This window comes from Streptomyces sp. NPDC031379, from assembly GCF_055569615.1.
In genome coordinates, this window is sequence record NZ_JBVIIT010000006.1 from 1 (window position 1) to 55,309 (window position 55,309).

General features: G+C 71.9%; 56 protein-coding genes, 1 rRNA gene, 2 pseudogenes and 1 riboswitch (1 of these 60 cut by a window edge). Of the genes and pseudogenes, 35 read left to right on the forward strand and 24 right to left on the reverse strand.

The annotated features are described in order from the left end of the window. The 11 genes from rrf to ACZ5CW_RS10280 form a co-directional block, all read left to right on the forward strand. Positions 1-95: ribosomal RNA gene (gene rrf / locus ACZ5CW_RS10230) — 5S ribosomal RNA — on the forward strand; the annotation flags it as partial. 108 nt (positions 96-203) lie between these two features. Then, positions 204-812 carry a CDP-alcohol phosphatidyltransferase family protein gene (locus ACZ5CW_RS10235; protein WP_468599855.1) on the forward strand — a complete coding sequence of 203 codons (609 nt, stop codon included), beginning with the start codon at positions 204-206 and terminating at the stop codon, positions 810-812. Between the two features lie 114 nt (positions 813-926). After that, the gene (locus ACZ5CW_RS10240) at positions 927-3,422 is read left to right on the forward strand and encodes a sugar phosphate nucleotidyltransferase (protein ID WP_468599856.1); all 2,496 of its coding nucleotides are present in this window, start codon (positions 927-929) and stop codon (positions 3,420-3,422) included. A 203-nt stretch (positions 3,423-3,625) separates the two neighbouring features. Continuing rightward, positions 3,626-4,543: a DUF881 domain-containing protein gene (locus ACZ5CW_RS10245; protein ID WP_468599857.1), complete on the forward strand. Its 918-nt coding sequence runs from the start codon at positions 3,626-3,628 to the stop codon at positions 4,541-4,543. Further along, complete coding sequence (locus ACZ5CW_RS10250; RefSeq protein ID WP_003988855.1) at positions 4,540-4,872, forward strand: small basic family protein; 333 nt, start codon at positions 4,540-4,542, stop codon at positions 4,870-4,872. The genes ACZ5CW_RS10245 and ACZ5CW_RS10250 overlap by 4 nt, the downstream gene beginning before the upstream one ends. Before the next feature lie 4 nt (positions 4,873-4,876). Beyond that, positions 4,877-5,758, forward strand: a complete 882-nt coding sequence (locus ACZ5CW_RS10255; protein ID WP_468599858.1) for a DUF881 domain-containing protein — start codon at positions 4,877-4,879, stop codon at positions 5,756-5,758. 190 nt (positions 5,759-5,948) lie between these two features. Continuing rightward, on the forward strand, positions 5,949-6,779 hold the full coding sequence (locus ACZ5CW_RS10260; protein WP_468599859.1) for an FHA domain-containing protein: 831 nt from the start codon (positions 5,949-5,951) through the stop codon (positions 6,777-6,779). Between the two features lie 43 nt (positions 6,780-6,822). After that, positions 6,823-7,560 carry a transcriptional regulator FtsR gene (ftsR, locus tag ACZ5CW_RS10265; protein ID WP_468599860.1) on the forward strand — a complete coding sequence of 246 codons (738 nt, stop codon included), beginning with the start codon at positions 6,823-6,825 and terminating at the stop codon, positions 7,558-7,560. Positions 7,561-7,645: 85 nt separating this feature from the next. After that, entirely contained in the window at positions 7,646-8,119 is a 474-nt protein-coding gene (locus ACZ5CW_RS10270; RefSeq protein WP_026253112.1) for a bifunctional nuclease family protein, read from the forward strand. A 271-nt stretch (positions 8,120-8,390) separates the two neighbouring features. Beyond that, on the forward strand, positions 8,391-9,074 hold the full coding sequence (locus tag ACZ5CW_RS10275; protein WP_468599861.1) for a MerR family transcriptional regulator: 684 nt from the start codon (positions 8,391-8,393) through the stop codon (positions 9,072-9,074). A gap of 67 nt (positions 9,075-9,141) precedes the next feature. After that, positions 9,142-10,527: a DNA polymerase IV gene (locus tag ACZ5CW_RS10280; RefSeq protein ID WP_468599862.1), complete on the forward strand. Its 1,386-nt coding sequence runs from the start codon at positions 9,142-9,144 to the stop codon at positions 10,525-10,527. 156 nt (positions 10,528-10,683) lie between these two features. Here the strand turns inward: ACZ5CW_RS10280 and ACZ5CW_RS10285 are convergent, their stop codons facing one another. Further along, entirely contained in the window at positions 10,684-11,055 is a 372-nt protein-coding gene (locus tag ACZ5CW_RS10285) for a PRC-barrel domain-containing protein (protein WP_468599863.1), read from the reverse strand. Positions 11,056-11,174: 119 nt separating this feature from the next. Further along, positions 11,175-11,269, forward strand: a riboswitch (glycine riboswitch). A gap of 174 nt (positions 11,270-11,443) precedes the next feature. Between ACZ5CW_RS10285 and gcvP the strand changes: the two genes are divergently transcribed. Continuing rightward, positions 11,444-14,329, forward strand: a complete 2,886-nt coding sequence (gene gcvP / locus ACZ5CW_RS10290; protein ID WP_468599864.1) for an aminomethyl-transferring glycine dehydrogenase — start codon at positions 11,444-11,446, stop codon at positions 14,327-14,329. 54 nt (positions 14,330-14,383) lie between these two features. On the opposite strand, the gene ACZ5CW_RS10295 is transcribed toward gcvP, so the two are convergent. The 4 genes from ACZ5CW_RS10295 to modA are packed head-to-tail and all read right to left on the reverse strand — an operon-like array spanning position 14,384 to position 17,769. Then, positions 14,384-14,803, reverse strand: a complete 420-nt coding sequence (locus ACZ5CW_RS10295) for a TOBE domain-containing protein (protein ID WP_468599865.1) — start codon at positions 14,801-14,803, stop codon at positions 14,384-14,386. Positions 14,804-14,831: 28 nt separating this feature from the next. Further along, the gene (locus ACZ5CW_RS10300; RefSeq protein WP_468599866.1) at positions 14,832-16,097 is read right to left on the reverse strand and encodes an ABC transporter ATP-binding protein; all 1,266 of its coding nucleotides are present in this window, start codon (positions 16,095-16,097) and stop codon (positions 14,832-14,834) included. Beyond that, positions 16,094-16,954 carry a molybdate ABC transporter permease subunit gene (gene modB, locus ACZ5CW_RS10305; protein WP_468599867.1) on the reverse strand — a complete coding sequence of 287 codons (861 nt, stop codon included), beginning with the start codon at positions 16,952-16,954 and terminating at the stop codon, positions 16,094-16,096. Before modB ends, ACZ5CW_RS10300 begins: the two co-directional genes overlap by 4 nt. Next, positions 16,951-17,769 carry a molybdate ABC transporter substrate-binding protein gene (gene modA, locus ACZ5CW_RS10310; RefSeq protein WP_468599868.1) on the reverse strand — a complete coding sequence of 273 codons (819 nt, stop codon included), beginning with the start codon at positions 17,767-17,769 and terminating at the stop codon, positions 16,951-16,953. The genes modB and modA overlap by 4 nt, the downstream gene beginning before the upstream one ends. Before the next feature lie 195 nt (positions 17,770-17,964). Between modA and ACZ5CW_RS10315 the strand changes: the two genes are divergently transcribed. Continuing rightward, positions 17,965-18,480 (forward strand): molybdopterin-dependent oxidoreductase, encoded by a 516-nt coding sequence (locus tag ACZ5CW_RS10315; protein WP_468599869.1) that lies wholly within the window; start codon positions 17,965-17,967, stop codon positions 18,478-18,480. Positions 18,481-18,604: 124 nt separating this feature from the next. Here ACZ5CW_RS10315 and ACZ5CW_RS10320 read toward each other — a convergent pair. Next, positions 18,605-18,862 (reverse strand): annotated as a pseudogene (locus tag ACZ5CW_RS10320) ((2Fe-2S)-binding protein); the annotation flags it as partial. Here ACZ5CW_RS10320 and ACZ5CW_RS10325 point away from each other — a divergent pair. After that, positions 18,849-20,174, forward strand: coding sequence for a helix-turn-helix domain-containing protein (locus ACZ5CW_RS10325; RefSeq protein ID WP_468599870.1), 1,326 nt, complete (start codon positions 18,849-18,851; stop codon positions 20,172-20,174). The pseudogene ACZ5CW_RS10320 and the gene ACZ5CW_RS10325 overlap by 14 nt on opposite strands. A gap of 43 nt (positions 20,175-20,217) precedes the next feature. Here ACZ5CW_RS10325 and ACZ5CW_RS10330 read toward each other — a convergent pair whose 3' ends face one another. The 4 genes from ACZ5CW_RS10330 to ACZ5CW_RS10345 form a co-directional block, all read right to left on the reverse strand. Further along, the gene (locus tag ACZ5CW_RS10330) at positions 20,218-20,613 is read right to left on the reverse strand and encodes a TOBE domain-containing protein (RefSeq protein WP_468599871.1); all 396 of its coding nucleotides are present in this window, start codon (positions 20,611-20,613) and stop codon (positions 20,218-20,220) included. 97 nt (positions 20,614-20,710) lie between these two features. Further along, on the reverse strand, positions 20,711-22,663 hold the full coding sequence (locus ACZ5CW_RS10335) for an APC family permease (RefSeq protein ID WP_468599872.1): 1,953 nt from the start codon (positions 22,661-22,663) through the stop codon (positions 20,711-20,713). 794 nt (positions 22,664-23,457) lie between these two features. After that, positions 23,458-24,015, reverse strand: coding sequence for a hypothetical protein (locus tag ACZ5CW_RS10340; protein WP_468599873.1), 558 nt, complete (start codon positions 24,013-24,015; stop codon positions 23,458-23,460). A gap of 112 nt (positions 24,016-24,127) precedes the next feature. Beyond that, positions 24,128-24,658, reverse strand: a complete 531-nt coding sequence (locus ACZ5CW_RS10345) for a universal stress protein (protein WP_468599874.1) — start codon at positions 24,656-24,658, stop codon at positions 24,128-24,130. Between the two features lie 235 nt (positions 24,659-24,893). Here ACZ5CW_RS10345 and ACZ5CW_RS10350 point away from each other — a divergent pair, with 235 nt between their 5' ends. Further along, the gene (locus ACZ5CW_RS10350) at positions 24,894-26,369 is read left to right on the forward strand and encodes a glycoside hydrolase family 43 protein (protein WP_468599875.1); all 1,476 of its coding nucleotides are present in this window, start codon (positions 24,894-24,896) and stop codon (positions 26,367-26,369) included. A gap of 117 nt (positions 26,370-26,486) precedes the next feature. Here ACZ5CW_RS10350 and ACZ5CW_RS10355 read toward each other — a convergent pair whose 3' ends face one another. Beyond that, the gene (locus tag ACZ5CW_RS10355) at positions 26,487-26,693 is read right to left on the reverse strand and encodes a DUF5999 family protein (protein ID WP_067045924.1); all 207 of its coding nucleotides are present in this window, start codon (positions 26,691-26,693) and stop codon (positions 26,487-26,489) included. A gap of 275 nt (positions 26,694-26,968) precedes the next feature. Continuing rightward, a complete protein-coding gene (locus ACZ5CW_RS10360; protein WP_468599876.1) occupies positions 26,969-27,553 on the reverse strand; it encodes a hypothetical protein in 585 nt (194 codons plus the stop codon). Between the two features lie 566 nt (positions 27,554-28,119). Between ACZ5CW_RS10360 and ACZ5CW_RS10365 the strand changes: the two genes are divergently transcribed. Both ACZ5CW_RS10365 and ACZ5CW_RS10370 read left to right on the forward strand, forming a co-directional pair. After that, positions 28,120-29,637: a glutamate-cysteine ligase family protein gene (locus ACZ5CW_RS10365; protein ID WP_468599877.1), complete on the forward strand. Its 1,518-nt coding sequence runs from the start codon at positions 28,120-28,122 to the stop codon at positions 29,635-29,637. 374 nt (positions 29,638-30,011) lie between these two features. Further along, on the forward strand, positions 30,012-30,812 hold the full coding sequence (locus tag ACZ5CW_RS10370) for a CPBP family intramembrane glutamic endopeptidase (protein WP_468599878.1): 801 nt from the start codon (positions 30,012-30,014) through the stop codon (positions 30,810-30,812). A gap of 24 nt (positions 30,813-30,836) precedes the next feature. On the opposite strand, the gene ACZ5CW_RS10375 is transcribed toward ACZ5CW_RS10370, so the two are convergent. Together ACZ5CW_RS10375 and ACZ5CW_RS10380 are read right to left on the reverse strand one after the other, a co-directional pair. After that, complete coding sequence (locus tag ACZ5CW_RS10375) at positions 30,837-31,649, reverse strand: PhzF family phenazine biosynthesis protein (RefSeq protein WP_468599879.1); 813 nt, start codon at positions 31,647-31,649, stop codon at positions 30,837-30,839. Between the two features lie 45 nt (positions 31,650-31,694). Beyond that, complete coding sequence (locus ACZ5CW_RS10380) at positions 31,695-32,129, reverse strand: hypothetical protein (protein WP_468599880.1); 435 nt, start codon at positions 32,127-32,129, stop codon at positions 31,695-31,697. A gap of 91 nt (positions 32,130-32,220) precedes the next feature. Between ACZ5CW_RS10380 and ACZ5CW_RS10385 the strand changes: the two genes are divergently transcribed. Both ACZ5CW_RS10385 and ACZ5CW_RS10390 read left to right on the forward strand, forming a co-directional pair. Next, positions 32,221-32,571, forward strand: coding sequence for a MerR family transcriptional regulator (locus ACZ5CW_RS10385; RefSeq protein WP_468599881.1), 351 nt, complete (start codon positions 32,221-32,223; stop codon positions 32,569-32,571). Positions 32,572-32,694: 123 nt separating this feature from the next. Beyond that, the gene (locus ACZ5CW_RS10390; protein WP_468599882.1) at positions 32,695-33,321 is read left to right on the forward strand and encodes a PadR family transcriptional regulator; all 627 of its coding nucleotides are present in this window, start codon (positions 32,695-32,697) and stop codon (positions 33,319-33,321) included. A gap of 100 nt (positions 33,322-33,421) precedes the next feature. Here ACZ5CW_RS10390 and ACZ5CW_RS10395 read toward each other — a convergent pair whose 3' ends face one another. Next, the gene (locus ACZ5CW_RS10395) at positions 33,422-33,850 is read right to left on the reverse strand and encodes a type II toxin-antitoxin system Rv0910 family toxin (protein WP_468599883.1); all 429 of its coding nucleotides are present in this window, start codon (positions 33,848-33,850) and stop codon (positions 33,422-33,424) included. A 289-nt stretch (positions 33,851-34,139) separates the two neighbouring features. Here ACZ5CW_RS10395 and ACZ5CW_RS10400 point away from each other — a divergent pair, with 289 nt between their 5' ends. The 3 genes from ACZ5CW_RS10400 to ACZ5CW_RS10410 all read left to right on the forward strand — a co-directional run bounded on the left by ACZ5CW_RS10400 (position 34,140) and on the right by ACZ5CW_RS10410 (position 36,980). Further along, positions 34,140-34,769, forward strand: coding sequence for a Clp protease N-terminal domain-containing protein (locus ACZ5CW_RS10400; protein ID WP_468599884.1), 630 nt, complete (start codon positions 34,140-34,142; stop codon positions 34,767-34,769). Between the two features lie 69 nt (positions 34,770-34,838). Further along, complete coding sequence (locus ACZ5CW_RS10405) at positions 34,839-35,843, forward strand: EamA family transporter (RefSeq protein WP_468599885.1); 1,005 nt, start codon at positions 34,839-34,841, stop codon at positions 35,841-35,843. 192 nt (positions 35,844-36,035) lie between these two features. Further along, positions 36,036-36,980, forward strand: a complete 945-nt coding sequence (locus tag ACZ5CW_RS10410; RefSeq protein ID WP_468599886.1) for a DMT family transporter — start codon at positions 36,036-36,038, stop codon at positions 36,978-36,980. Between the two features lie 22 nt (positions 36,981-37,002). On the opposite strand, the gene ACZ5CW_RS10415 is transcribed toward ACZ5CW_RS10410, so the two are convergent. After that, on the reverse strand, positions 37,003-37,683 hold the full coding sequence (locus ACZ5CW_RS10415; protein ID WP_468599887.1) for a pyridoxamine 5'-phosphate oxidase family protein: 681 nt from the start codon (positions 37,681-37,683) through the stop codon (positions 37,003-37,005). 50 nt (positions 37,684-37,733) lie between these two features. Between ACZ5CW_RS10415 and ACZ5CW_RS10420 the strand changes: the two genes are divergently transcribed. After that, on the forward strand, positions 37,734-39,065 hold the full coding sequence (locus tag ACZ5CW_RS10420; protein WP_468599888.1) for an aminotransferase class I/II-fold pyridoxal phosphate-dependent enzyme: 1,332 nt from the start codon (positions 37,734-37,736) through the stop codon (positions 39,063-39,065). Between the two features lie 101 nt (positions 39,066-39,166). On the opposite strand, the gene ACZ5CW_RS10425 is transcribed toward ACZ5CW_RS10420, so the two are convergent. Beyond that, positions 39,167-40,105 (reverse strand): DMT family transporter, encoded by a 939-nt coding sequence (locus tag ACZ5CW_RS10425; protein WP_468599889.1) that lies wholly within the window; start codon positions 40,103-40,105, stop codon positions 39,167-39,169. A 74-nt stretch (positions 40,106-40,179) separates the two neighbouring features. On the opposite strand from ACZ5CW_RS10425, the gene ACZ5CW_RS10430 reads away from it, so the two are divergent. Further along, positions 40,180-41,082, forward strand: a complete 903-nt coding sequence (locus tag ACZ5CW_RS10430) for a LysR family transcriptional regulator (protein WP_468599890.1) — start codon at positions 40,180-40,182, stop codon at positions 41,080-41,082. 23 nt (positions 41,083-41,105) lie between these two features. On the opposite strand, the gene ACZ5CW_RS10435 is transcribed toward ACZ5CW_RS10430, so the two are convergent. Continuing rightward, positions 41,106-41,576 (reverse strand): pyridoxamine 5'-phosphate oxidase family protein, encoded by a 471-nt coding sequence (locus ACZ5CW_RS10435; RefSeq protein WP_468599891.1) that lies wholly within the window; start codon positions 41,574-41,576, stop codon positions 41,106-41,108. Between the two features lie 149 nt (positions 41,577-41,725). Between ACZ5CW_RS10435 and ACZ5CW_RS10440 the strand changes: the two genes are divergently transcribed. Further along, complete coding sequence (locus tag ACZ5CW_RS10440; RefSeq protein ID WP_468599892.1) at positions 41,726-42,370, forward strand: cysteine hydrolase family protein; 645 nt, start codon at positions 41,726-41,728, stop codon at positions 42,368-42,370. A gap of 7 nt (positions 42,371-42,377) precedes the next feature. Here ACZ5CW_RS10440 and ACZ5CW_RS10445 read toward each other — a convergent pair whose 3' ends face one another. Beyond that, positions 42,378-42,905, reverse strand: a complete 528-nt coding sequence (locus tag ACZ5CW_RS10445) for a Rieske (2Fe-2S) protein (protein ID WP_468599893.1) — start codon at positions 42,903-42,905, stop codon at positions 42,378-42,380. A gap of 172 nt (positions 42,906-43,077) precedes the next feature. Here ACZ5CW_RS10445 and ACZ5CW_RS10450 point away from each other — a divergent pair, with 172 nt between their 5' ends. The 7 genes from ACZ5CW_RS10450 (at position 43,078) to ACZ5CW_RS10480 (ending at position 49,201) form a co-directional block, all read left to right on the forward strand. Further along, positions 43,078-43,860 (forward strand): HipA family kinase, encoded by a 783-nt coding sequence (locus tag ACZ5CW_RS10450; protein WP_468599894.1) that lies wholly within the window; start codon positions 43,078-43,080, stop codon positions 43,858-43,860. Next, positions 43,857-44,306: a DUF3037 domain-containing protein gene (locus tag ACZ5CW_RS10455; protein ID WP_468599895.1), complete on the forward strand. Its 450-nt coding sequence runs from the start codon at positions 43,857-43,859 to the stop codon at positions 44,304-44,306. The genes ACZ5CW_RS10450 and ACZ5CW_RS10455 overlap by 4 nt, the downstream gene beginning before the upstream one ends. A gap of 147 nt (positions 44,307-44,453) precedes the next feature. After that, positions 44,454-45,215, forward strand: a complete 762-nt coding sequence (gene fabG / locus ACZ5CW_RS10460) for a 3-oxoacyl-ACP reductase FabG (protein ID WP_468599896.1) — start codon at positions 44,454-44,456, stop codon at positions 45,213-45,215. 20 nt (positions 45,216-45,235) lie between these two features. After that, positions 45,236-45,997 (forward strand): SDR family oxidoreductase, encoded by a 762-nt coding sequence (locus ACZ5CW_RS10465; protein ID WP_468599897.1) that lies wholly within the window; start codon positions 45,236-45,238, stop codon positions 45,995-45,997. A 202-nt stretch (positions 45,998-46,199) separates the two neighbouring features. Next, positions 46,200-47,777, forward strand: coding sequence for an ABC transporter substrate-binding protein (locus ACZ5CW_RS10470; protein WP_468599898.1), 1,578 nt, complete (start codon positions 46,200-46,202; stop codon positions 47,775-47,777). A 98-nt stretch (positions 47,778-47,875) separates the two neighbouring features. Further along, entirely contained in the window at positions 47,876-48,559 is a 684-nt protein-coding gene (gene ung / locus ACZ5CW_RS10475; protein WP_468599899.1) for a uracil-DNA glycosylase, read from the forward strand. Between the two features lie 126 nt (positions 48,560-48,685). Further along, positions 48,686-49,201: a hypothetical protein gene (locus ACZ5CW_RS10480; RefSeq protein WP_468599900.1), complete on the forward strand. Its 516-nt coding sequence runs from the start codon at positions 48,686-48,688 to the stop codon at positions 49,199-49,201. Between the two features lie 131 nt (positions 49,202-49,332). Here ACZ5CW_RS10480 and ACZ5CW_RS10485 read toward each other — a convergent pair whose 3' ends face one another. The 3 genes and pseudogenes from ACZ5CW_RS10485 to ACZ5CW_RS10495 form a co-directional block, all read right to left on the reverse strand. After that, positions 49,333-49,782: a hypothetical protein gene (locus ACZ5CW_RS10485; protein ID WP_468599901.1), complete on the reverse strand. Its 450-nt coding sequence runs from the start codon at positions 49,780-49,782 to the stop codon at positions 49,333-49,335. A 116-nt stretch (positions 49,783-49,898) separates the two neighbouring features. Further along, positions 49,899-49,976: pseudogene (locus ACZ5CW_RS10490) on the reverse strand (Mini-circle protein); the annotation flags it as partial. Positions 49,977-50,157: 181 nt separating this feature from the next. Then, positions 50,158-50,751 carry a TetR/AcrR family transcriptional regulator gene (locus ACZ5CW_RS10495; protein WP_468599902.1) on the reverse strand — a complete coding sequence of 198 codons (594 nt, stop codon included), beginning with the start codon at positions 50,749-50,751 and terminating at the stop codon, positions 50,158-50,160. Positions 50,752-50,833: 82 nt separating this feature from the next. On the opposite strand from ACZ5CW_RS10495, the gene ACZ5CW_RS10500 reads away from it, so the two are divergent. After that, complete coding sequence (locus tag ACZ5CW_RS10500) at positions 50,834-52,060, forward strand: FAD-dependent monooxygenase (protein WP_468599903.1); 1,227 nt, start codon at positions 50,834-50,836, stop codon at positions 52,058-52,060. Then, positions 52,057-52,968: a Gfo/Idh/MocA family protein gene (locus tag ACZ5CW_RS10505; protein WP_468599904.1), complete on the forward strand. Its 912-nt coding sequence runs from the start codon at positions 52,057-52,059 to the stop codon at positions 52,966-52,968. The genes ACZ5CW_RS10500 and ACZ5CW_RS10505 overlap by 4 nt, the downstream gene beginning before the upstream one ends. On the opposite strand, the gene lnt is transcribed toward ACZ5CW_RS10505, so the two are convergent. Next, entirely contained in the window at positions 52,886-54,460 is a 1,575-nt protein-coding gene (gene lnt, locus ACZ5CW_RS10510; protein WP_468599905.1) for an apolipoprotein N-acyltransferase, read from the reverse strand. The genes ACZ5CW_RS10505 and lnt overlap by 83 nt on opposite strands. Positions 54,461-54,582: 122 nt before the next feature. Further along, complete coding sequence (locus tag ACZ5CW_RS10515; RefSeq protein ID WP_468599906.1) at positions 54,583-55,059, reverse strand: nuclear transport factor 2 family protein; 477 nt, start codon at positions 55,057-55,059, stop codon at positions 54,583-54,585. 91 nt (positions 55,060-55,150) lie between these two features. Here ACZ5CW_RS10515 and ACZ5CW_RS10520 point away from each other — a divergent pair, with 91 nt between their 5' ends. Beyond that, positions 55,151-55,309: the 5' end (the start) of a DUF4291 domain-containing protein gene (locus tag ACZ5CW_RS10520; protein ID WP_468599907.1), read on the forward strand. Its footprint extends 453 nt past the window's final position; 159 of the gene's 612 nt are visible here — the first part of the coding sequence; the start codon lies at positions 55,151-55,153; the stop codon falls past the right edge of the window.

The window sequence follows — 55,309 nt, forward strand, 5'->3', positions numbered from 1 at the left end:
AAACGCCCGGTTACATTCCGAACCCGGAAGCTAAGCCTCACAGCGCCGATGGTACTGCAGGGGGGACCCTGTGGGAGAGTAGGACGCCGCCGAACTCCTTTTACAGCTCCGGCTCTTGGGCATAAGCCCGAGGGCCGGAGCTTTTTTGCGTTGAGGTAAGGTCAGTGGGCATCGTTGGCTCGTTTTGCACAGGAGGCCCCCGGGTGGAGGTCCAGGAGACCCGTGTCCAGACAGACCGGGTCCTCACCATCCCCAACATCCTCAGTATGGCGCGGCTCGTTGGCGTACCCCTCTTCCTCTGGTTGATCCTCTGGCCGGAGTTCGGAGGTCCCAACAGTGATGGCTGGGCCCTCCTGGTGCTGGCTTTCAGCGGGGTCAGCGACTATCTCGACGGCAAGCTCGCCCGGCGCTGGAATCAGATCAGCAGCCTCGGCCGGCTCCTCGATCCCGCCGCCGACCGGCTCTACGTCCTTTCCACACTGGTCGGTCTCACCTGGCGGGAGATCCTGCCGCTCTGGCTCACCGGCCTGCTGCTGGCGAGAGAGCTGGTACTCCTGGTGATGGTGGGCATCCTCCGCCGGCACGGGTATCCGCCGCCGCAGGTGAACTTCCTCGGCAAGGCCGCTACCTTCAACCTGATGTACGCGTTCCCGCTCTTGCTCCTCAGTGACGGCACTGGTTGGATCGCGTCACTCGCCGCTGTTTTCGGATGGGCGTTCGCCGGATGGGGTACAACTCTCTATTGGTGGGCAGGAGTGCTGTACGTGGTACAGGTCCGCCGTTTGGTTCGTGCGGACGCCATGGCCGATTGAACTCAGCGATTGTCCTGACGTGACGCCTCGATGGCCCCCGGCGGAAATGTGCGGGACAATCTGGACGGGTGAAGTCGGCTAGACCGTCGTCTCTTGGAGGAGGACGCTTCCGACATGAAGGCCGTCGTGATGGCCGGGGGCGAAGGCACCCGCCTGCGCCCCATGACCTCTAGCATGCCCAAGCCGCTCCTGCCCGTGGTCAACCGCCCGATCATGGAGCACGTGCTACGGCTGCTCAAAAGGCACGGGCTCAACGAGACCGTTGTCACCGTTCAGTTCCTGGCATCGCTCGTCAAGAACTACTTCGGCGACGGCGAAGAGCTCGGTATGGAGCTCACCTATGCCAATGAGGAGAAGCCACTCGGTACCGCCGGAAGCGTCAAGAACGCCGAGGAGGCGTTGAAGGACGATGCCTTCCTCGTCATCTCCGGTGATGCCCTGACCGACTTCGACCTCACCGAGCTGATCAATTTCCACAAGGAGAAAGGTGCGCTGGTCACGGTCTGTCTGACCCGTGTGCCCAATCCGCTGGAGTTCGGCATCACCATCGTCGACGAGGAAGGCAAGGTTGAACGTTTCCTCGAGAAGCCGACCTGGGGGCAGGTCTTCTCCGACACGGTCAACACGGGCATCTACGTCATGGAGCCGGAGGTCTTCGACTACGTCGACCCCGATGTCCCCGTCGACTGGTCCGGAGACGTCTTCCCGCAGCTGATGAAGGAAGGCAAGCCGATCTACGGCTATGTCGCCGAGGGCTACTGGGAGGACGTCGGCACGCACGAGAGCTACGTCAAGGCCCAGGCCGACGTCCTCGAGCGCAAGGTCAACGTCGACATCGACGGTTTCGAGATCTCCCCGGGCGTATGGGTGGCCGAAGGTGCCGAGGTACACCCCGACGCCGTACTGCGCGGGCCGCTGTACATCGGCGACTACGCCAAGGTCGAGGCCGGCGCGGAGATCCGAGAGCACACCGTCGTCGGTTCGAACGTCGTCGTCAAGACGGGTGCCTTCCTGCACAGGGCCGTCGTGCACGACAACGTGTACGTCGGGCAGCACAGCAACCTGCGAGGCTGTGTCGTCGGCAAGAACACCGACATCATGCGTGCCGCCCGGATCGAGGACGGCGCGGTCATCGGTGACGAATGCCTGATCGGTGAAGAATCGATCGTTCAGGGCAACGTCCGGGTCTATCCGTTCAAGACCATCGAGGCCGGTGCCTTCGTCAACACGTCGGTCATCTGGGAGTCCCGCGGACAGGCTCATCTGTTCGGCGCCCGTGGGGTGACCGGCATCCTGAACGTCGAGATCACGCCGGAGCTGGCGGTGCGGCTCGCCGGTGCGTACGCGACGACCCTCAAGAAGGGCGCCACCGTCACCACGGCCCGCGACCACTCCCGAGGTGCCCGCGCGCTCAAGCGGGCGGTCATCTCCGCGCTGCAGGCCAGCGCCATCGACGTACGCGACCTGGAGAACGTGCCGCTGCCCGTGGCCCGGCAGCAGACCGCGCGCGGCAGCGCCGGCGGCATCATGATCCGGACCTCGCCCGGCGTGCCGGACTCGGTCGACATCATGTTCTTCGACGGCAACGGCGCGGATCTCTCGCAGGGCAGCCAGCGCAAGCTCGACCGGGTGTTCGCGCGGCAGGAGTACCGGCGGGCGTTCCCCGGTGAGATCGGTGACCTGTACTTCCCGGCGAGCGTCTTCGACTCCTACACCGGGTCGCTGCTGCGGAACGTCGACACCACCGGGATCGCGGAGTCGGGTCTGAAGGTCGTCGTGGACGCCTCCAACGGCAGCGCCGGACTCGTGCTGCCCAGCCTGCTCGGCAAGCTCGGTGTGGACTCGCTGACCATCAACCCCGGTCTCGACGAGTCCAGGCCGACGGAGACGGAGGAGATGCGACGCAAGGGGCTCGTGCGCCTCGGTGAGATCGTGGCGTCCTCGGGTGCCGCGTTCGGGGTGCGGTTCGACCCCGTCGGCGAGCGGCTGTCGCTGGTGGACGAGAAGGGCCGGATCATCGAGGACGACCGGGCGCTCCTGGTGATGCTGGACCTGGTGGCCGCCGAGCGGCGCAGCGGCCGGGTGGCGCTTCCCGTCACCACGACCCGGATCGCCGAACAGGTGGCCGCCTATCACGGCACTCAGGTCGAGTGGACGACCACCTCGCCCGACGACCTCACGCGCGTGGGCGGTGAGGAAGGCACCATCTTCGGTGGTGACGGCAAGGCCGGGTTCATCGTCCCCGAGTTCAGCAGTGTCTACGACGGCACGGCTGCCTTCGTGCGGCTGATCGGGCTCGTGGCGCGGACGCAGCTCACGCTGAGCCAGATCGACGCGCGGATCCCGCGGGCGCACGTCCTCAAGCGGGACCTGGCGACGCCGTGGGCCGTCAAGGGGCTGGTGATGCGGCGGGTGGTCGAGGAGGCCGGAGATCGCTTTGTCGACACTACGGACGGTGTACGGGTCGTGGAGACCGACGGGCGCTGGGTGATGGTGCTGCCCGACCCGGCCGAGGCGGTCACCCATCTGTGGGCCGAGGGTCCCGACGACGCCTCCGCGCAGGCCCTGCTGGACGAGTGGTCGGCCGTCGTGGACAGTGCCGGCCGGTGAGGCCGGTGGCAACGGGACGGCAGCCGGCCCGGCGGTGCCGTCCCGCGACGCCCGACGCCTGACCTCGACCGCTGACGGCTGAGGTCCGAGGGCTGAGGGCGGCAAAACCCGCTGCACGCGTGCGTGCCGGACAAGTGTCCCCAAGGGGGCCTGTCCGGCACGCCGGTGGGGCCATTCGGAGGTACTGCTCGCGACATGCGACGATGTGCGGCATGCCGCAGCAACCCCCCGTTCGGAGCAGCCCCACGCGGCCGCAGCGTCCGGACGCCTCCATGTCGTTGATCACCAACGTCATGGACCACAGCCTCGACGACGGATATGCCGAGGCCGCTGCCCGGAAGGAGTCCCAGGGCGAGGGCGGTCTGCCGAAGACGTTGCGGGCGAAGCTGGGCCTCGCGGCCGGTCTCGTCCTCGCGGCCCTGGTCGTGACCGTCGGGGCGGCGCAGGCGCGGGTGGCGGCGCCTGTGGTGGCCAAGGAGCGGCAGGAACTGATCGACCGCATCGACAGTGAGACCGAGGCCGCGGACAAGCTCGAGGGCACCGTCGACAAGTTGCGCGACGAGGTCGACGCGCGGCAGCGGGCGGCGCTGAGGTCGAGCGGCGGCAGTGCCGAGGCCGACCTGGTGGGCACGCTGTCGGGCGCCACCGCGGTGCACGGGCCCGGCGTCAGGCTCGTCGTCGACGACGCCAAGGAGGCCAGCGGGGGTGGCGAGGGGGGCAATCCTCGGGAGACCTCGGGGTTCTCCGACACCGGCCGGGTGCGCGACCGGGACATGCAGCGTGTGATCAACGGGCTGTGGGCCTCCGGAGCCGAGGCCGTCTCCATCAACGGGCAGCGGCTGACCGCCCTGTCCGCGATCAGGGCCGCCGGTGACGCGATACTGGTCGACAACAAGCCGCTGGTGCCGCCGTACGCGGTGCTGGCGGTGGGGGACGCGGAGAGGCTGAGCACCAGGTTCCAGGACAGCGCCGACGGGCTGTATCTGCATGCCCTGGAGGAGAACTACGGAATCCGCGCCACCATCGCCACGGAGGGTGACCTCCGGTTGCCCGCCGCGCCGAGTGTGATCGTACGCACCGCACAGCCGAACGCCGAGAAAACTGAGAAGGGCACATCGTGATCGCCGTACTGGGCCTCGTCGTGGGAGTCGTGGCCGGCCTGTTGGTCCGGCCCGAGGTTCCGGCGGTCGTCGAGCCTTATCTGCCGATCGCCGTCGTCGCGGCGCTGGACGCCGTCTTCGGCGGTCTGCGGGCCATGCTCGACGGCATCTTCGATGACAAGGTCTTCGTGGTGTCGTTCCTGTCGAACGTGGTCGTCGCCGCCCTGATCGTGTTCCTGGGCGACAAGTTGGGCGTGGGCGCGCAGTTGTCCACGGGTGTCGTCGTGGTCCTGGGTATCCGCATCTTCTCCAACGCCGCGGCGATCCGGCGGCATGTGTTCCGGGCGTGAGGCGATGAACGACCAGAACGGCAACGAGAGCCGCAACAGCCACGACAGCCGGGACGACCGGGACGAACAGCCGCAGAACCGGCTGCGCAGGGAACTGCCGGCCGAGGTGCCCGCCCCGGCACCCGGTGCCGCGCAGACTCCCGGGGAGCAGCCCGGGGAATCGCTGACCGGCCGGCAGCGGCTGGTCAAGGGCCTGTGGCCGCCGCGCATCACCCGGGCCCAACTCATCGTCGCCGTCCTGCTGTTCGGCCTCGGCTTCGGCCTGGCCGTGCAGGTGGCGTCGAACAGTGACAGTGACAGCGCGTTGCGCGGCGCCCGTCAGGAAGATCTTGTTCGCATCCTCGATGAACTGGATTCGCGTACGCAGCGTCTTCAGGATGAGAAGCAGGGACTGGAGAAGCAGCGGTCGGAGCTGCAGAGCAGCTCCGACCAGGCGGCGGAGGCCCGCCGGCAGACCGCCGAGAAGGAGAGGCAACTCGGCATCCTGGCGGGCACCGTGGCGGCGCGGGGTCCCGGCATCACGATGACGGTCGAGGACATGAAGGGGACGGTCCAGGCGGACATGCTGCTCGACGCGATCCAGGAGTTGCGCGCGGCCGGTGCGGAGGCGATCCAGGTCAATGGTGTCCGGGTGGTCGCGAACACCTACTTCACGGACTCCGGCAAGACGGTGAGCGTCGACGGGAACAAGATCAATGCTCCCTATCGTTTCCAGGTCATCGGCAAGCCGCAGGATCTCGAGCCGGCGCTGAACATCCCTGGAGGCGTGGTGCAGACCCTGGAGAAGGAGCAGGCCACGGTGACCGTGGAGCGGTCGGACAAGATCGTCGTGGACGCCTTGCGACAGGCGAAGCGGCCTGACTACGCTCGGTCGTCCTCCCAGTGAACCGGCGGTGCATGGGGATCGTCCGGCAGGGGCATGAGGTTGCGGGGGGTCGGCGCACCGAAGGGGTGGTGCGTGGTGGAAACTGTTTGGTGGATACGGACGTTGTGAGGATGTCCGGCTCGGCCGGTGTAGGCAATCAGGGTTCGTCCTGCCCCACGGGCGGGTCTGTTTCGGTCAAGGGGAATCGCCCGTGAAGTTGTTTGCGAAGTTGTTCGGCAAGAGCGCGCGAGAGGGTAGCGACAACGCGACCGCTCGCCATCGCGCACAGCCTGACGCGGAGGGCCAGCGCCCGCTGTTCCGGGACCAGGTCGCTGGTCCGGGCGGTGACATTTCGGGTGGTCAGGGCGCGGCGTCTGTTGACCCTGCCCAGTCCGGCGGCATAGGTTTCGGGCAACCGTCAACCTCAGGTACGGGTGGAGGGTTTGCCTCCGGCCCGTACGCGTCCAACGCCCCGGCGGGGCAGCCGCGGCAGGAGGGTCCGTCGATGTCGGTCCTGGTGTGTACGAGGTGCGGTAACCGCAACGCGGAGAACGCCCGCTTCTGTTCCAACTGTGGCGCGCCGTTGCGTCCCGGGGTGACGCCCGAGCGCGCCTCGGAGACGACGTCGACGATCTCGATCTCCGGCCTCGAGGCCTACGACGCGGAGGTGACCGGCCAGACGGCTGTGCCGATGCTGTCGCCGGAGGCGCAGGCAGCGGTGGACGCGCTGCCGCTGGGCTCGGCGCTGCTGGTGGTGCGCCGGGGACCGAACTCGGGCAGCCGCTTCCTCCTGGACAGCGACCTGACCACGGCCGGCCGTCATCCGCAGAGCGACATCTTCCTCGACGACGTGACGGTCTCGCGTCGGCACGTGGAGTTCCGGCGCACCCCGGACGGCTCGTTCACCGTGGCCGACGTGGGCAGCCTGAACGGCACGTACGTCAACCGCGAGCGGATCGATCAGGTGGCTCTGTCGAACGGCGACGAGGTGCAGATCGGCAAGTACCGGTTGGTGTTCTACGCGAGCCGGCAGGGCATCTGACCCGCCCCCGGACCGGCGTCCGGGGGGACCCCAGGGAAGGTCCATGCTTCAAACACCGAGCGGCGGTGCCCGAAGCGGTGCCGCCGCCAGGGACGGCGTGCTGATGAGCATCGGCACGGTGCTGAACGTGCTGCGTGACGAGTTCCCCGAGGTCACCATCTCCAAGATCCGTTTCCTGGAGTCGGAGGGCCTCATCGAACCGCAGCGGACCCCCTCCGGGTATCGCAAGTTCAGCGCCGGGGACGTCGAGCGTCTCGGGCATGTCCTGCGGATGCAGCGGGACCACTATCTGCCGCTCAAGGTCATCCGGGAGCACCTGGACGCCATGGAGCGGGGCGAGGCGGACCCACTGCCCCTGGTGGGGCGCCAGCGCACCGCGGACGACGCCCCGGAGCAGTCCGCGGGGCGCACGGTGGCGCGGGTCGGCAGGGCCGAGCTGCTGGTGGCCGCGGACATCGACGAGGATCAGCTGAAGGAGTGGGAGTCCTACGGGCTCATCGCGCCCCTGGAGGACGGGGCGTACGACGCCGAGGCCGTCACCGTCGCCTCTCTCATCGCCGAGCTGGGCAGATTCGGTATCGAGCCGCGCCACCTTCGGCTGATGAAGGGTGCCGCGGACCGCGAGGCGGGTCTGGTGGACCAGGTGGTGGCCCCGCTCAAGCGTCACCGCAATCCGCAGACCAGGGCGCATGCCGAGGCCCGTACGAAGGAACTGGCGGCCCTCACGGTGAAGCTGCACGCCGCCCTGGTGAAGACCGCCCTCGGCGTGCGGCTGCCCTGAAGCCGGGGGCCCCGGAGCGGCCGGATCGGGCACCTGTTCCCGGCCCGACTACCCAAACATCCCGACCACGGCCTAGGGTTGCTGTGTGAACGAGCTCGATGTCGTAGGTGTCCGGGTCGAAATGCCCTCCAACCAACCGATCGTGCTCCTGCGCGAAGTGGGGGGCGACCGTTACCTCCCCATCTGGATCGGGCCGGGGGAGGCGACGGCGATCGCCTTCGCACAGCAGGGAATGGCCCCCGCGCGACCGCTGACCCACGACCTGTTCAAGGACGTGCTGGAGGCCGTCGGCCAGGAGCTGACCGAAGTACGCATCACCGATCTGCGGGAAGGCGTCTTCTACGCGGAGCTGGTCTTCGCCAGCGGGGTCGAGGTCAGTGCCCGTCCCTCCGATGCCATAGCGCTGGCCCTGCGCACCGGAACGCCGATCTACGGCAGCGACACGGTGCTGGACGACGCGGGCATCGCCATTCCGGACGAGCAGGAGGACGAGGTGGAGAAGTTCCGCGAGTTCCTCGACCAGATCTCGCCCGAGGACTTTGGCACCAGCAGCCAGTGAGCGGCAAAGGGTGTGCGGCCGGCCCGTCGGACCAGCGGTTTTCGGGGGTCGGTCACTGACCACGGGTGGCCGGGCTCGTGGGCAATTGCCACCGGCCATTGAGAGCGTCCTGCGACCTCCCTCGAGCGCATTCGGCTAGCCTTTCCCCGCGGTGGGGCACGGAAAACCACTCCTAGGGTGATTATCACTCGGCGTGCCGAGTGTGGCGATCGTTGACGCACCCCTGGTGACTGCCTACCGTCGAGAAGGCAGGTCAAGGACGGAGGTCGGCGTGAGAACCAGCGGCGACGGTACGGCTGGGGGTGCCCCGGAACGCGGTTTCGGGGAGAGCGGTCCGTACCCTCCCCCGAACTCTCAGCTGCGTTCGAGCGGGGGATACCCCCCTCAGAGCAGCGCGGTCGACCATGCTCCGCAGCGGCCGACGGCGGTGCCGAACGGCGGAGGGGCGGCGTCCATGGCGACCGAGGAGATCGGCTATCGCGGGCCCACGGCCTGCGCGGCCGCCGGCATCACCTACCGGCAACTCGACTACTGGGCCCGCACGGGCCTCGTCGAGCCGAGCGTGCGGCCCGCCTACGGCTCTGGCACCCAGCGCTTGTACAGCTTCCGGGACGTCGTCGTCCTGAAGATCGTCAAGCGCTTCCTGGACACCGGTGTCTCGCTCCAGAACATCCGCACGGCCGTCCAGCACCTCAGGGAACGCGGTTTCCGCGACCTCGAGCGGATGACCCTGATGAGCGACGGCGCCACCGTGTACGAGTGCACCTCGCCGGACGAGGTCCACGCCCTGCTCCAGGGCGGTCAGGGCATCTTCGGGATCGCCGTAGGCGTGGTGTGGCGGGACGTGGAAAGCGCCCTCTCGCAGCTGCACGGCGAACGCGTCGACACGGGCGAGACCCTGGTCGGTCACAACCCCGCGGACGAGCTGGCGCGGCGCCGCAACCGGGCGGTCTGACCGGCGAGCCGATCGGGCGCCACCGCCGCCACCGGCATTGTCAGTGCCGTGGTGCAGCATCGGACATGTGAGAAACGCGCCCACGATCCTGCATCTCGACATGGATGCCTTCTTCGCCTCGGTGGAGCAGGCGTCCAAGCCGAGCCTGCGCGGGAAGGCGGTCGTCGTGGGCGGGCTGGGTCCGCGCGGGGTGGTGGCCACCGCGTCGTACGAGGCGCGGGTCTTCGGGGTGCACTCGGCGATGCCCATGGCCCAGGCGCGCCGGCTGGCACCCAATGCCGCGTATCTGGTGCCGCGATTTGCCCTGTACCGGTCGATCAGCGAGCAGGTGATGGCAATGCTGCGGGAGCTGTCGCCGCTGGTCGAGCCGCTCAGCCTGGACGAGGCGTTCGTGGATCTGGAGGCGGCGGAAGCAGCCTGGGACGAGGAGTCGGCGCGGCTGGCCGGGGTGAGGCTGCGCGCGGACATCCGGGCGGCCACGGGACTCACCGGATCGGTGGGGCTCGCCGCCTCCAAGATGCTCGCGAAGATCGCCTCCGAGCAGGCCAAGCCGGACGGTCTGGTGCTCATCGAGCCGGGGACCGAGCGGGAGCTGCTCGGGCCGATGTCGGTGCGGACCCTGCCGGGGGTCGGGCCGGCCACGGGGGACCATCTGCGGCGGGCCGGGATCACCACGGTGGAGGAGTTGGCCGAGGCGGGCGAGGACGAACTCGTGCGGCTGCTCGGCAAGGCGCACGGGCACGCGTTGTACGCCATGGCACTGGCCCACGACGAGCGGCCGGTGGTGGCCGAGCGGGAGACGAAGTCGGTGTCGGTCGAGGACACCTACGACGTGGACATCCACGACCGGCTGCGGGTCGGTCTCGAGGTGCGGCGGCTCGCCGACCGGTGCGTGCGGCGGCTGCGCGGCGCCGGGCTGTCGGGGCGGACCATCGTGCTGAAGGTGCGGCGGTACGACTTCTCGACCCTCACCCGCTCCGAGACGCTCCGGGGGCCCACGGACGATCCGGCGGTCGTCCAGGAGGCGGCCGCGCGGCTGCTGGACTCCGTGGACACCACGGGCGGGGTGCGGCTGCTCGGTGTGGGGGTCACCGGACTCGCCGACTACACCCAGGAGGACCTGTTCGCGCAGGCGGCGGGTGAGCGGGCCGCCGCCGGGGAGGCGCCGCCGGAGGAGGGCGCGCCGCCCGAGGCCGTGGAGCGGGACCCGGAGCCCGCCGAGCGGCAGTGGCGGGCCGGGCAGGACGTGCGGCACGCTGAGTGGGGACCCGGGTGGGTGCAGGGGAGCGGGGTGGGGCGGGTCACCGTGCGGTTCGAGACGCCGCAGTCCTTGCCGGGGCGGGTGCGGACGTTTCTCGTCGACGATCCTGCGCTGGAGCCGGCGGAGCCGTTGCCCTTGGTGGCGGATCTCGCCCGCCCACCCGTCCGACTCGGTCCGCCGAGTGCCGACTGACGCGCGGCTCCGCCCCGGACCTCGAGTCGGATTCGGTGGAGGCGGGGCGGTGCAGGGGTTTGTCAGGGGCTCGGTCGGTCGAGCGGTGGCTGACACGCGGCTCCGCCCCGGACCCGAGGTGGTTCGGTGGGTGCGGGGCGGTCCGGCGGGGGTGGGTCAGGATTCCTCCGTGCCTGCCAGTCTGCCGAAGTCGTGGTCGGGGAACGGGGGAGGCGGGGCGAGGTCGAGGCCGTAGTGGTGATAGAGCTGGAGTTCCTGCTCGGGGGAGAGGTGGCGGCCCACGCCGAAGTCGGGGGCGTCCTTGATGAGGGCACGGTCGAAGGGGACCCGGAGGGCGCCGTCGATCAGTTCGCTCGGCTCCAGCGGGACGAAGGCGTCCCGGGAGAACAGGCCGGTACGTATGGCCGCCCACTCGGGCACGCCGGTCGCGTCGTCGAGATACACCTCGTCGATGGTGCCGATCTTGGTGCCAGTGCGGTCGAACGCCTTGCGGCCGATCAGGTTGCGCGGATCGATGTCGGTCTGCACGGTCCCTCTCCCTCCACGTGGTCGCAACTCATCCGTAAGCACTACAAAAGAGCACAATCAGGGAGGCGGCCACTCGAAGGCTCAGGCGTTGACCTCGCTGGTAGGCTGACAGCGGCTGCTGACCCCATGCGGGAGAGTCCTCCGATCATCTCGGAGGCGCCGAAGGAGCAAATCCTCCCCGGAATCTCTCAGGCACACGTACCGCACGGACGAGGTCACTCTGGAAAGCAGAGCGGGTGTCGACGGCGTCCGCTCTCACCGACGGTGAAAGCCGGGTCCCTCGGGCGCCCGGTGAAGCTCTCAGGTTGAGATGACAGAGGGGGAGGCCGTCGGGGTATCCGTACCGGGGTGCCCCTCGAAGGTCGCGTCAGACCAGGAGGCCTCCGCAATGACCGCCCATCGCACTCCGCTCTCCGAACTCGAGCAGGGCATCCCCTTCGAGCAGCGCCACATCGGACCCGACCAGGAAGCGCGGGCCAAGATGCTCGCGCACATCGGCTACGGCTCCCTCGACGAGCTGACCGCCGCCGCCGTCCCGGACGTGATCAAGAACGCCGACGCCCTGGACCTGCCGGGCGCCCGCACCGAGGCAGAGGTGCTCGCCGAGCTGCGCTCGCTCGCCGATCGCAACCAGGTTCTCGGTTCCATGATCGGGCTGGGGTACTACGGGACGTTCACCCCGCCGGTCATCCTGCGCAACGTCATGGAGAACCCGGCCTGGTACACGGCCTACACGCCGTACCAGCCGGAGATCTCCCAGGGCCGCCTGGAGGCCCTGCTGAACTTCCAGACCGTGGTCGCCGAGCTGACCGGACTGCCCACCTCCGGTGCCTCCCTGCTGGACGAGGGCACGGCCGCCGCCGAGGCGATGGCGCTGTCCCGGCGCATGGGCAAGAACAAGAAGGGCCTGTTCCTGGTCGACGCGGACGCGCTGCCGCAGACCATCGCCGTCATCGAGACCCGCGCCGAACCGACCGGCGTGGAGGTCGTCGTCGCCGACCTCAGCGACGGCATCCCGGCCGAGATCGCCGCACGCGAGATCAACGGCGTGCTGATCCAGTACCCGGGCGCCTCCGGTGCCGTACGGGACATCAAGCCGGTCATCGACCAGGCGCACGAGCTGGGCGCCCTCGTCACCGTCGCCGCCGACCTGCTCGCACTGACCCTGCTGACCTCGCCGGGCGAGCTGGGCGCGGACATCGCCGTCGGCACCACCCAGCGCTTCGGCGTGCCGATGGGCTTCGGCGGGCCGCACGCCGGCTACATGGCGGTGCAGGAGAAGTTCGCGCGCAGCCTGCCCGGCCGGCTCGTGGGTGTCTCCGTCGACGCCGACGGCCACAAGGCCTACCGGCTCGCGCTGCAGACGCGTGAGCAGCACATCCGCCGTGAGAAGGCCACCAGCAACATCTGTACCGCGCAGGTGCTGCTCGCCGTGATGGCCGGCATGTACGCGGTCTACCACGGTCCGGAGGGCCTGCGGACCATCGCCCGCCGCACCCACCGCTACGCCACGATCCTCGCCGAGGGCCTGCGGGCCGGCGGTGTCGAGATCGTCCACGGCACCTACTTCGACACCGTCACCGCGCGCGTGCCCGGCAAGGCCGCCGAGGTCGTCGCCGCCGCCCGCGCGGGCGGCGTCAACCTGCGTCCGGTCGACGCCGACCACGTCTCCATGGCTTGCGACGAGACCACCGGCCGGGCCCAGCTGGAGGCCGTCTTCACCGCCTTCGGCGTCGAGGGCGACATCGAGGCGCTGGACGCGGCCGCCGCGGAGGCCCTGCCCGAGGCCCTGCTGCGCACCGACGACTACCTGACCCACCCGGTCTTCCACGAGCACCGCTCCGAGACCGCGATGCTGCGCTACCTGCGCAAGCTCGCCGACCGCGACTACGCGCTCGACCGCGGCATGATCCCGCTGGGCTCCTGCACCATGAAGCTCAACGCGACCACCGAGATGGAGCCGGTCACCTGGCCCGAGTTCGGCCAGCTGCACCCCTTCGCGCCCGCCGAGCAGGCCGAGGGCTACCTCACGCTCATCCGCGAGCTGGAGGAACGTCTCGCCGAGGTCACCGGCTACGACAAGGTCTCGCTCCAGCCGAACGCCGGTTCGCAGGGCGAGCTGGCCGGCCTGCTGGCCGTACGCGGCTACCACCGCGCCAACGGTGACGAGCAGCGCACGGTCTGCCTGATCCCGTCCTCCGCGCACGGCACCAACGCGGCCAGCGCCGTGATGGCCGGTATGAAGGTCGTCGTCGTCAAGACCGCCGAGGACGGCGAGATCGACGTCGAGGACCTGCGGGCCAAGATCGAGAAGCACCGGGACGAGCTGTCCGTGCTCATGATCACCTACCCGTCGACGCACGGCGTGTTCGAGGAGCACGTCGCCGACATCTGCGCCCAGGTCCACGAGGCCGGCGGCCAGGTGTACGTCGACGGCGCCAACCTCAACGCCCTGGTCGGCCTCGCCAAGCCGGGCCACTTCGGCGGTGACGTCTCCCACCTGAACCTGCACAAGACCTTCTGCATCCCGCACGGTGGCGGCGGCCCGGGTGTCGGCCCGGTGGCCGTCCGGTCGCACCTGGCGCCGTACCTGCCGAACCACCCGCTCCAGCCGTCGGCCGGCCCGGAGACGGGCGTCGGCCCGATCTCCGCGGCGCCGTGGGGCTCCGCGGGCATCCTGCCGATCTCGTGGGCGTACGTCCGCCTGATGGGCGGCGAGGGCCTGAAGCGGGCCACGCAGGTCGCCGTGCTCTCCGCGAACTACATCGCCAAGCGCCTCGAGCCGCACTACCCGGTGCTCTACACCGGTCCCGGCAGCCTCGTCGCGCACGAGTGCATCATCGACCTGCGCCCGCTGGCCAAGGCGACCGGCGTGAGCGTGGACGACGTGGCCAAGCGCCTGATCGACTACGGCTTCCACGCGCCGACCATGTCCTTCCCGGTGGCCGGCACGCTGATGATCGAGCCGACCGAGTCGGAGGACCTCATCGAGCTGGACCGGTTCTGCGACGCGATGATCGCCATCCGCGCGGAGATCGAGAAGGTCGGCTCCGGCGAGTGGCTCGCCGAGGACAACCCGCTGCGGAACGCCCCGCACACCGCGGCCGCGCTCGGCGGGGAGTGGACGCACGCCTACAGCCGCGAGGAGGCCGTCTTCCCGGCCGGCGTCTCCGCCGCCGACAAGTACTGGCCGCCGGTGCGCCGCATCGACCAGGCCTACGGTGACCGCAACCTGGTGTGCTCCTGCCCGCCGCTGGACGCGTACGAGGACTGAGCGAGCCGATACCGAAGGCCCCGCCCGGGTTCCGGGCGGGGCCTTCGGGCTTCGCTAGGCCGTGGCCAGCGCGACCTCGGTGGACTTGATCAGGGCGACGACATCGGAGCCCACGAAGAGGCCGAGGTCGCCGGCCGCCTCCTTCGTGATCGCGGCGGTGAGTTCGCCGCCGTCCACCGTGACCTTCACGGTCGCCATGACGTCGCCGAGCGCGAGCTGGGTGACCGTGCCGGGCAGCTGGTTGCGGATCGACAGGCCCTCGATCCGCCTGGTGGCGAGGGAGACCTCCGTCGACTTCACCAGGGCGCTCACCGGGGAGCCGGGCGCCAGAGCGAGGTGTTCGACGGCCTCCAGGGTGATGGCCGCCGTGAGGTGCTGGCCGCCGGCCAGCCGGACTTTGACGATCGCCATGACTTCGCCGGGGTGCACCTGGGTGACGGTGCCGGAAAGCTGGTTGCGGATGCTCAGGCTCATGGCCCCTCACCGTAGTGCGGGAGGACGTTCAGGCCGGGTATGCGTGGGTCTGCGTCGCTTTGACCGTCGCCCAGACCGGTGCACCAGGGTGCAGATCGAGTTCGGCGGCACCGACCGTGGTGAGGTCGGCTGCGAGGGGGAGTTCGCCGGTGAGGTCGGCACGGATCTGGTCACCGTGCGTCTCCAGGCCGGCGACCTCGCAACGCCACAGGTTGCGGGCGCTGGCGCCCGTGGGCCGGTCCCGGAAGAGGGTCACCGCTGAGGGCGGGAACGCCACGAACACCGGCCCGGACAGCTCCTCCGTCGTGGTGATCGAGGGCCCGGCGTCGAGCCGTACCGCATGCCCCTCGGCCTCGCCCCGGTAGAGGTTGAGGCCGACCAGCTGGGCGATGTAGTCGGTGCGGGGATGGCGGGCGATGTCGGCCGGGGTGCCCTCCTGGACGACCCGGCCGTGCTCGACGACCACCAGCCGGTCCGCGAGCACCATGGCGTCCAGCGGATCGTGTGTGACCAGGACGGCGACCGCCTCGAACTCGGCCAGGTGGCGGCGCAGCTGGGCGCGGACCTCCAGTCGGGTACGGGCGTCCAGGGCCGCGAGCGGCTCGTCCAGGAGCAGCAGCCGTGGGCGGGTGGCCAGGGCGCGGGCGAGGGCCACGCGCTGGGCCTGGCCGCCGGAGAGGCGGCGGGGCTTGGCGCCGGCGTGGTCGGCGAGGCCCATGCGGTCCAGCCAGGCGGCGGCCTGGGCCCGGGCCTCCGACTTGCCGGCGCCCCGGCAGCGCGGTCCGAAGGCCACGTTGTCGAGGGCGGACAGGTGCGGGAAGAGCAGGTAGTCCTGGAAGACGACGCCGACCGGGCGGGACTCCGGGGGTGTGCGGTCCAGAGGGGTGCCGTCCAGGAGCAGGTGGCCGTCGGTGAGCGGGACGAGGCCGGCGAGGGCGCGCAGGGCGGTGGTCTTGCCGGCGCCGTTGGGGCCGAGGAGTGCGATGACCTCCCCCGGGGCGGCGGTCAGGGGTACGTCCAGGTGGAAGGAGCCTCGTTCGACTACGAGCCGGGCGTCCAGGCCTTCGGCACGGGGTGGGGTGGCGTCGGGGATGGGGTGCGGGTGCGGGTGCGGGTGCGCGTGCGTGGTGCGTACCCGGCCTTCGGCCGGGTTCTGGTTCCCACCCGCACCACCCGTGCGGCTCTCGTGGTCGGGTGCGGGGTGTGGGGGCTGGGCGCCGGCGGCGGCCGCGGGCTGCCTCTGCGGAGGTTCGGTGCCGTCGGTGGCCGCGGGAGTGGGGCGGGGGTTTGTCATGATGTTGTCATCCAGCGGTCCCTGAGTCCCGCCAGGACCGCGATCGAGACGGTCAGCAGGACCAGGCTGAGGGCGATGGCGGCCTCGGGGTCGTTCTGCAGGGCGAGGTAGACCGCGAGGGGCATGGTCTGGGTGCGGCCGGGGAAGTTGCCCGCGAAGGTGATCGTCGCGCCGAACTCGCCGAGCGCGCGGGCCCAGGCCAGGACCGAGCCCGCGGCGATGCCGGGCGCGATCAGCGGCAGGGTGACCCGGCGGAACGCGGTGAAGCGGGAGGCGCCGAGCGTGGTGGCCGCCTCCTCGTAGCGCGGGTCGGCGGCGCGCAGGGTGCCCTCGACGCTGATGACCAGGAACGGCATCGCGACGAAGGCCTCCGCGATCACGACCCCGGTGGTGGTGAACGGCAGCGTGATCCCGAACCAGGCGTCCAGCCACTTGCCGATGACGCCGTTGCGGCCCAGGGCGAGGAGCAGGGCCACGCCGCCGACGACGGGCGGGAGGACCAGGGGGAGCGTCACCAGGGCGCGCACGAGGCCTCGGCCGGGGAACTCCGTGCGGGCGAGCAGCCAGGCCAGCGGCACACCGAGGACGAGGCTCACGGCGGTCGCCGCGGTGGCGGTGACGAGGGACAGCTGGAGGGCCTGCCACACCTCGGTGCTGCTGAGCTGGTCCGGCAGGCTGCGCCAGGGGGCGCGGACGAGCAGCGCGACCAGCGGAAGCAGCAGGAAGGCCAGGGCCAGCACACCGGGCACGAGCAGAGGCAGCGGCACCCCGCGCCGGCCCCCCGTGCCGACGCGGCGGCGCCGCGGCCGACCCGTGCGGGGGTCGGCCGCGGCGCCGGGCTTGTGGAGCGAGGTCACGGGTTGAGGAACCCGGCCTGGCCCAGGACCTTCTGGCCCTCGGCGGACTGCACCAGCTCGATGAACGCCTTGGCCGCCGCGGTGTTCTCGGCGTTCTCCAGCAGGGCGATCGGATAGTCGTTGACGGCCTTGGCCGACTCGGGGAACTCCACGCCCTCCACCTTGTCACCCGCGGCCTGCACATCGGTCTTGTAGACCACCGCGGCGTCCGCCTCCTTCAGCACCACCTTGGTCAGGGCGGACTTGACGTCCTCCTCGTAGGAGACGGGGGTGAGCTTCAGCTTGCCGGCGTCCAGGGCCTTCTGCGCGGCGGCGCCGCACGGCACGGTCTTGTCGCACAGGACGACCTTCAGACCGGACTTGGTGAGGTCCTTCAGGGAGGCCACCTTGTCGGGATTGCCCGGCAGAGTGGCGATCTCCAGCCGGTTGCGGACGAAGGTGGCCGGCGTGCCGACCGCGTCGCCCTTGTCCGTCACGATCTTCATCGTCTTGGGGCTGGCGGCGGCGAAGACGTCCGCGGGGGCGCCGCTGGTGATGCTGGCGGCGAGGGTGTCGCTGCCGCCGAAGTTGAAGCTGACCTCGGTGCCGGGGTGCGCCTTCTCGAACTCCTTGCCCAGGGTCGTGAAGCTCTCCTTGAGGGAGGCGGCCGCGAACACGGTCACCTTGCCGGACGGCTTCGAGGAGGCGGAGCCGGACTTGTCCGAGCCGGTGGTCGAGGAGTCGTCGGACGAGGAGCAGGCGCTCAGTGCCATCAGGGCAGCGGCTCCCGCACCGGCCAGCTGCAGCTTCCGGGTCCGGCGCACGGAACGGGTCATCACGGATCTACTCCTCGAGTTCTGTGGAACAGCGGTCGCGCCCTGGCACGGCCCAGGAAGCGGCCGTGCGGCGATGATACTGCCGCATCTGCCAGGTGTAAGTCTCCTGTCGCATCGCATGAGCTGCGAACTTGTGACGTGAGGCTGGCATGTGCGTTTGTACGGTGCTCAGGCAGGGGTACGGTCCTGCGGGAGGTGGTCGCGGTGAAGCTCGCGGAACTCGCCCTGACCGGCGATCTCGTACGACCGGCCCGGCTGACGGTGCCGGACCTGCTCCGCTGGCCGCAGCACCGGGCGGACGTCAGCTTCGAGTGCGCCACCAGCGGCATCCAGCACCACCGGTTCGCCGGTCCGCTCCTGTACGACGTGCTCGCCGACGCGGGGCCCGGCTTCGACCCGGTCCGGCGCAAGGACCGGCTGCGCTTCCTCATCGCCGTCACCGGAACCGACGGCCATCACGCGCTGCTGTCCTGGGCCGAGATCGACCCCGACTTCGCGGACGCCCCCGTGCTGCTCGCCGTCACGATCGACGGCACCCCGCTGGACGCCGCCGGCCCCCAGCTGGCGCTGCCGCAGGACCGCTGCGGGGCCCGGCACATCAGCGGGATCACGGCGATCCGGGTGGACGGGGGCTACCGCGTCGGTGCGTCCGCTCGGCAGGAGGCAGCTGTCCGGCGCGGTCCAGCGCCTGCCACACCCGGTCACGCGTGAGCGGCAGCTCCGTGAAACGCACGCCCGTCGCGTCCCGCACCGCGTTCGCCAGCGCGGGTGCGACGGGGTTGAACGGGCTCTCGCTCATCGACTTGGCGCCCAGCGGCCCGATCGCGTCGGCCGTCCGCTGGACCGGATGGAGTTCGCCGTCCGGGGAGGCGAGGCCCTCGACCGTCGTGACCTCGCGCCCGTCGGCGCGGAAGGCCGGGTAGAGGCAGCTGTGCACGGGCTCGCCGTCGACGTGGACGGTGCAGGCGCCGCAGTCGCCCGCGTCGCAGCCCTTCTTCACGCCGAACCGGCCGCGCTCGCGCAGACAGGTCCGCAGACACTGGCCGGGGCGGGGCTCCTCCCCGAAGGACCGGCCGTTGATGTCGACCTTCAAGGGCGCCGGGGCCGCCGCGCTGCTCGCCGGCGAGGAGATCCACGGGAGCGTCCCGGACGACCTGGTCGAGGCCTGTGTGGGCCACGGCGTGCCGGTGGCCGGAGTGCCGGCGCACATCATGTTCCGCGCGATCACCGACACCGTGTACCTGCGTCACTGGGGCGAGTTGAGCCGCCACCACGCCCTGCCGGAGAACGCGCGGGTGCGGCTGAGCCGGTTGCTCGCCCAGGAGGCCGGGCCGGGCGCCGTCCTCGCGGCCGCCTTCGCCCACCTCGGCGCGCTCGCCGCGTACGTCTTCACGCCGTCGGGGCGGACGGTCACGGCCACCGCCGGGGCACCGCCCGTACCGGCGGCGGAGGCGGTCGCGCTCGTGGCGGACGGAAGCGGGGTGACCGTTTCCGTCGACGCCGCCGGTGTCTCGCCGTACGAGCGGTGGCTGCTGTACCTGCCCGACCCCGACGGTGCCCCGCCACGCATGCTGCACGAGGTCGCCGCCGTCCTGAGTCACTGTCAGGAGGCGGCCGCGCGGCGGCCGTCGTCGGCACACCGGGATGCGGACGAACTCGGTGCGCTGCTGGCCGCTCGCGACGCCCCGGCGGACGGTGCGGTCGGGGCGGCGTTGCGCCGGTGCGGGATGCCGGAGGCGGGGGGCTACCAGGTCGTCGTGGCGGACGCCGGTCCGCGGCGATCCGGGACGGTGGCGGAGCGGTGGGCGCAGGGCGCGCCGGCGGAGGTGGCGGGGCACGGGGTGGTGCGGGGCGGGGGCGGCGCCGCGGCCGTGGGGCGGTTGCCCGACGGGACCGCGTTCGCCGTGCTGTCCGGGGCACCGGCCGGCGGGTGGGGCGAGGTGTGGCCGCTGGTCGCCGGGTGCGCGCCCGACGTCGTGCTGCACGGCGGCAGCGGAGCGGCCGCGTCGGGACCGGACGGGCTGGTCGGCGCGCCGGCACAGGCCAGGTACGCGCTGACCTCGGCCCGGACCACCGCCCCCGAGGCCTCCCTGCTCGTCGACGCGACGTCCCTGACCAGCCTGGACACCCTGCTCACCGGGGTGCCGGCCGCGGTGCGCACGGCCTTCAGCCGAACGGTCCTCGGCCCGCTGCCGGAGACCGGCCGCCCCGCGACCACCGCACTGCTCGGGACCCTGGAGACCTTACTGGCCTGCGACGGCTCCTGGGCACGCACCGCGCAGGCCTTGCACCTGCACGTCAACACCGTGCACTACCGGATGGAGCGGATCGAGCGGCTCACCGGGCGTGATCTGTCCCGGCTGAGCGACCGGCTAGACCTGCGGGCGGCGCTGCTGTGCCGGTGAGCGGGCCGTCGCCGAAGGACGCGAGCGGCGGACGCCGGCCGGGTCAGGCGCGGTCGATGTGCACGTTGGTGGACTTCACGCGCGCGGTGGCCTCCATGCCGACCTCGAGGCCGAGTTCCTCGACCGCTTCCCGGGTCAGCAGCGAGACCAGTCGATGCGGGCCCGCCTGGATCTCCACCTGGGCGGCGACGTCGCCCAGCTTGATCGCGGTGACGATGCCGGGGAAGGCGTTGCGTACGGAGGTGTAGGAGGGGTCCTCCTCGCCGCCCCCCGCCTTGGCCAGTTCGACCGAGAAGGCGGCGAGGTCCCGGCCGTCGATGAGACGGCGTCCGGCCTCGTCACGGTGGGTGGCCACCCGGCCCGCGTCGGCCCAGCGGCGGGCGGTGTCGGGGCTCACGCCGAGCAGCCGCGCCGCCTGGCCGATCGTGTAGGACTGCATGCCGGTCACGATAGGGCCAGGCGACGGGGACCGTGGAACGGGGTTGGCCGTCGGGTACAACGCGATAGAGCGTGGGCGCGCGACGGAGGCTTCCCCTTCAGCCGGTGTGCACGCGTGGCCGTCGTGCCCGGTCCGGTTCCGCCTCGCGCAGCACCTCGCGGGTGACCGGGGCGACCTCGCCCTGACCGAAGAGGAAGAAGCGCAGGAAGTTGGCGAACGGGTTGCCCTCGGTCCACTCGAAGTAGATGTGCGGGGTGCAGCTGGTGCGGTCGCGGACGTGGAGGAGCAGCGCGGCGAGGGCGTTCGGAATGGAGGCGGACTCCAGGGTCAGCACCCGGTAGCGGCTGTGCAGTACCTCGCCGCGGACGGCCAGGCCCGCCTCGAACTCGGAGGGGTCGGTGACCGTGACCTCGACGAAGACGAAGTCCTCCTGCTCGGGCATGTCGTTGTCGGCGCGGATCTGCTCGATCTTGTCGCGGTACTCGGCCTTGTCGCGGCTGTCCGGCTCGTTGGCGATGAACCGTATCTTGCGGCTGGCCATGTCCCGGATGAATCGTTCCGCCATCGGGTCGAGCGTCACGCTGGTCACGCGCAGCTCGAAGGCACGGGCCAGCCGGGACAGCAGCGAGACCATGATGATGCCCGCGATGAAGCAGGCACCGATCTTCACACCGTCCGGGCGCTCGATGACGTTCACGACGGTCGTGTACAGGAACACCGCCGAGATCACGGCGAAGCCGACGGCCCAGCGGCGCTGTCCCGCCTTGCGCGCGGCGATGGTCACCGCGATCGCGGCCGAGCTGATCAGTACCAGCACACCGGTGGCGTAGGCACCGCCCTGCTTGTCGACGTTGGCGTCGAAGATCCAGGTCACCAGGAACGCGACCAGTGTGAAGACGATGACCATCGGGCGCACCGCCCGCGCCCAGTGCGGGGCCATGCCGTAGCGGGGCAGATAGCGCGGCATCAGGTTGAGCAGACCGGCCATGGCGGAGGCGCCCGCGAACCAGAGGATGGCGATGGTCGAGACGTCGTAGACCGTTCCGAAGGCGCCACCGAGGTACTCGTGCGCCAGGTAGGCGAGCGCGCGGCCGTTGGCCTGGCCGCCCGTCTTGAACTCGTCGGCCGGGATCAGCAGCGTGGTGATGAAGCTGGTGGCGATCAGGAAACAGCTCATGATCAGCGCGGCGGTGGTCAGCAGCTTCTTGGTGTCCCTGATCCGGCCGGCCGGGCGCTGTTCGCTGTCGCCCGGGTCGCCCTTGACGTGCGGCATGACGGCGACGCCGGTCTCGAAGCCGGACAGACCGAGGGCGAGTTTGGGGAAGACGATCAGCGCCACACCGATCATCACGAAGATGTTGCCGTGCTCGGCGGTCAGGGCGCTGGTCCAGTCCGTGATCACGTGCCCGGCCGTGATGAGGTGCCACAGGCCGACGATCACGACGACGAGGTTGAGCGCGAGATAGATGCCGACCAGCGCGACCGCGACCCCGATCGCTTCCAGGAAGCCCTTGAGGAACACCGCGCCGAGCAGGGCCACCAGGAACAGCGTGATCACCATCTGGTGACCGTGCAGGGTGCTGGTGAGGTGCGGATTCTCCACCAGGTGGGTGGAGGCGTCGGCCGCCGAAAGAGTGATGGTGATCAGGAAGTCGGTGGCCGCGAAGCCCAGCAGGGTGAGTACGAACAGCTTGCCCTTCCAGAACGACAGCAGCCGCTCCAGCATCGCGATGGAACCCTCGCCGCGCGGGCTCTCCTCCGCCACGCGGCGGTAGACCGGCAGGGCGCCCGCCAGAGTGACGATCACCAGCACGATGGTCGCGATCGGTGACAGGAGACCAGCCGCCAGGGCCGCGATGCCGGGCTGGTAGCCGAGGGTCGAGAAGTAGTCGACACCGGTCAGGCACATCACCCGCCACCAGCGCTGTCCCTGGTGCGGGGGCTCCGGCTGGGCGTGCGGTCCGGTGTGGCCACCGCCCTTGCCCATGTCGGACAGGCCCTCCAGCATCCAGGCGCGCAGGCGACTGGGAGGGTGTTCGGTCGTGGCCATCGGCGTGCTCCTGATGTGCGGCTCCGCGGTTTCCGGCCATCACGCGGACGGCGGCACCAGCGTAAGCAGAGAGTGACGCCGTGGCCCACGGGTACGGGCTCCGTGGGCGTCAATCTTGCGTTAAGAATGGCCCGGGAACGCGGGGGCCGCATCAAGAAGCGGAGGCCGGGGGCGGTCGGCCGCATCGAGGCCGAGCGGCCGACCCGATACGCCCACCGATCCGCCGCCGGCCACCGAGCGTCATGACTCCGGGACCGGAGGGCGACCGGTCCGGGGCGCCGGGGCCCTCTTCAGGACAGAGGGAGTGGGCGGGGAGGGGCCGATTCGGGTGTCGGTGGCTTCTGGAGCGGGCGGAGCTGTCGGAGGGTGGCGGTCGGTTCGAGGGGTCGGCGGCTGGCTGTGGGGCTGGTGGAGGGCGATCGATTCGGGGTGCCGGGGGATCTGTGGGTCACGGGGGGGCGGGCGGAGGGACTCGGTCCTGGGCGTCGGGGGAGTGGGTGAGGTTGGCGCAGGGTGATCGATCCGGCGTGCCGGCGGCTTTCTGCCGGGCAGGGGGGGGAGGCTCGCGGGGGCCCGTTCGGGATGTCGGCGGTTGTCCGGGGCGCGGGAGGAAGAGCCGGTGTCGGAGGGGTGGCGGTGGGCTCGAGGCGCCGGCGGCTGGCTGTGGGGCTGGTGGAGGGCGATCGATTCGGGGTGCCGGGGGATCTGTGGGTCACGGGGGGCGGGCGGGGCGGTTCGGGGTGTTGGTGGGTGGGCGGCGCTGTTGCGGGCCGGTGGCGTGGGGTGGGAGGTGTCTACTTCAGGCCCGAGGCCCGGAACACGGCCAGCGCGGTCTCACGGTCGAGGCGGCTGCCGAGGCGGTGCAGGGCGGTCGCGCCGGACCGCAGGATGCCGGCCGCCTCGGACGTGCGGGCGCCCTCGTCGAGCCGGTACCAGAGGCCGGGGTTGCGGATCAGGACCTCGGGGTCGATCTCGACCCGGTTGCCGAGGGCGTCCCGAAGGACCAGGCGCTGCGTCACGCCGTCCAGTGGGCGCACCGCGATCAGCAGGTCGGTGCGGACACAGCGGGTACGCAGCAGGCGGCGGGTGGCCAGCCACCCCTCTCCGGCCGACACCCGCGCCGGGAACAGGACGAGAAGGAGCAGCAGGGCCAGCAGCAGCCACAGGCCGCCGCGCCACCAGTTGAGGGAACCGGCCGCCCCGTCGACGAAGAGCAGCAACGCGAACAGCGCCCCGGAGCAGCCGACCGAACCGCGCACCTCCTCGATCCAGTCACGGTCGTACACCGCACCGCCGCTGTCGGGCGGGTGCGAGCCCCGCATCCGGGGGCGTGTGTCGTCGGGGTGCTTCATACGTCCGACGGTAGACAGCGGCGGGCCCGGGGGGAGCCGGCCGTCCCCGGCCTTGATGGCGCTCTGACGGCCGAGGGGCCGTTCTTGACGCGCTCGCAGCGCCGGGCCGCTCTCACAGGCCCCGCGTGTCCATGCGCAGATGCCAGGTGTTGCGGCGGTGGACGGACAGCAGCTCGGTCTCCAGCGGGGAGGGCGGCACCGCCAGGACGGGGCAGACGGCGTGGGCCAGGCAGTGCCGGGAGACCCGGCCGGAGAAGGCGCGCTGGAGGCCGCGCCGTCCCGCACCCACCACCAGCACGTCGTCCTCCCGGTCCGCGGTCGCCACGAGCGCCCGGCCCGGGGTGCCACGGACGATGACAGGGTGCATCGGCACAGAGGGACCCTCCGCGTCGAAGATCTCGTCCAGCACCGAGGCCAGCCGCTGCTTGGCCAGCCGTTGCCACTCCTCGACCAGCAGATCGGCGGCCGGTGAGCGGCGCGCGGCGGGATCACCACCCGGTGGTTCCCACGCCAGCACCGGCCACAGCTCGGCACCCAGCCGACGGGCCAGAGCGGTGGCCCGCCGCAGGGCAGTGACGCTCCCCAGTGAGCCGCTCACACCGACCACCACGCGAGCGGTCGCCGAGGCGTCGTGACGGGACATGACTCCCCCGTTCGTTCCGCACGGACGCCGTCCCGGGTGACCCCCGCGGACGCGCCCGCTGGCGAGGCCTTGCTCTCCTTCCATCCCACCCCCGCGCCGGCGATTCGACCAGCCGGGCGACGGTTTTCCGGTGGTTCCCGGGATCAAGGCGTGCTCCCGCACCCCGCCGGACGGTGGAGGAACCATTAAGATTCGGCGCCATAGACGAAACTTTCGAACCGCTGTGGGGGCGAGCATGCGTACCTACGACAACCCCGTCATCCCCGGCTTCCACCCCGACCCGAGCGTGTGCCGGGTCGGGCCGGACTACTACCTGGTCTGTTCCAGCTTCGAGTACTTCCCCGGCGTTCCGCTGTTCCACAGCCGGGATCTGGTGCACTGGCGCCAGATCGGCAACGTCCTCGACCGGCCGGGCCAGTTGACGCTGCCGGACGACGTACCGGCGTCCGGCGGCGTCTACGCGCCGACGATCCGTCACCACGACGGGCTCTTCCATGTCGTCACCACCGACGCCGGCGGCAAAGGGACCTTCCTCGTCACCGCCGAGCGGCCCGAAGGCCCCTGGTCGGACCCGGTGTGGATCGATCTGCCCGGCATCGACCCGGATCTCGCGTGGGACGAGGACGGATCGTGCTGGTGCGCCATGGCCGGGGTCAGCGTGGCCCGGATCGACCCACGCACGGGCCGGGTGCTGGAGGGCCCGCTGCCGATGTGGTCCGGCACCGGGCGCAGGGATCCGGAGGCGCCGCACCTGTACCGGATCGGTGACTGGTGGTACCTGCTGCTCGCCGAGGGCGGCACTGCCCTGGGGCACGGTGTCTCGGCCGCCCGCGCCCGTTCGCCGCGCGGCCCCTGGGAGCCGGCGCCCGGCAATCCGCTGCTGTCCCACGGCGGCACCGGCCTGCCCGTGCAGTGCACCGGCCACGCCGACCTGGTGCAGGCGGCGGACGGCGGTTGGTGGATGGTGCTGCTCGGCACCCGGCCGCGCGGCTGGTTCCCGGAGTTCCACGTCCTCGGCCGGGAGACCTTCCTGGCCCCGGTGGAGTGGGTCGACGGCTGGCCCCGGGTGGGACCGGTGCGGGAGCGGCACGTGGCCCCGGAGGCCTGGGCTCCCGTCGAACAGCCGCCCGTGCGGGACGACTTCACCGGCCGGACCCTCGCGCCGTACTGGATATCCCCGCGCCGCAGGCCCGACCACTCCTGGTCGCTCGCGGAACGGCCCGGCCGGCTCACCCTGACCGCCACCGGTGACAGCCTCGACCGGCCCGGGCACACCTTCGTGGGCCGTCGGCAGCAGCACCACGACTGCCGGGCCGCCGCGCTGCTGGAGCCCGGGGCGGGCCGGGCCGGGCTCTCCGTGCGCCTGGACGAGGGGCACCACTACGACCTGGAGGTGGCCGGAGGGACGGCGGCCGTGATCGCCCGGATCGGCCCGCTGCGGCAGCGGGTCGCCGCACATCCGGTGCCGCAGGAGCCGGTCACTCTCGTCGTCGAGATCCGCTCGACGCGGCACCCCGGGCCCGGGAGCGGTCCCGACACGGTCGCCTTCTCGGTCGAAACTTCCGAAGAGGTCGTCCCGCTGGCCGAACTGGACGGCCGATACCTGTCCACTCAGGTGGCCGGCGGATTCACCGGCCGTGTCATCGGCATGTACGTCACCGAGGGCCGCGCGGCCTTCGACTGGTTCGACTACGCGCCCGGGCCGGTGTGACCCGCGCGAGGCGCTGTGCAGAGATCCGGCTACGCACCGTAGCCGGACCCGGACACAGGTCGGGGCCGGTGCGCACCGAAGGTGTGCGGCCGGCCCCTCGGGTCGCTCGCGCCACGCTCAGGCCGCGGTCATCACGTGCTCCGCACCGAGCGGGCGGTGCGGAGCGATGATCCGGCCGTCGGGCAGCAGCTCACCGGTGTCCTCGAAGAGCAGGACGCCGTTGCACAGCAGACTCCAACCTTGCTCCGGGTGGTGCGCCACGAGGCGGGCGGACTCCCGGTCGGCGGACTCGGCTGGCGGGCACGGTGGCTGGTGCTGGCACATGGGTGGGATCTTTCGCTGTGTCGTGGTCATGTCCGTCCCCCGTGGTGATAAGTCGGTCGGAACCCAGTGTTGCCCTCTGGGCGTCATTCCGCAGGGATTTCGCAGCACCGCTTCTCACAGGTTCAGGACGCGTCACCCGGCCGGACGGTTCAGCCCAACTGCACTGTCCCTTTGGGTGGTTCTCGGTGGTCGGAACGGGCTAGTCCGCCCGTGCCACACCGCGGAAACGGCCGTACCCCGCTTCCCTTCCGGGAAGCGGGGTACGCGGGTGTCGTTCAGGCGGGTGAGCCGAGCAGCGGGAGGGGAGTCGCCCGATGGGTCAGCACCGGAAGCAACTCGGCGACCCGGAAGGGGCGGTGCGCCGATATGCCGGGCGGTGCCGGGGCCAGCGGGACGAGCAGGTCGGTGGCGGCCGGATGGCCTTCCGCTCCGTCGGCGGCGCACTCGCCGTGCAGCCACAGGGTGAGCATGTACAGGCCGGGCAGGGACAGCAGACGTGGCTGGTACGGCTGTTGCAACGCCTCGGCCTGTTGCAGGGCGCGCTCGGTGGAGGCGATGTACGGGCCCTCGAAGAAGTGCGAGAAGGCCCAGCCGTCCGGGGTGAGCATGGTCTCCGCCGCGGCCACCGCCCGGTCGCCGCAGCGGATCAGGAAGCGCCAGCCGGCCAGCCGGGTCGCGGAGAGTCCTTGCGCGGTGATCCGGTCCAGGACATGGACGGGCAGCGGGAGTTCGGGTGTCGCCGGGCCCTGCGCGGCGCGCAGGGAGGGAGTACGGGCCTCACGGACCGCGGTCGGGGAGCCGAGGGCGGTGAGGACGGAGCGCAGGGCGGGCGCAGGGGCAGGGGACACGTGCAGCGGCATGTGGGTCGCCTCTCGTTCGACAGGCGCGGCGGCGCGAGGAGGGTGGGGCGGACGGCGCTGTCTGCTCACGGAAAGGCCGAAGGGGTGGGGGCCCGGTCGGTGAACAAAGGTGCGGCTCGCCCTGCCGCCCGTCACGGTGACGGCAGGAACACGGCAGGAACCAGGACCGAGGGCGCCAACCTTCTGCCTTGTGGACGAAGTTTATACGACGCGTGTTCGGCCGTTGTTTCGTCTATCCCATTTCGGTAAGTCGCGCAAGGCGCTAATGGGTCGCCGATTTGCGGGACTCATCCCGATTCCCGTGCCGGTTCCTCGGTGCTGACCTGGCAATACGCGCCGGTAGCGGTCGGCCGAATGTCGTCGGCGTTTTTCACGAGGCGTTCGGGGCACTCGGAGGTGCATGGTGTGGCATGCCCCGTGAATGTGCCGCGGGGAACATTCGACAGAGTAGCGGGCGCCGGGCCCGCGCGGGACGTTATCGATCGCTTCCGCTGGGCATCATCCCCCCTGACCCGGGAGCCCGGCGGCCGCATCATCGGCCCGCCCATCCGAGGAGGGACACTTCGATGGGGGAGAAGGTCGTGGCAGGGCAGTTCGACCTGTCCGATCGCCAGCGCTACCGCGAAAAGCTCCAAAAGTGCCTGACGGGACTGGAGCGACTGCTGGTCGAGAAGCGATTCGATCGCCCCAAGAACCTGATGGGGGTGGAGATCGAATTGAATCTCGCGGGTTCCGACGGCATGCCGAAAATGTTGAACGGGCAGGTACTGGAGCGCATCGCGAGCCGTGATTTCCAAACAGAACTCGCCATGTTCAACCTGGAGGTGAACATAGCCCCACACCGATTGGGCGGCCGCGTATTCGACCGGCTCGCCGAGGAACTGCGCACCTCTCTGGCCTACGCCGACCGGAAGGCCGGCGAGGTGGACGCCGGAATCGTCATGATCGGCATCCTGCCCACGCTGGACCGGGACGACCTGGTCTCCTCCAACCTCTCCGAGGTCGACCGCTACGCCCTGCTCAACGACCAGATCGTGGCCGCGCGCGGCGAGGACTTCCGGCTCGACATCGAGGGCGTGGAGCACCTCGTCTGCACCTCGAAGTCGATCGTCCCCGAGGCCGCGTGCACCTCCGTGCAACTGCACCTCCAGGTCACTCCGGGCCGGTTCGCCGACGTGTGGAACGCGGCGCAGGTGGCGACGGCCCCGCAGATCGCCGTCGGCGCCAACTCGCCGTTCCTCTTCGGTCACGAGCTGTGGCGAGAGTCCCGGCCGCCGCTGTTCCTGCAGTCCACCGACACCCGGCCGCCCGAGCTGCAGGCCCAGGGGGTGCGGCCGCGCACCTGGTTCGGGGAGCGGTGGATCTCCAGCGCCCACGACCTGTTCGAGGAGAACCTGCGCTACTTCCCGGCGCTGCTGCCCCTCTGCGACGACGAGGAGCCGCTGGAGGTGCTGGACGCCGGCGGCACACCCAAGCTCGCCGAACTCGTCCTGCACAACGGCACGATCTACCGATGGAACCGGCCGGTGTACGGCATCGCCGACGGCGTCCCGCACCTCCGGGTGGAGAACCGCGTGCTGCCGGCCGGACCGACCATCACCGATGTGATCGCCAACGCGGCCTTCTACTACGGCCTGGTGCGTGCCCTCGCCGAGGAGTCGCGGCCGGTGTGGAGCCGGATGCCCTTCGCCGTGGCCGAGGCCAACTTCGACGCGGCCTGCCGGCACGGGATCGACGCGCGTTTCGTCTGGCCGCGGCGGGGACGCTACGGCGGCACGGGCGAGATCGACGCGGTCACCCTGGTCCGCGACGAGCTGTTGCCGCTGGCCTCCGCCGGGCTGGACGCGTGGGGCGTCGAGGCGGCCGACCGGGATCTCTACCTGGGCGTCATCGAGGAACGCTGCCGGCGGCGGGTCAACGGCGCGTCCTGGCAGGCGGCCACCTTCCACCGGGCGCTCGAGCAGGGCCTCACCCGCGACGCGGCCCTGGCGGCGACGACTCGGCGCTATGCCGAGCTGATGCATGTGGGCGAGCCGGTGCACACCTGGCCGGTGGGGCTGCCGGAGCCGGTGCCGCTGGGCTGAGGGCCGGGCCGTGGCGACCGGGGCGAGCCACAGCCGGGGCTGAGCGCCGACGCGGCGGCCCTGCCCGGTCGGCGACCGAGCGGGTTCGCCGGCGGGCCCGGCCGGTGCGTGCCGGGGTCGCCGGCCCGCTGCGCCGGGGCCGATCGCCGTCGCGGCGGACGAGGGCCGACGGCGAGCGGAGAGGTCTTGTCGGCGTGCCCGGTGCGTGGCCGGGCCGCCGGTCCCCCCGCGGCGGCTGAAATGCCGTCGCCGTGGACATGACTGGCCGGTGCGCGGGGGCCTCGCCTCGGGCCGGTGCGCGGGCTTCACATGTGGCTCTGCGATCCTTGCCAGGCAGAAGGGGCCGTTGGCCCATGAGGCGGCTGGAGGCAGGGGTGCACGTGGAGGCTGGCTCGGTCGGTGATTCCGTGGCGGGAAAGCCCGACCCACGGCGGATCCTGCGGGACGAGACGCTGCTCGTCCTCGGGCTCTCGCTGGGGGCGAGCGGGGTCTCCGCACTGATCAGTTTCATCGGCTCGGTCACCAAGCCGGGCGGCCTGAAGGACCAGGCGGCCACCCTCAACGCCTCGGCCGCGCCGGGCCGCCCGTGGCTCGACCTCGCCTGGCAGCTCTTCGGCATCGCCAGCGCGCTGGTCCCCGTGGCCCTCGTCGCCCACCTGCTGCTGCGCGAGGGCGGGAGTCTGCGAACGCTGGGCTTCGACCGCACCCGCCCCCGGCCGGACCTGGCCCGGGGCGCCGGGATCGCCGCGGTGATCGGCAGCACCGGCATCGCCTTCTACCTCGCCGCACGAGGCCTCGGCTTCAACCTCACCGTGGTGCCCGAGGCACTGCCGGACGTGTGGTGGAAGTACCCGGTGCTGATCCTCTCCGCCCTGCAGAACGCGATCCTCGAAGAGGTCATCGTCGTCGGCTATCTGCTGCGCAGGCTGGGCCAGTTGGGCTGGACGCCGGGGACCGCACTGGTGGCCAGCGCGGTCCTGCGCGGGTCCTACCACCTCTACCAGGGCGTCGGCGGCTTCCTCGGCAACATGGCCATGGGCGTGGTGTTCGTGTACCTCTACCGCCGCTGGGGCCGGGTCGGACCACTGGTCGTCGCGCACTCCCTGCTCGACATCGGCGCGTTCGTCGGTTACGCCCTGCTCGCGGGCAAGGTGGGCTGGCTGCCGACGGCCTGAGGACGAGGGCCGTCGGCGGACCGCTCAGGCGCGCAGCTCGCCCTCGACGACCGTGACCGCGTGGCCGGTGAGCAGCGTGCGCTCGCCGCGCAGAGCGGTGCGGACCAGCCCGGTGCGGCGGGAGGCCTGCAGTCCGGTGAGGTCGTCGCGGCCGAGGCGGGCGGACCAGTGCGGGGCGAGCGCGGTGTGGGCGCTGCCGGTCACCGGGTCCTCGTCGATGCCGACGTTCGGGAAGAAGCAGCGGGAGACGAAGTCGTAGCCGCGGTCCGGGTCCTCGGCGCGGGCGGTGGCGATGATGCCGCGCGAGGAGTAGGCGCCGAGGGCCTTGTGGTCGGGGGAGAGGCCGAGGACGGTCTTCTCGTCGGCCAGCTCCACCAGCAGGTCGCCGACGTTCGGACCGGTGTCGAAGGCGGCGGCCGGTTCCGCGCCCAGCGCCTCGGCGACCCCGGCCGGGACCTCGACCGGGGTGAGCGGGGCGGTCGGGAAGTCGAGGGTGATCGAGCCGTCCGCGGCGGGCGTGGCGATGAGCACGCCGCTGCGGGTGGCGAACCGCACCGGGCCCTCGTGGGCGCCGGTGGTGTGCAGGACGTGGGCCGTGGCGAGCGTGGCGTGGCCGCACATCGCGACCTCGGCGACGGGCGTGAACCAGCGCAGTGACCAGTCGGCCTCGCCGCCTTGGGGCAGCCGGTGCGCGAACGCGGTCTCGGCGTGGTTGACCTCCATGGCGACGTTCTGGAGCCAGTCGTCGTCCGGGAAGACGTCGTCCAGGAGCAGGACTCCGGCGGGATTGCCGGCGAAGGGGCGGTCGGTGAAGGCGTCCACGATTCGAATGCGCATGGCGCTGACGCTAGTGGTTGCGCCGGCCGTCGGAACAAGGCCAATTCACGAGTGCCGGACTGTTTCCCGTCCGACGGCCGCGCGTGTCCGCAGCCAGGGGGCGAGCTGCGTGACACCGAACGACACCTCCGCGGCGAGGAAGAGCCACAGGATCCGCGGCCCGCCGTGCGCCAGCGCGTACGCCTGCCACAGGGAGAACAGGACGCGCGCGGTGCCGTCCAGGAGGCCGTGCAGCGGCAGCGGTCGTACGACCCGCAGCAGTGACCAGACCACCACGACCGAGCCCATCAGGTTGGCGTACAGGGTCTGCATCGGGGTGAGCGCGGGCATGGTGCCGAGGCCGAGCGCGTCGCCTCCCGCCGACAGGAGGCGGTGCAGCAGCGCGTACGTCCACGGCGTCGCGAAGCCGGCCGTGACGATCAGGTCGTACCAGCCGCTCGTTCGGACGAGGCGCAGATAGGCGGGGGCAGCAGGGTTCATCGGGGCTCCTCGGAAGGGCTCGCTCGGGCGCCGCCCACGCTAGACAGCGGAGTACGCTCCAAGGTCAAGTCGGCCGAGCCGCGGGGGAGTCATGCGCATCGGAGAACTGGCCGCGCGTACCGGGATGTCCAAGGACACGCTGCGCTTCTACGAGAAGCTCGGCCTGATCGAGGGCGACCGGCTGCCCAACGGCTACCGCGACTTCCCGCCGGAGACGGTGCCCTGGCTGCAGTACGTGCGCACGGCGCAGACGCTCGGTTTCACCCTGGCCGAGATCGCCCGGCACGGTGCGGAACTGAAGGACGCACCGGACAGCGCCGAGGCCCTGTCCGCGCTGTTCGAGGAGAAGATCCGGGTCGTCGACGAGCGCATGGCCGAACTCGCGGCGCTGCGCGCCGACCTCACCGCCCGCGTCGGCACCGGCTGCCCCTTGCGGGCATGACCCGCATGTGACGGGCTCTTTCCGGTGGGATTGTCGGATCCTCGTTTCCGATATATCGTTGAGCTATCGCGAACGATACGCGATGCTTACGTGACAGATCAGCGATGGAATGGAGTGATCGTGATGCGTACCCACGGATTCGAGCGTGGACATCGGCACGAGGGCCCCGGAAGGCGGGGTATGGGCGGATTCGAGGGCCGGCGGGCCGCCTTCGGTCCCTTCGGGCCGGGTGGTCCGGGCTTCGGCCCGGGCGCACCCGGCTTCGGCCCCGGGCCCTGGGGGCCGCGCGGGCGCGGAGGCCCTAGGGGGCGGGCGCGGCGCGGTGACGTACGGGCCTCGATCCTGGCCCTGCTCAAGGACCGGTCCATGCACGGATACGAGATGATCCAGGAGATCGCCGAACGCAGCGGCGGCGCGTGGAAGCCGAGCCCCGGCTCGGTCTACCCGACGCTTCAGCTGCTGGAGGACGAGGGTCTGATCACCAGCGAGAGCGAGGGCGGCAAGAAGCTCTTCTCGCTCACCGAGGACGGCCGCACCGCCGCCGAGGAGGGGCCGGATGCTCCTTGGGAGGAGGCCTCGCGCGGGGTCGACTGGGAGGCCCTGCACGAGATCCGGCAGGCCGGTGTCGGTCTGATGGAGGCCTTCGGCCAGGTCTGGAAGACCGGCAGCAAGGAGCAGCGCGAGAAGGCGCTGGCCGTCGTCAACGACGCCCGCAAGAAGCTGTACCTCATCCTCGCCGACGAGCACTGAGGCGCGTACGGCGACCGGGGCGCCCCGTGCGGTATCCGCGCGGGGCGTCTCCGCGTCTCCCCGTCTCCGCGTCCCCCGGTTCCCCTCCCTCGCTCCCGGCTCAGGCCACCAGGCCGCCGAGCTTGCGCAGCGACTCGTTCAGGGCGGCCGTCGCCGAGTCCTTGAGCTTGCCCGCCATCAGCGACACCGCGGCACCGGTGAACTCGCCGTCGATGCGGAGGCTGGTGGCGTCCCCGTCGGGGGTGAGCGTGTAGCGCGTCGCGACGGTCACGGCCATCGGGCCCTTGCCGCGTATGGCGAACACCCGGGCCGGCTCCAGTTCCTCGATGGTCCAGTCGACCTCCGCGGGGAAGCCCATCAGCTTCATGTTCTCCTGGAAGGTCCCGCCCACGGCCAACGTCTCGGGGCCGCCCCGGGGAAAGCTGGTGTGGGTCGCGTTCCACTCCCCGTACGACGGCCAGTCGGTGAGCTTGGCCCACACCTTCTCGGCCGGCGCCTGGATGCGTGCCTCCGCGCTGACTTCGGCCATGCGACCACCCCTTCGGATCGGGCGTAGCGGGCTACGGTGTCGCGGAACGTAGCCGCAAGGGCGTGAACATTCAATACTGATGAACCGTCAGAATGCCGGGCGGTCGGCGTGGTCGCGTGCGGGGCGCGGAGCAGGACGGCGCGCGCCCCTGGCGGCGGGTCGGCCGGATCTCCTCCGTAAGGATGAGATCCCGGTCGGCGACGTCCACTCTGTGTGGGACGCGAAGATGGTTCCCCTCGCGGATGACTCGGGCCGTTGTGGCTGATGGGGTAGGGGAGTGCACCCCCGTATGGCCCGCCCGACCGCTCGCGACGAGGCGACTGCGCACATGGACGACGATGCCGCGCTCGGCGCCGAGCTGGCAGCGGTGATCGCCGGTGCCCGCCGCAGGGCCGTCCGGGACGGGGACCGGCAGATCGACACCGCCCATCTGCTCCACTCCCTGCTGGAGCACGACACCGAGGTCCGCGCCGCCGTCGGCGGCCCCGCACGGCTCGCGCGCCTGCTCGGCTATCTCGTGCAGCGCAGCATCGGCTACGGGCTGCGCTGGCAGGGCAGCGTGGAGGACTCGGGGGCGATCGCCGTCGTCCCGGTCGTCCCTCACGCCGCCCCCGCCCCCGAGGCCCCGCCGGCCGTTCCGCTCACCCCGGCCCTTCCGAGCGCCCGCGGCGGCGAAGCGCGAGGCGGCGCGAGCTGGTCGCCCGCCGCGGCCGCCGCGTTGACGCAGGCGCGCGGGCTCGCCCGGCGGCGGGGCGAGGTCCGGGTCACCGGCACCGATCTGTTCGCCGCGCTCGTCGCGGACCCGCGCTCCCGCGCCGTCGAGGTCCTCGAGCGCGCCGGCATCCCCGCCCGGGACCTGCCCGCCCGGGTCGAGTCCGGCGCCGGGGAGTACGCCGGTGACGGCGGCGCGACCTCCTGACGCATCAGCCGTCCATCAGCTGAGACAGGTGTCAACGGGGGTGACGCTCCTGTCGTCTCCTGTCATCATGTGCCGGTGCATACGTCAGAGAGCAGTCAGGGCGGTCACGGCAAGGGCGTAGGGCTCGGTCTCGCGCTCGGCTCGGCGCTGGCCTTCGGCGGGTCCGGAGTGGCCGCCAAGCCATTGATCGAGGCGGGTCTGGACCCGCTGCACGTGGTGTGGCTGCGGGTGGCCGGCGCCGCGCTGGTCATGCTGCCGCTCGCCGTACGGCACCGGGCCCTGCCGCGCCGCCGTCCCGCACTGCTCGCCGGGTTCGGGCTGCTCGCGGTCGCCGGCGTCCAGGCCTGCTACTTCGCCGCGCTCTCCCGTATCCCCGTGGGCGTGGCCCTGCTCATCGAGTACCTGGCTCCCGCCCTGGTGCTCGGCTGGGTGCGGTTCGTGCAGCGCAGGCCCGTGACCCGCGCCGCCGCGCTCGGCGTGGTCCTCGCGGCGGGCGGCCTGGCCTGCGTGGTGGAGGTCTGGTCGGGGCTGAGCTTCGACGCACTGGGCCTGCTGTGCGCGCTCGGCGCCGCCTGCTGCCAGGTCGGCTACTTCGTCCTGTCCGACCAGGGCAGCGACGCGGGCGACGAGGCCCCGGACCCGCTCGGTGTCATCGCCTACGGACTGCTCGTCGGCGCCGTCGTACTCACGGTCGTCGCCCGCCCCTGGAGCATGGACTGGACGGTGCTGGCCGGCTCCGCGCAGATGGACGGCATCGCCGTGCCGGCCGTCGCCCTGCTGGCCTGGATCGTGCTGGTCGCGACGGTGATCGCGTACATCACCGGGGTGCTGTCCGTGCGGCGGCTGTCGCCGCAGGTCGCCGGGGTGGTCGCCTGCCTGGAGGCGGTGATCGCGACCGTGCTGGCCTGGGTGCTGCTCGGCGAGCACCTGTCGGCGCCGCAGGTCGCCGGCGGCGCGGTCGTCCTGGTCGGCGCGTTCATCGCCCAGTCCTCCGCCCCGGCCAAGGGTTCCCTGGAGCCGGTCGCCCAGGGCACACCGGAACGGGAGTTGTCCGCCCGCGGCACCGCCGCATAGGGTTGCGGTCATGCCGTCGAACGCACTCGCCCTCTCGCCGCCGGCCGCCTGAGGCGGGCCTCCGGGACCCACGCCCCGCGCACCCGCGCCGGGCTGGGCGGTGCCGCCCGCAGATGAAGTCCGCGCGTCCCGCCGAAGCGGGGCGCCCTCGAGCTTCCGCACCCCCGTGTGCGCTTCTGCGGAGAAACTCCCTTGTCGAACGATGCTTCCGGCCTGCCCGTCGGGCGTGGCCTGCTCTATCTGATCATCACCGGTGCCGCCTGGGGCACCGCCGGCGCCGCCGCCTCGCTGGTCTACCGGGCCAGCGACCTGGGCGCCTTCGGGCTCTCCTTCTGGCGCTGTGCGCTGGGGCTCCTGCTGCTGCTCGCCGGCCGCGGGCTGCGCCCGCGTGTCCGCCCGGCCGTGGCCGAACCCCTGCGCCGCAGGATCACCCGGGCGGTGACCACCGGCCTCGGTCTCGCCGTGTTCCAGACCGGGTACTTCGCGGCCGTGCAGGCGACCGGACTCGCCGTGGCCACCGTCGTCACCCTGGGCGCGGGCCCCGTCCTCATCGCGCTCGGCGCCCGGCTGCTGCTCGGTGAGCGGCTCGGCGCCGGCGGTGTCCTGGCGGTCGCCGGCGCCCTGGCCGGGCTGGTCGTGCTGACCTCCGGCGGATCGGCCGCGACCGTCCGGCCGGCGGGTGTGCTCCTGGCGCTCGCCTCGGCGGCGGGCTACGGCGCCATGACCCTGCTCACGCGCTGGTGGGGCCGGGACGGCGGCGCCGACGCCTCGGACGCGACCGTGTGGTCCTTCGCCGTGACCGGCCTGTGCCTGCTGCCGTTCGCGATGCACGAGGGCCTGCTCCCGCACACCGCCCACCCGGCGCGGCTGCTCTGGCTCCTGCTGTACATCGCCGCCGTGCCGACGGCCCTCGCGTACGCACTGTACTTCGCGGGAGCGGCCGTCGTACGGTCCGCGACCGTCTCCGTGATCATGCTCCTGGAACCGGTGACCGCGGCCGTGCTCGCCGTCGTCCTGCTCGGCGAGCGGCTCACGGCGACCACCACGGCCGGCACCCTGCTGCTGCTCGGCGCGGTCGCGGGCCTGGCCGTGAGCGAGGCCCGCGGGGCCGGCCGGCGGGAGCCGATGCCGGCGTGACGCCTCCGGCGCCCCCTCGGCCCTACCGCGCGGCCAGATAGTCCGGCAGTTCGATGCCGGGCGCCAGGTCGGCGTTGGCCAGGGGGGCGTCGTACCCCCTGCGGAGCGGGACGACCCCGGCCCAGTGCGGCAGGGACAGGTCCTCGGGCTCGTCGTTGGCGTCGCCCGTGCGGACCTTGGCCGAGACCTGGTCCAGGTCCAGGCGGATCACCGCGGTGGCGGCCAGTTCCTTCTTGTTCGCGGGCCGGGAGTCGGCGGACCGGCCCGGCACGACGTGGTCCACCAGCGCGTCCAGGGCCAGCCGCCGCTCCTCGGGGTCGGTGACCTCGTGCGCGACGCCGTGCACCACGACCGAGCGGTAGTTGATCGAGTGGTGGAAGGCCGAGCGGGCCAGCACCAGTCCGTCGACGTGGGTGACCGTCAGGCACACCGCCAGGCCGGGGTCGGCCTGGCCGGTCATCCTCAGCGGCCGCGAACCGGTGGAGCCGTGGACGTAGAGCCGCTCGCCGACCCGGCCGTACAGCGTCGGCAGCACCACCGGGGCGCCGTCGCGGACGAAGCCGAGGTGGCAGACGTATCCCTCGTCGAGTATCGCGTGCACCAGTTCCCTGTCGTACGACGCCCGGTCCGCGGAACGCGTGGGTACGGTGCGGTCGGTCGGCGTATAGGCGGCGGTCAGCGCTTCCTCGGTCGTGCCCGGCATGAGGGTCCTCCCAATGGCGATCTTTATTGCACTAGTGCATAATGGTCTTTGTGCTAGGAGAGTATCGGATCCAAGGGCGTGGCGCAGCCGAGATTGCGGCCGGCGTCGAGCGCGCGGTCGGCGCGGGAGAGCTGGAACCGGGGCAACCCCTGCCTCCCATGCGGCAGTTGGCGGCTCAGCTGGGGGTGAATCCGAACACGGTCGCGGCCGCCTATCGCATCCTGCGCGAACGCGGGGTGATCGAGACGGCCGGCCGCCGGGGAAGCCGCATCCGTTCCAAGCCGGCCACCACCGGCCGGGAGGAACTGCGCGTGGAGGTCCCCGCGGGCGGCCGCGACCTGTCCACCGGCAACCCCGACCCGGCCCTGCTGCCCCGCCTGGCCCCGGCCCTCGCCGCGGCGGCCGAGCAGGCGGACCGGCGGCCGTTCCTCTACGGCGACGACCCCGTCGACGCGGACCTCGGCCGCATCGCCCGCGCCGGACTCGACGCCGACGGCGTCCCGGAGGGCCCGCTGACCGTGACCTCCGGCTCCCTGGACGCCGTCGAACGCGTCCTCGCGGCGCACCTCAGACCCGGCGACGCCGTGGCCGTGGAGGACCCGGGCTGGGGCAGCCTCCTCGACCTCGTCCCCGCCCTGGGGCTGCGCACGGTCCCCGTCGGTGTGGACGACGACGGGCCACGCCCCGACGACCTGCGCCGCGCCCTGGAGTCCGGGGCCCGCGCCCTGATCGTCACCGACCGCGCGCAGAACCCGACCGGCGCCGCGGTGACCGCCACGCGTGCGCGCGCCCTGCGCGCGGTGCTGCGGGACCACCCGCGGACCCTGCTCGTCGAGGACGACCACTGCCACGGCATCGTGGACCTCCCGCTGCACCCGCTCGCGGGCGTCACCCACCACTGGGCCTTCGTCCGCTCCGCGGCCAAGGCCTACGGTCCCGACCTGCGCCTGGCCGTCCTCGCCGGGGACGCCGTCACCGTCGACCGGGTGCGCGGCCGTCAGCGCCTCGGACCCGGCTGGGTGAGCCTGTTGCTGCAGCGGACCGTGGTACGGCTGTGGACGGACGGCGCGCTGGACCGGGCCGCGGTGGCGGAGTCGTACGGGGCCCGCAGGGATGCGCTGGTCGACGCCTTGGCGGACCGCGGGATCACCGCCCACGGCCGCAGCGGGATGAACGTGTGGGTGCCGGTCCCCGACGAGACCGGCGCGGTGGCCCGCCTCCTGCAAGGGGGATGGGCGGTCGCTCCGGGCGCCCGCTTCCGCCTCGCGTCCCCTCCGGGCATCCGCGTCACGGTCTCGACGCTCACCACGGAGGACATCGACCCCCTGGCGGAGGCGCTGACGGCAGCGGTGCGACCGTCCCCGGCGCGCGTCTACGGCTGAGGACGGGCCGGGCGGGGGCGCCGCGCACCGGGCGACCAGCCGCACGCGACCCGCGTACCTGCCCGCTCCCCGCGACGCGGACGGGAGTGTGACGACAGGCCTCAGGCGCCCTTCCGCCGCACCTGCGTGAGCGCGGCCCCGGCGAGCACGATCACCGCCCCCACCGGGGTGGTCCAGCGAAGCGACTCCCCGAGGATCGCCACTCCCGCGGCCGTGGCGATGACCGGAATGAAGTACGTGACCATCTGCGCCGTGGTCGGCCCGACCTCGGCGACCAGCCCGTACTGGATCAGCACCGCCAGCCCCGTGCCCAACGCGCCCAACGCGGCGATCGCCAGCACCGGGACGAACGCGAAATGATCCGGGACGCCGGCGAACAGGGGCGTCACCACCGCGAGCTGGACCGTCGCCAGCAGCAGCTGCGCGCCCGTCATGGACAGATGCGAGTGGCCGGTCCCGGCCAGCGTCCGCCGGACGTAGATCCACCCCACGGGATAGCTCAGCGACGCCAGCAGCGCCATCGCCGTACCCCTGGCATCCAGTCCGTGGAAGCCCTGCCACGCACCCAGCACCGTCAGCACCCCGAGGAAGCCGAGACCGAGCCCCGCGACGCGGACCCGAGTCGGCCGGTCCTCGGAGAGGGCGACCAGCGACAGGGCCATCCCCCACAGGGGCGACGTCGCGTTGCAGATGCCGGCCAGCGTGGACGGGATCGTCAGCTCCGAGTAGGCGAAGAGGGAGAACGGCAGGGCGTTCAGGAAGAACGCGGCGACCGCCATGCGGCCCCACAGGCGCGCCCCGCGCGGCAGCCGTTCCCGCTTCGCGGCCATCGCCGCCGCCAGTACCGCCGTACCGAACACGAGCCGTCCGAGGGTGACCTGGAAGGGCGCGTACCCCTCCGTCCCCACCTTGATCAGCAGGAAGCTGAAGCCCCAGATCAGGGAGAGGACGCCGAAGCGGAGCCGCCAGTCGAGGCGGGCGCGGGGGTGGGCGGGGGCGGGGGTGGGGGACTGGGTCCGGGATGCGGTGACCGTGCTCATGGCCTCAACGATGCTGGAGTCAACCTCGTAGCACAATCGAGATTTCTCACGCGGTACCTCTTAGAATCACTTACATGTTGAACCTCGAGCGCCTGCGTACCCTGGACGCCCTCGCCCGGCACGGCTCGGTCAGCGCCGCCGCCGACGCGCTGCACGTCACCACGTCCGCGGTCTCCCAGCAGCTGGGCAAGCTGGAGCGCGAGATCGGCCAGCGGCTCCTCGCCAAGAACGGCCGGGGTGTCCGGCTCACGGACGCCGGCCGGCTGCTGTCCGAGCACGCGGCGCGCATCCTGTCGCAGGTCGAACTCGCCGAGTCCGACCTGGAGGCGCACCGCGGTCAGGTCGTCGGCGAACTGCGGCTGTCGGCCTTCCCGACCGCCGCCCGGGGGCTCTTCCCGGCCGCACTCGGGGCGCTGCGCGCCGAGCACCCGGGGCTGCGCGTGCGCTCCAGCGAACTCGAACCGGAGAACGGCATCGCCGGAGTCGTCCGCGGCGACCTCGACCTCGCGGTGGTCCTGGACTGGTACAACAAGCCGATGCCCGTGCCCGACGGTCTGGTCAAGGCGCCCCTGCTGGACGACCCGGCCGATGTCGCCATGCCCGTCGGGCACCGGCTCGCCGGGCGCGAGGAGGTGGACCTCACCGAGTTCGCCGAGGACGAGTGGATCACCTGGGGCGAGGGCGAGTTCTGCCACGAGTGGCTGATGTTCACGCTCCGGTCCAAGGGTGTCGAGCCGATCGTCGGCCACCGGGCCGGCGAGACCCACACCCAGCTGGGCCTCGTCGCCTCCGGGCTGGGGGTGTGCATCGCACCGCTGCTGGGCCGGCACCCGGTGCCCGAGGGGGTGGTCCTGGTCCCGCTGGCACAGCGTGTGCGCCGTCATGTGTACGTCGTCTGGCGTGCGGACGCCGACCGCCGGCCCTCGATCCGCGCCGCGGTCGAGGCCCTGCGCACGGCGGCGCAGAAGCTGGGCTGACCGCGCCGGAAACCCGCCGGGCGCTACACCCCGCCCAGCTTCCGGAAGTCCCAGGACACGATCTTTTCCGGGGTCAGCCGGGCCCAGGCGTGCCGGCCGTCGTGCGGCATCTCGTCCAGGCCGAAGTTCTTGCGCGCGAACAGCGTCTCGGCCGTGTCCAGCTCGGCGCACAGCTCGCCGGTGCGGGGCACCTCGCCCACGAACTCCACCCGGCCGGACAGCTCGACCCCGCGCAGCTGGTCGTACTCCTCGCCCGAGTCGACCACGACCGCCACGCGCGGATCGCGCCGCAACTGGGCCCAGCGCCTGCTGCGCACCACCGAGTACAGCCACAGCGAGCTGCCGTCCCAGGCGAACCACAGCGCGCTCACATGCGGTGCGCCGTCCGCCGAGACGGTCGCGACCCGGCAGGTGCGCTGGGCGGTGAGGAACTCGTCCAGCTCACCGGGTGTCATCATGATCTTCCGGCCCCGGCGCTGCTGAGTGACGGTCATGCGGTCCCCTCTTCTCCCACGTCGTGCCAGAGAACTTCCGTGTACCGGTGATCCTCTGACATCACGTCAGAAAAGGGAATGGCCCGTCTTCCGTCCGCGCCCGGATGTGGCTACTCTCACCGCCCCGGACCTCGGCGAAAGGGTGCGTGATGGCCTCGTACGCGCGGCTCGGCGACCTCCTCGACCCCGCGAGCACCGTCCTGCTCACCGTGGAGTGCCAGCAGGGGGTCGTCGGCCCGGACAGCGCCCTGCCCGAACTCGCCCGCGAGGCCCGCTCCTCCGGCGCCCTGGGTCGTGTCGCCCGGCTGGTCGCCGCCGCCCACGAGACCGGCGTGCAGGTGATCCACGCGATCGCGGAGCGCCGCCCGGACGGCAGAGGCGCGAGCCGCAACGCCCGTCTGTTCCGGGCCGCCGAACGGCTCCCCGTGCGACAGCTGAGCGGCAGCACCGCGGTGCGGGTCGCGCCGCCGATCGAGGTCGCCGAGGAGGACCTCGTCGTACGACGGCTGCACGGGCTGTCCCCGATCCACGGCACCGGCGTCGACGCCCTGCTGCGCAACCTCGGCTGCCGCACGCTGATCGTCACCGGGGTCTCGGCCAACGTCGCGATACCCAACGCGGTGTTCGACGCGGTCAACCTCGGCTACACCGCCGTCGTCCCGGCCGACGCCATCGCGGGGGTGCCCGCCGACTACACCCCCGCGATGATCCGCAACACCCTCGCGCTGGTCGCCACGGTCACCACCACCGACGAGGTGCTCGGCTGTCTGAAACGGCCGCGCAGGCGGGCCTGAGGCGGATTCAGGCGAGCGTGATCTCGTCCCCGGAGACGGTGATCTTCGCCTCGGGCAGCGGCTTGGTCGCGGGCCCCTTCTTCACGCTGCCGTCCTCGGCGGAGAAGTGGCTGTTGTGGCACGGGCAGATGATCGCGCCGTCCGCCACGCTGCCCACGGCACACCCCTGGTGGGTGCACTTGGAGGAGAACGCCTTGTACGTGCCCGCCGTCGGCTGCGTGACCACGACGCCCTGCTTCTTGAAGATCTTGCCGCCGCCCTCGGGGATGTCCGACGTCTTGGCGAGCGCGGCACCGCCGGCGGCGGAACCGCCGTCCTGGGCGGAGCCGCCCGCGCCGGCCGTGCCGGAGGAGCCGGACCCGGTGTCGACGGTGTCGGACGAGTCGTCGCCCGAACCGCAGGCGGTCAGCGCGGCGGCGAGCCCCGCCGCTCCGGCCGCCGCCATGACGGTACGGCGGGCCGGTCCCGTGGCGGTGCCGCCCTCCTCGAGCGCAGCCGAGCGCTTGGGAGAGGGCTGGAGCGATGCGCTGGTCATGTGGCGGTTCCCTTCCGCGGAGCTTTTCGTGATCCGTCCAGGGGTACGGTCCTCGGGCACCACCTGTTCAGACGGGCCCCGGATCCTTGCCGCCCAGGGGTGAACGGGCCGTAAGCCGCCGCTGTGGAGCAGCTGTCGGCCGGACCCCGTCCGCCCCCAGTAGCCTGGGGCGATGCTCAAGGAAGTCACCGCGACCCGCTACATCACGCCCCTGCGTGAGGGGGGCTCGCTGCCGGGGCTCGTCGAGGCCGACGACTTCGGGACGTACGTCGTGAAGTTCACCGGCGCCGGACAGGGCCGCAAGACACTGGTCGCCGAGGTGGTGTGCGGCGAACTCGCCCGCCGGCTCGGGTTCCGGATGCCCCGGCTGGTCACCGTCCGGCTGGACCCGGTCCTCGGACTCGGCGAGCCCGAACAGCAGGTGCAGGACCTGCTCCGGTCCAGCGGCGGCACCAACCTCGGCATGGACTTCCTGTCCGGCGCCCTCGGGTACGACCCGCTCGCCTTCGCGGTGAGCCCCGAGGAGGCCGGCCGGATCGTCTGGCTCGACGCGCTGATCAACAACGTCGACCGGTCCTGGCGCAACCCCAACCTCCTCGTGCACCGGGGCGAGCTGTGGCTCATCGACCACGGCGCCACCATGATCTGGCACCACAACTGGCCCTCCGCCGAAGCCTCCGCGGCCCGCCCCTACGACGCCTGCGACCACGCGCTCGCCCGCTTCGCCCCGGACGTCGCGGCGGCCGCGGCCGAGCTGGCACCCCGGGTCACCGAGGACCTCCTCGGCGAGGTCACCGCAGAGATCCCCGACGCCTGGCTCGCCGACGAGCCCGGCTTCGACACCCCGGACGACCTGCGCCGGGCCTACGCCCGACCGCTGCTCGCCCGGGCGGCCGTCATCGCCGAGCGCATCACCGGCATCGGCTCCGGTTCCGGTGTGGAGGAGGACAAGTGAGCGAGCGCCACATCCACATGGCCGGCCATGTGACCGAGCGGCACATCACCCGGGCGGGCCAGGGCGGCGACCGGGACGTGTTCGAGTACGCCCTGCTGCGGGTCGTACCGCGCGTGGAGCGCGGGGAGTGCATCAACGCGGGCGTGATCGTCTACTCCCGCGCCCAGGGCTACGTCGGTGCCCGCACCCATCTGGACGAGGCCCGGCTGCTGGCGCTGGACCCGCGGGCCGACGTGCCCGGCATCCGCGCCGCGCTCGGGGCCGTGGAGCGGGTGTGCGCGGGCGGCGACGGCGCCGGACAGGCGGCCGGGGACGACGCCGGGCGGCGCTTCCGCTGGCTGATCGCGCCCCGTTCGACCGTCGTCCAGCCCGGCCCCGTGCACACCGGCCTGACCACCGACCCGGCCGCCGAGACGGAGCGGTTGCTGGACCTCCTGGTGAGGTAATGGATCACACCGGCCGGATGTGCCGTTGACACCGGGTGCCAGGGCTTCTAGCGTCACGGGTGCTGAAGGTACTAAGCGGTCGCTCACCGCATGAGGGGCCCTCTCCGAGGGCCCCGACAGGTTCTCTCAAGGGCGAGGAGAAACAGCATGTCCACCACTGAACAGCGGGTCGCGGTAGTCACCGGCGCGGCGCGCGGCATCGGCGCCGCCACCGCCGTACGACTGGCCGCCGAGGGTCGCGCGGTCGCCGTGATCGACCTCGACGAGGCCGCTTGCAAGGACACCGTCGAGAAGATCACCGCGGCCGGCGGCAAGGCGATCGCGGTCGGCGCCGACGTCTCCGACGAGGCGCAGGTCGAGGCGGCCGTCGCCCGGGTCGTCGAGGAGCTGGGCGCCCCGACGATCCTGGTCAACAACGCGGGCGTGCTGCGCGACAACCTGCTGTTCAAGATGAGCGTCTCCGACTGGGACACCGTCCTGAACGTGCACCTGCGCGGCTCCTTCCTGATGACCAAGGCCGTCCAGAAGCACATGGTCGACGCGGGCTTCGGCCGGGTCGTCAACCTGTCCTCCTCCTCGGCGCTCGGCAACCGCGGCCAGGCCAACTACTCGGCCGCCAAGGCGGGCCTCCAGGGCTTCACCAAGACCCTCGCCATCGAGCTGGGCAAGTTCGGCATCACCGCCAACGCCGTCGCCCCCGGCTTCATCGCCACCGAGATGACCAAGGCCACCGCCGACCGCGTCGGCATGGGCTTCGACGACTTCAAGAAGGCCGCCGCCACCCAGATCCCGGTGCAGCGCGTCGGCGAGCCGGAGGACATCGCCAACGCCATCGCCTTCTTCACCGGCGAGGCGGCCGGCTTCGTCTCCGGCCAGGTGCTGTACGTCGCCGGCGGACCGCTCAACTAAGGATCTTGGGGAACACGGACATGACTGAACTCCCGGAGCTGTCCGGCAAGGTCGCCCTCGTCACGGGCGCCAGCCGCGGCATCGGCTACGGCGTCGCCGAGGCGCTGGTCGCCCGCGGCGACCGCGTGTGCATCACCGGCCGCAACGAGGACGCCCTCAAGGAAGCCGCCGAGAAGCTCGGCGCCGAGCGGGTCATCGGGGTCGCCGGCAAGGCGCACGACCTCGGCCACCAGGCCGAGGCCGTCGAGCGCACCATGGAGGCCTTCGGCCGTCTCGACTTCCTGGTGAACAACGCGGGCACCAACCCGGTGTTCGGGCCCATCGCGGACCTCGACCTCGACGTCGCCCGCAAGGTCTTCGAGACCAACGTGATCTCCGCGCTCGGCTTCGCCCAGAAGTCCTGGCACGCCTGGCAGAAGGACAACGGCGGCGCGATCGTCAACATCGCCTCGGTCGCGGGCCTCGCGCCCTCGCCGTTCATCGGCGCCTACGGCGTCAGCAAGGCGGCGATGATCAACCTGACCCAGCAGCTGGCGCACGAGTTCGCGCCCCGGGTCCGGGTCAACGCGATCGCCCCGGCCGTGATCAAGACCAAGTTCGCGCAGGCCCTGTACGAGGGCCGCGAGGAGGAGGCGGCCGCCTCCTACCCGCTGGCCCGGCTCGGTGTCCCCTCCGACATCGGCGGCGCCGCCGCGTTCCTCACCTCGGAGCAGTCCGACTGGGTCACCGGCCAGACGCTCGTCGTCGACGGCGGCATCTTCCTCAACGCCGGCGTGGGCTGACCGTCCGCCTGCCGGACGTCCGTTTCGGGCGCCGTTTCCCTGCGGAACGGCGCCCGAAACGCCCTACGGGGCACATACCGCGGAATGACAACGTCGTCATAGCTCAATCGATCAAGAAGGCCCGCTCCGAGGGAGGTTCCGCGGCCCGGACGCTGCGGTATGGTCTGCCGACCCTTGGTATGGCAGATCGAGGAGCGTGCGCGTGTTCAACCGGAACCGATTCCTGCGGAGAGTCGCGGCGATCGCGTCCATATCCCTGGTGACTGGCTGCAGTCTGCTGTCCGACGACGACGCCGACGGCAAAGGGCCGATCGTCGTGGGCACCACCAGCGCCCCCAGCACGCTGGACCCGGCCGGTGCCTGGGACGGCTCCTGGGAGCTGTACCGGAACATCTTCCAGACGCTCCTCGCCTACCCGAACGGCGCCACCACGCCCCAGCCCGACGCCGCGGAGAGCTGCTCCTTCACCGACTCCACGAGCCGCACCTACCGCTGCAAGCTGCGCTCGGGCATGAGGTTCGCCGACGGTGACCCGCTGAACGCCGAGGCCGTCCGGCACTCGATCGACCGCATCCGCACCATCGACGCGCCCGGCGGCCCCGCGGGGCTGCTCGGCAGCCTGGACCGCGTCGAGACGTCCGGCGACCGCGAGATCGTCTTCCACCTCAACCAGTCCGACGCCACCTTCCCCTTCGTGCTGGCCACCCCCGCCATGTCGATCGTCGACCCGGACGACTACCCCGCCAACTCCCTGCGCAAGGACGACGAGGTGTACGGCTCCGGACCGTACAAGATCCAGTCGTACGAGGAGGGCAAGCAGGCCGTCCTGGTGAGCAACGGGAACTACGAGGGCTTCGCCAAGCGGCAGAACGACGAGGTGACCATCCGCTACTTCCAGGACTCGTCCAGCATGGTCAAGGCGCTGCGGGACAAGCAGATCGACGTCACCTACCGCGGTCTCGCCGCCGACGACATCGTCGCCCTGCAGCGGCACGGCACCTCGGATCTGCAACTGGTCGACGGCGCCGGCACCGACATCAGCTACCTGGTCTTCAACCCCAAGGACCCCTGGGCCAAGCAGCCCGCCGTGCGCAAGGCCGTCGCGCAGATCGTCGACCGGGGCGCGATCGCGCACAAGGTGTACAAGGACACCGTCGACCCGCTGTACTCGATGGTCCCCAAGGGCCTGACCGGCCACGCCACCGGCTTCTTCGACGACTACGGCAACCCCAGCGTCGCCAAGGCCCGCGAGATCCTCTCCGACGCGGGGATCACCCAGAGCGTGCCGCTGACCCTCTGGTACACCACCGACCGCTACGGCTCCGAGACGGCGCTGATGTTCCAGGAGCTGAAGCGGCAGCTGGAGGCCTCCGGCCTGTTCACCGTCACCCTCAAGAGCCGTCCCTGGAAGACCTACGTGGTCGGTTACCAGAAGGGCGAGTACCCGGTGTTCGGCCGCGGCTGGTTCCCGGACTTCCCCGACGCGGACAACTTCATCGCGCCGTTCGTCGGCGAGCACAACGCGCTCGGTACGCCCTACCCGTCCAAGGAGATCACCGGCCGGTTGCTGCCCCACTCGCGCGCGGAGAGCGACCGCGCCCAGACGGTCAAGGACGTGGAGCAGGCGCAGCAGATCATGGTGAACGACGCCCGGCTGCTGCCGCTGTGGCAGGGCCGGCAGTTCGTGGCGGCCAACGACGACATCTCCGGCGGCGAGCAGGCCCTCGACCCGTCGACGATCATGATGATGTGGATGCTGCACCGCAAGACCAGCTGGTGAACCGCCCTCACGGCACCGGTTGTCAGTGGTCACCGGTAGGTTCTGAACCGAGGAAGTGACCGCACGCCGTAGTTGATCGACATCGTGAGGACGTTGACGTGACCGACATCGCCATGCTGCCCGAGTCCTGGCGCGGGGTTCTGGGTGACGAGCTGCAGCAGCCCTACTTCAAGGAGCTGACCGAGTTCGTCGAGGAGGAGCGGGCGAGGGGTCCGGTCTACCCGCCCCGCGAGGAGGTCTTCGCGGCGCTCGACGCGACGCCGTACGAGCGGGTCAAGGTCCTCGTCCTCGGCCAGGACCCGTACCACGGCGAGGGTCAGGGCCACGGTCTGTGCTTCTCCGTCCGCCCGGGAGTGAAGACCCCGCCCTCCCTGCGGAACATCTACAAGGAGATGCAGCAGGAGCTGGGTCTGCCCGTCCCGGACAACGGCTATCTGATGCCGTGGGCCGAGCAGGGCGTGCTGCTGCTCAACGCGGTGCTCACCGTGCGGGCCGGCGAGGCCAACTCGCACAAGGGCAAGGGCTGGGAGAAGTTCACGGACGCGGTGATCCGCGCGGTGGCCTCCCGGCCCGACCCGGCGGTGTTCGTCCTCTGGGGCAACTACGCGCAGAAGAAGCTGCCCCTGATCGACGAGACCCGGCACGTCGTGGTCAAGGGCGCGCACCCCTCGCCGCTGTCCGCGAAGAAGTTCTTCGGCTCCCAGCCCTTCACCCAGATCGACGAGGCGATCGCCCGGCAGGGCCACGAGCCCGTGGACTGGCGCATCCCGAACCTGGGCTGACCGTCGCCGGGTCCGGTACAGGCCCCGGCGGTCGCGGCGCCGTGCCGTGCGGGGCCGCCTGACCGGGAATCCCGACGGCGCCGGTTAGCGTCGGAGCAGACAGCTGACGACGGCCCGGAGGACGCGGTGGCGGAGCGACAGGAACAGGCGGCGCCGGACGCCGTGCTGACGCGGATCGGGCAGGTCGTCATGCTGCACCACGGCGGCGACCGCGAGGAGGCCCGCGGCCGCTTCCTGGACCTGTGGGCGGAGATCGGCCAGGACGGCGACCCGCTGCACCGCTGCACCCTGGCCCACTACCTCGCCGACACCCAGGACGATCCGGCGGACGAACTCGCCTGGGACCTCAGGGCGTTGTCGGCGGCGGAGGAACTGGCCGACGGCCGCGGCGGCGATCCGCTGAGCGTCCGCGGCTTCTTCCCCTCCCTCCACCTCAACCTGGCCGCCGACTACGTCAAGCTGGGCCGCGCCGAGGCCGCCCACAGCCACCTGCGCCGGGCCCGCAGCGCCGCGGGCGACCTGGCGCACGACGGCTACGGCGACGGGGTGCGGGCCGCCATCAGCCGCCTGGAGCGGCGGCTGGGTGAGGACGGCGCACCGGGGGGCGACACCTGGGGGCCGCCCCGGCAGCGGCCGAGCTAGGGGGTGCCGTGCCGGGCGTCGCGGACCCGGACTGATCCAGGCGAAGCCCCTTGGAGCCGGGGACCGGCGGGACGCGGGCGCCAGGGCCGTCGCCGGGCGCGGGGCCGGATGCCGGGCCCCGCCGCAGGGGGTCAGCGGCCGTAGGCCTGTTCGCAGATCACCGCCTCGGGGCTGTCCCCGAGCCAGCCCCCGTAGGCCTGGCCGAGGGCGCACACGTCGGGGGCGTTCGGGGCTTGTGGGGCCGACGACAGGCCCGGGACGGCCGGATGCGACTGCTGGGGGCGGCCCGGGTACGGCCGCGGGCGCGCGGGTGCGGCAGGCGGCTGGTGCGTCACCGGGGGCGCTGCCGTGGGCCGGCGCGGGGCCACCGGTCCGGGGTTCCTCGGGTGCCGGGACGGTCCGACGATGTCCAGTGCCTCCCCGGCCGGTGCCTGCACCACCCGGGGTGCCGTGCTGCCGTCCGGCCGGGATGCCGTCGGCCGCGAGGGCGTGTCCGGCGGGGGCCCGACCGTCGTACAGCCGGCGAGGGCCGATACGGCCATGGTGACCAGGAGCGCTGCGGTGGTGGTCGATCGATGCACCCGCGCAACTCTGCTGGGTCGGCACCGGCTTGGCAGCAGAGAGCGGAGACTGGCGCCGCCGCACGGGTGATCTCCCGCCCCGTACGGGGGGTTTCGGGGGGCCGAGGGTGACGTCGGTCGCCGGTGGCGCCGTCGATCCGCTCGCGGACGGGGCCGGCGTGGCCGTTGCGGCGGGTGTACTCCTCGATCATGTGGTGTGTATCCGGTGGAGGCAGAACGGCTCCTGGGCGGAACTCGCCGTCCCGGTCCGCCTCGGAGTCCCGCGGCACGGCGCGTTCGCCGGCGTTGGGGCGGTGCACGGCGGTCGGGCGGTGCACGGCGGTCGATGGTCGCCCCGCGTCATTGCCGAGCCGTCGCGGCGTTCACCACGGGTTGTCACCGGCGGCCCAGCATCCCCGCCAGCAGCTCCCGCAGCCCGGCACGGATCTCCTCCGGGCCCGGCACGTCCGCGCTGAAGGAACCGGCCGCGCACGAGAACATCAGCCCGTCCGTCCAGGCCACCAGGGACAGCACGTGCCGGGCCGGGTCGGGCGAGCCCACGGCGGTGAGCAACGCGGCCAGCTGTTCCTTGAAGACCGCGCCGGCCCGGTCGTAGAAGGCCCGCAGCTCCGGGCGGCGGGTGGCTTCCAGGGCGAGTTCGTAACGGGCGATGAGCAGTGCGCGGTCGCGGGTCAGGGAGCGGTGCACCGCGAGGGCCAGCCCCTCGGCCAGCGCGTCGGCTCCGCCGCTCGGCTCCGGCATCTCCTCCAGCGCCAGCACGCGCGCCTCCCGCTCGGCGTGCCGGCGCACCGCGAGTTCCAGCAGCGCCTGCCGGGTGCGGGCCACGTTGGACGTGGAGCCGAGCGGCAGTCCGGCCGCCTCGTCCACCGCCCGGTGGGTCAGCCCGCGCATGCCGCGCTCGGCGAGCAGGGCGAGAGCGGCGTCGGCGACGAGATCGGCGCGGGAGGCGCTGGGGGTGCGTACGGACATGGGACGACCCTACCCAGCTCACTACGGCTGTAGTAAGGTGGTGTGTACTACAGGTGTAGTCGACGAGTCCGTGGGAGGGGTCATGGCACAGCCGGCGCGCGCGATCGTCATCGGCGGCGGGATCGGAGGTCTGGCCGCGGCCGCGGCCCTGCACGGGCGCGGCTGGCAGGTGACCGTGCTCGAACGGGCCCGCTCGCTGGAACCGGTCGGCGCGGCCATCTCGCTCGCCCCGAACGCCCTGCGCGCCCTGGACGTCCTCGGCGTCGGCGACGAGATCCGCGACCTCGCCGCGTGGCAGGGCGACGGGGGACTGCGCACCCCGGGCGGACGCTGGCTGTCCCGCGCCGACGCCGGAGCCGTCGCCGCCCGCTTCGGCGGCCCGCTCGTCCTGCTGCCCCGGGCCACCCTGGTCGACCGGCTCGCCGCCCTGCTCCCGGCCGGCGCCGTCAGCACCGCGGCCGCCGCGACCCTCGCCGACCCCGGCGACACCGGGCGGCCCGCCCGGGTGAGCACCGGCGGGACGGAGCTGGAGGCCGAGCTGGTGGTGGGCGCGGACGGGGTCAACTCCGGCGTCCGCGGCGCCCTGTTCCCCGCCCACCCCGGGCCGGTGTACGCGGGGTTCACCACCTGGCGACTACTGATCCCGGTGCCCGGCGCGGAGTTCGCCTCGCACGAGACCTGGGGCCGCGGCCGCATCTGGGGCACCCACCCCCTCAAGGACGGCCGTGTCTACGCCTACGCGGCGGCCACCGCCCCGGCGGGGGAGCGGGCGCCGGACGACGAGAAGGCCGAACTGCTGCGCCGGTACGGCGACTGGCACGAACCGATCCCGGCCGTGCTCGCGGCGGCCCGCCCCGAGGACGTCCTCCGGCACGACGTCCACCACATCGCCCAGCCCCTGCCCGCCTACCACTCCGGCCGCGTCGCCCTCCTCGGCGACGCCGCCCACGCCATGCCGCCGACCCTCGGCCAGGGCGGCAACCAGGCCATCGAGGACGCCGTCGTCCTCGCGCTCTCCCTCGCCCGGCCGCACGCGCGCGAGAGGACCCCCATCGGTGACGACCTCGCCGCCTACACGGCCGCCCGGCTGCCGCGCACGACGGCGATCGCCCGCCAGGCCGTCAGGGTCGCCCGTCTCGACATGGCCGGCAACCGCGCCCTCGTCGCCGTACGCGACATCGCGATCGCCGCCCTGTCGAAGGCCTGGCCCGAATTCTTCCTGCGCGGCTTCGACGGCATCGCCGACTGGCGGCCCCCGTATGCTTCCGGGGAAGCACACCTGGGCAAGCGGGAGAGGGAGAGCACGTGAAGGTCGGCTGCGTCGGACTCGGGGACATCGCGCAGAAGGCGTACCTGCCGGTGCTGGGCACGCAGCCGGGCATCGACCTCCACCTGCAGACCCGCACGCCCGCCACCCTCCACCGGGTCGCCGACACCCTGCACCTGCCCGAGGAGCGACGGCACACGAGCCTGGACTCCCTGCTCGCCGCCGGCCTCGACGCGGCCTTCGTGCACGCGCCCACCGCCGTCCACCCCGAGATCGTCACCCGGCTGCTGGAAGCGGGCGTACCGACGTACGTGGACAAGCCGCTCGCCTACGAACTCGCCGACTCCGAGCGGCTGGTGGACCTCGCGGAACAGCGCGGTGTCTCCCTGTTCGTCGGTTTCAACCGGCGGTACGCCCCCGGATACGCGCAGTGCCTGGAGCACCCGCGCGAGCTGATCCTCATGCAGAAGAACCGGATCGGGCTGCCCGAGGAACCGCGTTCGATGATCCTGGACGACTTCATCCACGTCGCCGACACCCTGCGGTTCCTGGTACCCGGCCCCGTCGACGACGTCACCGTCCGCGCCCGTGTCGAGGACGGACTGCTCCACCACGTCGTGCTCCAGCTCGGCGGCGACGGCTTCACCGCGCTCGGCGTGATGAACCGGCTCAGCGGCTCGGCGGAGGAGATCCTCGAGGTCTCCGGACAGGACACCAAGCGCCAGGTGCTCAACCTCGCCGAGGTCGTCGACCACAAGGGACAGCCGACCGTGCGCCGGCGCGGCGACTGGGTGCCGGTCGCCCGGCAGCGGGGCATCGAGCAGGCGGTCCTCACCTTCCTCGACGCCGTCCGCGCCGGCAAGGTGCTCAGCGCCCGGGACGCGCTGGCGACCCATGACCTGTGCGAGCGGGTGGTACGAGCGGTTCGGGACCGCTACGGCGCAGCCTGAGCGCCCGCGCCCCCTCGGTCGCGCACAGCGCGGCCAGCACCAGCAGCGCGCCGTGCACCGGCCAGTCGCCGTAGCGGACGTACGGCGTGACGCCGTGCGCGAGCGGTACGTCGTACACGCGGGCGGTGCTCGCGCCGGTGCCGAGCCAGGGGCCGAGTCGCTCGCCGCCCGGGCCGTACACGGCCGAGACGCCCGTGAGCGTGGCGTGCACCATCGGGCGGCCGGTCTCCGCGGCACGCAGCGCGGCCAGCGAGGCGTGCTGCTCCGGGGCCCAGCTGCGCTGGAAGGAGGACGTGGAGGACTGGCCGAGGAGGACGTCCGCGCCGTCCTCGGCGAGATGGCGGCTCATGTCAGGGAACGCGGTCTCGAAGCACACCAGCGGGCCGATCCGCAGTCCGTGCCCGACGTCCATCACGACCTGCCCGCTGCCGCGCCTGCGGTCCTCACCGGCCGCCTTGCCGACCGAGGTGGCCCAGCCGAGGAGCGAGCGGGCGGGGACGTACTCGCCGAACGGGACCAGGCGCATCTTGTCGTAGCGGTCACCGGTCCGTCCGTCCGGGCCGATCAGCACCGAACTCTTGTAGATGCCGGGCCGGTCGGAGCGGCGGGCGTCCACGTTCACCAGCACGTCCGCGCCGGTCGCGCGGGACAGCGCGGCGATCCGCCGGGCCAGGTCGGGCCGGTCGTCCAGGTCGAAACCGACGCTGGACTCGCCCCACACCACCAGGTCGACGCCCCGTCCGACCAGCTGCCGGGTCAGCCGCTCCTCACGGTCGAAGCGTTTGTCGCCGCTGGCCGTCCCGGCCACGATCCCGGGCTGGACGACGGCGATCCGCACCCGCCCGTCGACGTCCGGGCGCGGCGCCCACGCCCACGCGGCCGAGGTCGCGGCCGCCGTGGCGACCAGGCAGGCCACGGCCGGCACGCGCGACGCGCGCACGCACATCAGCACGGCCACGGCCACGTTCAGGGCCACCACCAGGAAGCTCAGCAGCCACACCCCGCCCACGGAGGCCAGCCGCAGCGCCGGGCCCACCTGCCACTGGCTGGCGCCCAGCATGCCCCACGGCCCGCCGAGCCCCTGCCAGGAGCGCACCAGTTCCACCGCCAGCCAGGCCGACGGCAGCACCAGCAGTGCGACGGCGCTCCGGCCCGGCGCCGGTACGCCGCCGAGGAACCGGCGCACCAGCCAGCCCCAGGGCGCCCAGAGCAGGCCCAGCAGAGCGGCTATCAGAAAGATGAACACGTGCAGGCTCGGCAGCAGCCAGTGGTGGACGGCCACGAGGAAGCCGAAGCCGCCGCACCAGCCGTCGTACGCCGCCCGCCGCCCGGTCGGCGCCGAGCGGGCCAGCAGGATCCACGGGACCAGGGCGACGTACGCGAACCACCACAGGGATGGCGCCGGGAACGCGAGTACGGGCAGAGCGCCCGCGAGGGCGGCGGTGGCGGAGCGCCGCCAGGGGGAGGTGAGCCAGCGGTCGATCGTCCTCATGTGGACACTCCCTACCCAGCGCTGGTTCCAGTGTGCGCGCCGGAAGGGATCTCGCGACAGGGCGCGCCCGCGCGGCGGAGCCGCACGTCGGCACGGCCCCGCCCCTCAGTGGCGGCAGGCCGCTACGGGACCGCCTGCCCCTCGGGCGGCAGCCGGCGCCACTTCTCGTGGACGACGACCGCGTGCAGTCGCCAGCCCTCCGGAGTGCGCAGCAGCGCGAAGTCGTAGCGGCCGCCGCACACCAGGTCCGGGGCGGTCGGGCCGCCGTCGTCCGTGAACCGCATCGGATTGAGGTAGTCGGCCCGGACCCGGGCGGTGTCACCGGTGTCGTGGTCCAGGAGGCCGAACCGCACCCGGCGGTTGACGATCAGATGCTGGCGCATGGCGAACACCGCCAGGTTCTCGGCGAGCCATCCGGCGACCTGTCCCGCGTCGCCCTCGATGCCGCCGGCCGAACGGTAGTCGGCTCGCCCGTCCGCCGTGAACAGCCCTCGGTAGGCCGTCCAGTCACCGTCGTCCACCGCCTCGGCGTACTCGGTGACCAGTTCGTCCACGGCCAGCCGGTCCATCACGGTCGCAAGCTCCGCACGCTGCGTCATCGGCACAGTGTTGGGCACGCGGGGCGCGGAGCCAAGAGGCGCGCCGGATAATAGGTGGTGCGGGGCGCGTCCGGCACCCGAACCTGTCCTCGTGAACGAACAATCCATCGAAACCGAGCCCAGGTTCCGTATCCGGGCCCGGTACACGGACGACACGGTCGTCGTCCACCAGGCCTACCCCCCGCAGATCGGCGGTCCGGCGGCCCGTACCGGCCGCTTCCCGTCCGCCTGGAAGCGGGACCGGATGACC

Coding starts and splice junctions, on each gene's coding strand:
- ACZ5CW_RS10245 (WP_468599857.1), top strand. CDS start 3,626: ATGTGCGGCATGCCGCAGCAACCCCCCGTTCGGAGCAGCCCCACGCGG.
- ACZ5CW_RS10300 (WP_468599866.1), bottom strand. CDS start 16,097: ATGACAAACCCCCGCCCCACTCCCGCGGCCACCGACGGCACCGAACCT.
- ACZ5CW_RS10390 (WP_468599882.1), top strand. CDS start 32,695: ATGCGTACCCACGGATTCGAGCGTGGACATCGGCACGAGGGCCCCGGA.
- fabG (WP_468599896.1), top strand. CDS start 44,454: ATGTCCACCACTGAACAGCGGGTCGCGGTAGTCACCGGCGCGGCGCGC.
- ACZ5CW_RS10430 (WP_468599890.1), top strand. CDS start 40,180: ATGTTGAACCTCGAGCGCCTGCGTACCCTGGACGCCCTCGCCCGGCAC.
- ACZ5CW_RS10440 (WP_468599892.1), top strand. CDS start 41,726: ATGGCCTCGTACGCGCGGCTCGGCGACCTCCTCGACCCCGCGAGCACC.
- ACZ5CW_RS10500 (WP_468599903.1), top strand. CDS start 50,834: ATGGCACAGCCGGCGCGCGCGATCGTCATCGGCGGCGGGATCGGAGGT.
- ACZ5CW_RS10495 (WP_468599902.1), bottom strand. CDS start 50,751: ATGTCCGTACGCACCCCCAGCGCCTCCCGCGCCGATCTCGTCGCCGAC.
- ACZ5CW_RS10295 (WP_468599865.1), bottom strand. CDS start 14,803: ATGAGCCTGAGCATCCGCAACCAGCTTTCCGGCACCGTCACCCAGGTG.
- ACZ5CW_RS10415 (WP_468599887.1), bottom strand. CDS start 37,683: ATGCCGGGCACGACCGAGGAAGCGCTGACCGCCGCCTATACGCCGACC.
- ACZ5CW_RS10450 (WP_468599894.1), top strand. CDS start 43,078: ATGCTCAAGGAAGTCACCGCGACCCGCTACATCACGCCCCTGCGTGAG.
- ACZ5CW_RS10335 (WP_468599872.1), bottom strand. CDS start 22,663: ATGGCCACGACCGAACACCCTCCCAGTCGCCTGCGCGCCTGGATGCTG.
- ACZ5CW_RS10425 (WP_468599889.1), bottom strand. CDS start 40,105: ATGAGCACGGTCACCGCATCCCGGACCCAGTCCCCCACCCCCGCCCCC.
- gcvP (WP_468599864.1), top strand. CDS start 11,444: ATGACCGCCCATCGCACTCCGCTCTCCGAACTCGAGCAGGGCATCCCC.
- ACZ5CW_RS10465 (WP_468599897.1), top strand. CDS start 45,236: ATGACTGAACTCCCGGAGCTGTCCGGCAAGGTCGCCCTCGTCACGGGC.
- ACZ5CW_RS10400 (WP_468599884.1), top strand. CDS start 34,140: ATGGCCCGCCCGACCGCTCGCGACGAGGCGACTGCGCACATGGACGAC.
- modA (WP_468599868.1), bottom strand. CDS start 17,769: ATGACCCGTTCCGTGCGCCGGACCCGGAAGCTGCAGCTGGCCGGTGCG.
- ACZ5CW_RS10350 (WP_468599875.1), top strand. CDS start 24,894: ATGCGTACCTACGACAACCCCGTCATCCCCGGCTTCCACCCCGACCCG.
- ACZ5CW_RS10375 (WP_468599879.1), bottom strand. CDS start 31,649: ATGCGCATTCGAATCGTGGACGCCTTCACCGACCGCCCCTTCGCCGGC.
- ACZ5CW_RS10385 (WP_468599881.1), top strand. CDS start 32,221: ATGCGCATCGGAGAACTGGCCGCGCGTACCGGGATGTCCAAGGACACG.
- ACZ5CW_RS10395 (WP_468599883.1), bottom strand. CDS start 33,850: ATGGCCGAAGTCAGCGCGGAGGCACGCATCCAGGCGCCGGCCGAGAAG.
- ftsR (WP_468599860.1), top strand. CDS start 6,823: ATGCTTCAAACACCGAGCGGCGGTGCCCGAAGCGGTGCCGCCGCCAGG.
- ACZ5CW_RS10325 (WP_468599870.1), top strand. CDS start 18,849: ATGTCGACCTTCAAGGGCGCCGGGGCCGCCGCGCTGCTCGCCGGCGAG.
- ACZ5CW_RS10365 (WP_468599877.1), top strand. CDS start 28,120: ATGGGGGAGAAGGTCGTGGCAGGGCAGTTCGACCTGTCCGATCGCCAG.
- ACZ5CW_RS10445 (WP_468599893.1), bottom strand. CDS start 42,905: ATGACCAGCGCATCGCTCCAGCCCTCTCCCAAGCGCTCGGCTGCGCTC.
- ACZ5CW_RS10345 (WP_468599874.1), bottom strand. CDS start 24,658: ATGTCCCGTCACGACGCCTCGGCGACCGCTCGCGTGGTGGTCGGTGTG.
- ACZ5CW_RS10380 (WP_468599880.1), bottom strand. CDS start 32,129: ATGAACCCTGCTGCCCCCGCCTATCTGCGCCTCGTCCGAACGAGCGGC.
- ACZ5CW_RS10240 (WP_468599856.1), top strand. CDS start 927: ATGAAGGCCGTCGTGATGGCCGGGGGCGAAGGCACCCGCCTGCGCCCC.
- ACZ5CW_RS10340 (WP_468599873.1), bottom strand. CDS start 24,015: ATGAAGCACCCCGACGACACACGCCCCCGGATGCGGGGCTCGCACCCG.
- ACZ5CW_RS10330 (WP_468599871.1), bottom strand. CDS start 20,613: ATGCAGTCCTACACGATCGGCCAGGCGGCGCGGCTGCTCGGCGTGAGC.
- ACZ5CW_RS10435 (WP_468599891.1), bottom strand. CDS start 41,576: ATGACCGTCACTCAGCAGCGCCGGGGCCGGAAGATCATGATGACACCC.
- ACZ5CW_RS10515 (WP_468599906.1), bottom strand. CDS start 55,059: ATGACGCAGCGTGCGGAGCTTGCGACCGTGATGGACCGGCTGGCCGTG.
- ACZ5CW_RS10360 (WP_468599876.1), bottom strand. CDS start 27,553: ATGCCGCTGCACGTGTCCCCTGCCCCTGCGCCCGCCCTGCGCTCCGTC.
- ACZ5CW_RS10255 (WP_468599858.1), top strand. CDS start 4,877: ATGAACGACCAGAACGGCAACGAGAGCCGCAACAGCCACGACAGCCGG.
- ACZ5CW_RS10355 (WP_067045924.1), bottom strand. CDS start 26,693: ATGTGCCAGCACCAGCCACCGTGCCCGCCAGCCGAGTCCGCCGACCGG.
- lnt (WP_468599905.1), bottom strand. CDS start 54,460: ATGAGGACGATCGACCGCTGGCTCACCTCCCCCTGGCGGCGCTCCGCC.